At 58.4% G+C, this 43,707-nt stretch carries 27 protein-coding genes; 24 read left to right on the top strand and 3 right to left on the bottom strand.

Features of this window, described 5'->3' with window-relative positions:
• From VI215_05650 to VI215_05605, 10 genes are all read left to right on the top strand, one after another.
• Positions 1 to 3,598 (top strand): T9SS type A sorting domain-containing protein (locus VI215_05650; protein ID HEY6191796.1); only part of this gene is annotated, 3,598 nt, incomplete at its 5' end.
• A 577-nt stretch (positions 3,599 to 4,175) separates the two neighbouring features.
• Complete coding sequence (locus VI215_05645) at positions 4,176 to 15,764, top strand: T9SS type A sorting domain-containing protein (GenBank protein ID HEY6191795.1); 11,589 nt, start codon at positions 4,176 to 4,178, stop codon at positions 15,762 to 15,764.
• Positions 15,765 to 15,960: 196 nt separating this feature from the next.
• Complete coding sequence (aspS, locus tag VI215_05640; protein HEY6191794.1) at positions 15,961 to 17,724, top strand: aspartate--tRNA ligase; 1,764 nt, start codon at positions 15,961 to 15,963, stop codon at positions 17,722 to 17,724.
• A 7-nt stretch (positions 17,725 to 17,731) separates the two neighbouring features.
• Positions 17,732 to 19,093 (top strand): acyclic terpene utilization AtuA family protein, encoded by a 1,362-nt coding sequence (locus tag VI215_05635; protein HEY6191793.1) that lies wholly within the window; start codon positions 17,732 to 17,734, stop codon positions 19,091 to 19,093.
• Between the two features lie 11 nt (positions 19,094 to 19,104).
• Entirely contained in the window at positions 19,105 to 19,434 is a 330-nt protein-coding gene (locus VI215_05630; protein ID HEY6191792.1) for a hypothetical protein, read from the top strand.
• A gap of 33 nt (positions 19,435 to 19,467) precedes the next feature.
• A protein-coding gene (gene prfB, locus VI215_05625; GenBank protein HEY6191791.1) for a peptide chain release factor 2 occupies positions 19,468 to 20,575 on the top strand; the annotation gives its coding sequence in 2 pieces (ribosomal slippage) (positions 19,468 to 19,536 and positions 19,538 to 20,575; 1,107 coding nt in all).
• Positions 20,576 to 20,601: 26 nt separating this feature from the next.
• Positions 20,602 to 21,819 carry an ABC transporter permease gene (locus VI215_05620; protein HEY6191790.1) on the top strand — a complete coding sequence of 406 codons (1,218 nt, stop codon included), beginning with the start codon at positions 20,602 to 20,604 and terminating at the stop codon, positions 21,817 to 21,819.
• A 3-nt stretch (positions 21,820 to 21,822) separates the two neighbouring features.
• Positions 21,823 to 23,064, top strand: a complete 1,242-nt coding sequence (locus tag VI215_05615) for an ABC transporter permease (GenBank protein ID HEY6191789.1) — start codon at positions 21,823 to 21,825, stop codon at positions 23,062 to 23,064.
• A 4-nt stretch (positions 23,065 to 23,068) separates the two neighbouring features.
• Complete coding sequence (locus VI215_05610) at positions 23,069 to 23,776, top strand: ABC transporter ATP-binding protein (GenBank protein ID HEY6191788.1); 708 nt, start codon at positions 23,069 to 23,071, stop codon at positions 23,774 to 23,776.
• 183 nt (positions 23,777 to 23,959) lie between these two features.
• Complete coding sequence (locus tag VI215_05605) at positions 23,960 to 24,244, top strand: DUF3098 domain-containing protein (GenBank protein HEY6191787.1); 285 nt, start codon at positions 23,960 to 23,962, stop codon at positions 24,242 to 24,244.
• A gap of 13 nt (positions 24,245 to 24,257) precedes the next feature.
• Here the strand turns inward: VI215_05605 and VI215_05600 are convergent, their stop codons facing one another.
• Both VI215_05600 and VI215_05595 read right to left on the bottom strand, forming a co-directional pair.
• Complete coding sequence (locus tag VI215_05600) at positions 24,258 to 24,632, bottom strand: response regulator (protein ID HEY6191786.1); 375 nt, start codon at positions 24,630 to 24,632, stop codon at positions 24,258 to 24,260.
• 97 nt (positions 24,633 to 24,729) lie between these two features.
• Positions 24,730 to 28,023: an amidohydrolase family protein gene (locus tag VI215_05595; GenBank protein ID HEY6191785.1), complete on the bottom strand. Its 3,294-nt coding sequence runs from the start codon at positions 28,021 to 28,023 to the stop codon at positions 24,730 to 24,732.
• 338 nt (positions 28,024 to 28,361) lie between these two features.
• On the opposite strand from VI215_05595, the gene VI215_05590 reads away from it, so the two are divergent.
• Together VI215_05590 and VI215_05585 are read left to right on the top strand one after the other, a co-directional pair.
• Positions 28,362 to 29,162 carry a choice-of-anchor V domain-containing protein gene (locus VI215_05590; protein HEY6191784.1) on the top strand — a complete coding sequence of 267 codons (801 nt, stop codon included), beginning with the start codon at positions 28,362 to 28,364 and terminating at the stop codon, positions 29,160 to 29,162.
• Between the two features lie 297 nt (positions 29,163 to 29,459).
• Positions 29,460 to 29,843, top strand: a complete 384-nt coding sequence (locus tag VI215_05585) for a response regulator (GenBank protein HEY6191783.1) — start codon at positions 29,460 to 29,462, stop codon at positions 29,841 to 29,843.
• A gap of 4 nt (positions 29,844 to 29,847) precedes the next feature.
• Here the strand turns inward: VI215_05585 and VI215_05580 are convergent, their stop codons facing one another.
• Complete coding sequence (locus tag VI215_05580; GenBank protein HEY6191782.1) at positions 29,848 to 31,566, bottom strand: universal stress protein; 1,719 nt, start codon at positions 31,564 to 31,566, stop codon at positions 29,848 to 29,850.
• A 167-nt stretch (positions 31,567 to 31,733) separates the two neighbouring features.
• Here VI215_05580 and VI215_05575 point away from each other — a divergent pair, with 167 nt between their 5' ends.
• The 12 genes from VI215_05575 to VI215_05520 form a co-directional block, all read left to right on the top strand.
• A complete protein-coding gene (locus tag VI215_05575) occupies positions 31,734 to 33,590 on the top strand; it encodes an ATP-binding protein (GenBank protein ID HEY6191781.1) in 1,857 nt (618 codons plus the stop codon).
• A complete protein-coding gene (locus VI215_05570) occupies positions 33,587 to 34,912 on the top strand; it encodes a sigma-54 dependent transcriptional regulator (GenBank protein HEY6191780.1) in 1,326 nt (441 codons plus the stop codon). The genes VI215_05575 and VI215_05570 overlap by 4 nt, the downstream gene beginning before the upstream one ends.
• Positions 34,913 to 35,257: 345 nt before the next feature.
• Positions 35,258 to 35,620, top strand: coding sequence for an STAS domain-containing protein (locus VI215_05565; protein ID HEY6191779.1), 363 nt, complete (start codon positions 35,258 to 35,260; stop codon positions 35,618 to 35,620).
• A gap of 37 nt (positions 35,621 to 35,657) precedes the next feature.
• Positions 35,658 to 36,440 (top strand): MotA/TolQ/ExbB proton channel family protein, encoded by a 783-nt coding sequence (locus VI215_05560; GenBank protein ID HEY6191778.1) that lies wholly within the window; start codon positions 35,658 to 35,660, stop codon positions 36,438 to 36,440.
• A 19-nt stretch (positions 36,441 to 36,459) separates the two neighbouring features.
• Positions 36,460 to 36,924 carry a biopolymer transporter ExbD gene (locus VI215_05555; protein HEY6191777.1) on the top strand — a complete coding sequence of 155 codons (465 nt, stop codon included), beginning with the start codon at positions 36,460 to 36,462 and terminating at the stop codon, positions 36,922 to 36,924.
• A 12-nt stretch (positions 36,925 to 36,936) separates the two neighbouring features.
• On the top strand, positions 36,937 to 37,437 hold the full coding sequence (locus tag VI215_05550; GenBank protein ID HEY6191776.1) for a biopolymer transporter ExbD: 501 nt from the start codon (positions 36,937 to 36,939) through the stop codon (positions 37,435 to 37,437).
• Positions 37,438 to 37,457: 20 nt separating this feature from the next.
• A complete protein-coding gene (locus VI215_05545; protein ID HEY6191775.1) occupies positions 37,458 to 38,183 on the top strand; it encodes an energy transducer TonB in 726 nt (241 codons plus the stop codon).
• Positions 38,184 to 38,232: 49 nt separating this feature from the next.
• Positions 38,233 to 38,478 (top strand): hypothetical protein, encoded by a 246-nt coding sequence (locus VI215_05540; GenBank protein HEY6191774.1) that lies wholly within the window; start codon positions 38,233 to 38,235, stop codon positions 38,476 to 38,478.
• On the top strand, positions 38,471 to 39,406 hold the full coding sequence (locus VI215_05535) for a substrate-binding domain-containing protein (GenBank protein ID HEY6191773.1): 936 nt from the start codon (positions 38,471 to 38,473) through the stop codon (positions 39,404 to 39,406). Before VI215_05540 ends, VI215_05535 begins: the two co-directional genes overlap by 8 nt.
• A complete protein-coding gene (locus VI215_05530; GenBank protein HEY6191772.1) occupies positions 39,403 to 40,950 on the top strand; it encodes a tetratricopeptide repeat protein in 1,548 nt (515 codons plus the stop codon). The genes VI215_05535 and VI215_05530 overlap by 4 nt, the downstream gene beginning before the upstream one ends.
• A 222-nt stretch (positions 40,951 to 41,172) precedes the next feature.
• Complete coding sequence (locus tag VI215_05525) at positions 41,173 to 43,341, top strand: sodium-translocating pyrophosphatase (protein HEY6191771.1); 2,169 nt, start codon at positions 41,173 to 41,175, stop codon at positions 43,339 to 43,341.
• A 13-nt stretch (positions 43,342 to 43,354) separates the two neighbouring features.
• Positions 43,355 to 43,707: MGMT family protein (locus VI215_05520; protein HEY6191770.1), on the top strand; the 353-nt coding region annotated here is incomplete at its 3' end.

Here is a 43,707-nt window from a genome sequence, read left to right as displayed (position 1 = left end):
GACGATCAGCACGAGCACGGCAGGCACCTATTCAGTGACAGTAACGGATACGAAGGGCTGCACGGGATCAGGTACCGGGACACTCACGGTCGATTCGAGCCCCACGGTCTCTGTCAACAGCCCGACCGCATGTTCGAGCGTTTTGCCCGCGACTCTAACGGCGACGCCGAGCGGCGGAACCGGCGCGGTGACGTATTCCTGGAGCACGGGAGCGACGACATCGACAATCAGCACAAGCACAGCCGGCACCTATTCTGTAACCGTTACCGACACAAAGAGTTGCACGGGCTCAGGCACAGGTACATTGACTGTAAATCCGAACCCGACAGTTTCGGTGGGTGGTGTCGAAGTTTGCGCAAGCACGCTACCGGCGACATTGACTGCCACTCCAAGCGGCGGAACGGGCGCGGTGACATATGCCTGGAGCACGGGAGCGACGACATCGACGATCAGCACGAGCACCGCGGGAACGTACTCGGTGACCGTGACAGATACGAAGGGGTGCACGGGGACCGGCTCAGGGACATTGACAGTCGATCCGAATCCGACCGCCTCGGTCGCCAACGTGGAACGGTGCGCAAGTGCGCTTCCGGCGACGTTGACTGCGACACCAGCTGGAGGGACCGGCGCGGTATCGTATGCCTGGAGTACCGGTGCAACTACATCGACGATCAGTACAAGCACGGCGGGCACCTACAGTGTGACTGTGACAGATACAAAGGGTTGCACAGGATCAGGCACCGGGACACTGACGGTTGATCCGAATCCGACGGTATCAGTGGCTAATGTCGCAGCATGCGCAAGTGCGCTTCCTTCTACGCTCACCGCCACACCGGCAGGCGGGACGGGCGCGGTGACATATGCCTGGAGCACGGGAGCGACGACATCGACGATCAGTACGAGCACTGCAGGCACCTACTCGGTGACAGTGACAGACACGAAAGGATGCACAGGCTCGGGTTCAGGAACTCTGACTGTAAACCCGAACCCCACTGTCTCGGTTGACAGCGTACAGGCGTGCGCCGGGAATTCGGCCACGATGACGGCGACACCGGCTGGCGGAACAGGCGCGGCGGCATTCTCCTGGAGCACGGGTGCGACCACTTCGACAATCAGTGTCAGCACTGCAGGCAATTACTCGGTGACGGTAACTGATACCAAGGGCTGCACCGCCTCGGGATTCGGTAAACTGACCGTGAACGCACTGCCGGCCATCTCCTCAAATCCCACGAACCAGACGGTTACATCGGGGGGTTCTGCGAGTTTCTCTGTGACCGCGACGGGCGCAGGGTTGACCTATCAATGGCGCAAGGGTGGAGTGGACCTGGTGAACGGTGGGAATATCTCGGGTGCGACGACAGCAACTCTTACGGTGAACCCGGCCGCAACAGTGGATGCGGGTTCCTATGACGTGGTTGTCTCAGGGACGTGTCCGCCTTCCAAGACATCGACCGCGGCGACGCTGACTGTGACCAGGATCCCGACCACAGGTTCTTTGACCACGACTCCGAATCCCTCAGTCTTTGGCCAATCGGTGATCTTCAGCGACACGGTGAAGGGCGGGGCGACAACCGGTCTGGTCTACTTCAAGGTGGACGGGCTTGTGGTCGATTCGGCTGCCGTAAACGGAAGCGGAATCTCTCTCGTTTCGAAGTCGAACCTTGCAATCGGAACGCATGCCGTCGCAGCCTTCTACGGCGGGTCGGCAAGCTTTGATACGAGTACGTCAAACACGGTCTCTCAGGTTGTCAAGCCGGATACGTTTACAATCGCGGCCTCGGCGGGGCTTCATGGCACGATCAACCCGTCCGGCAACGTCAAGGCGGCTCGAGGATCGAATAGGAGCTTCTCGGTCACCCCGAGCGGCGGTTACCATGTGGATAGCGTGATCGTCGACGGCGCAAAGGTTGATTCGACGGCGAGCTACACGTTTATCAACGTGACCGCAAACCACACAATTCGCGCGACGTTCGCCCAGAGCACGTTTACGATCACGGCTTCGGCGGGCGCCAACGGGACGATCACTCCTTCCGGGGCGGTCGTGGTCAACGCCGGCGGAAACCAGGCGTTCGCGATCACCGGGAACACCGGGTATCGCGTGCTGGACGTCGAGGTCGACGGCAGCTCGGTCGGAACGGTTACGAACTATTCATTCACGAACGTGGCAACCGATCACACGATCTCGGCGACGTTTGAGGTGAGCCCGGCCTACGCGATCGCCTACCGCTCCTTCGCGGCCGATAGCATCGCGCTTGCGAGAGATAACAAGGGGAAGGCCGGCAAGTACGTAGCCCGGAAACCGGATAAGGTGGACTTCCTCTTCGTCGTGCGGAACGACTCCGTTGCCATAACCGATTTCCATGTCGAGTTCTCGATCGCAATCGACACGTCGAGACCCTTCTTCACGGTCCCCGCTTCGACAATATCCACAACGGATTCGAAGTTGAAGAAATGGAACTTCACGTTCAGTTCTCCGCTCTCGGTCGGAGATTCGGTGAGCGTGTCGGGATTCGGAGACAAGGGGAAGTTCCAGAAGGTCTCCAAGTATTACTGGACGAAGGCGTCGGTGCAAACCGGACCGAGCCATAAGAACCCGTTCTTCGTGAGGAACCAGCCCAAGCTGCCCATGCCGAACAGGATCAACGCGCTGGCCGAAGACTTCGCATTCAGCGGATTTGCGTCGACCAACGGGCTTCTTGTCGGAAAAGACCGGAGTCTGGACAGTGCGAAACAGTACGGGTGGCTGCAGTCGCCCAAGTATACGAACGTCGTGAAAACGTTAAGCGACAAGACCGGACGTCATACCGGAGCCGCCCACGGATTCAACGTACTTGTAAACGGCAAGCCGGTTCTCAAGCGCCATACCCAATTGCCGCCTCTAACGTTTAACGATGTCCTTCTTGCGGACATGATCGCGTTGAAGATTAGCATCGTGGCGAGCCAGCTTGAAAAGACACCGCTCGGGTTCGGGGAGCTGATTTACAACGACGGCGGCTCGAACCAGTTCAACGGACTGATGATCAAGGAGATTGCTCACGCAGGCGACTCGCTGATGATGGGCTCCTACAGCGCGGGTGTACACCTGTTCCCTGACGCGGCGACGTTCCATCTCCTCGACTCGACGGTCCAGAACATCAACAATGCGTTCGAAGGTCCGATGGATACGGTGAAGTTTTCCGATTCTCTGAAGTTGAAGGGAGTCCGTCTCCTTGCGGATGTACCGTATCTCAGGTCCAACTCAACCGTCGTGCCCGAGAAGCTCCAGCCGGTCCAGGTGATCAACCTCGATCTGCCGCTCAGTTCCGAATTGAGGCAGAACTATCCGAACCCGTTCAATCCGACGACCACGATCGAGTTCTCGTTATCGAACCCGGCGGTTGTCACGCTGAAGGTGTATAACACCGTGGGCCAGGAAGTGGCGACGTTGCTTGACAATCAGCAAATGGATGACGGAGAGCAGCAGGTTCAGTTCAACGCCTCGAAGCTCTCCTCGGGAGTCTATTTCTACAGGATAATTGCCGAGCAGATCGGGAACGAGGACGATGGGATACCCTCGAGTTACTTCAGCAGCGCGAAGAAGATGCTGTTGATCAAGTAGCAGGGAATTTCACCACCGCCTGCGCTGAGGCTCTGCAAGTCTCCGCGGGACCGGAGCACTGCACGACCATCGAGAGCCGATCCTTTCCCCTTCCGGGGAAGGGATCGGCTCCTCTTTTGATTCCAATGCAACCCCCTGTATGGAACGAACGACCGGGTAAAACAGCCCGTACCAGGCATATTTGGTCAGAAAGGGGTAAGATTAGGCCCCCAATTTGATATTTGTCACAAACTCTCTCCTCAAGTAGTGATATCTTCTATCCTATAGCTTCATCCTCGAGCCTTTGCATGATAGATTTTTTTTTCGCCAAACATCGGAAAAACAGCAGTTATACTTGATAATTCGCACCCCAATTCGTATGTTTAAGGGGCTTTCCACCAACGAAAGCCCGGCCATTTTTTCGGGGGAATTATTTGGAGGTGGGTGTCATCCCCCTATCCTCTCCATCACCACAATTTCAAGAAGGCATTCGAACCTTTATCTCAAATCCGAATCCATCAATACGGAAAACTAAATAGAAAAACTTGATACAGCCACCGTCTCGCTTCGACCCATACCATTCCACCGAGGGGTATCTATGAATAAATCTACTCTTTTATTCCTTCTAGCAATCACTTTCATCTCCGCATCACTCGCTCTGGGCGCCGGAACTGTCCGCTGGTCAGGAGGGACGAGCACAGCATGGGCGACGGCAGGCAACTGGACTGTGGTGACCGGCACACCGAGCACACCGCCCAGTTCAGCGGATGCGGTGGAGATCGGAACGGGCACAATAACCTTCCAGCCGACGATCACCACATCGGTGACCATTGCCTCGCTGACATTTGGCACGACTGCGTCTGGAACATTGACACTCGGGGCAGCCGGTTCGCTGACAATCTCGGGCAACCTTTCGATCGCGCCGACGAACAACTCCACGGATAATTTCATCAATGTCGGCGCTCAAACGTTGACTGTTCAAGGAACTGCGAATGTCGGCTCCGGAGGCGGATCGACCGCTGGCGGGACAATAAATGTGAGTACAGGGACTTTCCAGATAAATGGCACCCTGACCGTCAATAACAAAGGGCTCGTAGCCTTCAGCGGCGCCGGCACAATGATACTCCAGGGGGACTTTTCAAATGCCGGAACCTTTACTCCCGGAACGACGAGCACGGTAAACTGCAATGGAACGAGTGCTCAGTCTATCGCGGGAGGGACTTACATCACCCTCAAGAGCAATAACGCTGCGGGCATTTCCCTCGCAGCGGCGACGACCCTTACTACGCTCACCATTGGTGATGTCACCGCGAACAGCATATTCAGTGATGGTGGTTTTCAGGTTACCTCAACCGGCACACTCAATCTAACATCCGGGACTTTCCAGTTGGGTGGCGCCGCTGCCACGACTTTCCCCGCGTTTGCCACGAGGAACATTTCGGCTGGAACTACTATCGAGTATGCCTCCGCAGTCGCGCAGACGGTCTCAGCAACACCTTCGTATAAGAATCTGAAAATCTCCGGTGCTGGCGCCAAGACGGCTGGAAATAATCTCACAATCGACGAGGATCTGAACATTTCGGCTGGTACACTCAACCTCTCGACATTTACAGCGGACCGCTCATCGGCAGGTGGCACTTTGACCGTGGCGAGCGGCGCAACGCTGACTATCGGCGGAACCAACAGTTTCCCCGCCAGTTACACGACGCACACTCTCGGTTCGACGAGCGTCGTTAATTACAGTGGCACAAACCAATCGGTCTCCGGAGAGACTTACGGCACGTTGAATCTTAGCGGTGCTGGCACCAAGACGGCAGCGGGCCCGGTCACAATTAACGGCACGCTCTCCGTCGCGACCAGTACGACGCTAGATCCCAGTGGAAACCTGTTTACCGGAAGCGGCACGAACACCATGAGTTTGTCGGGTACCTTGATCGTGGATGCCTCCACATTCGCAGGATCCTATACAAGTTTCGAGACACGGACCATTAATGCGGGCAGCACTGTCCAATACTCGAACGCGAATCCTACTTTTGATGCGGGCCTGACATATCAGAACCTGACATTCAGCGGGTCCGGGACCGCCGGGACGAGCGGAGACTTGACCGTTCAGGGAACACTCGCAAACACCTTCCCTGCCGCCACGCTCAATTTCGGGTCGAGTAACGTCATTATCAGCGGGGCTGTCGCAAACCATAACGTTTCAGGCTTCACTACAACAGGCGGTCTTAGCTATACCGCGACGGCAAATACCACGACCCTCACCACGAGCGGGATCTCTGTCGCGTCGTTGACGATGAGCGGATCGGGGGGGACGCTCAATCTCGGAACCAATCTTTCGCACACAGTTTCGGGAAATGTAACCCTCACAGCAGGAACATTAAACGGCGGGACGACGTCTACCCTGGCTGTTGCCGGAAACTGGTCCGGCACAGGTACATTTACCGCAGGAACGGGAACGGTTAACTTTGACGGAGCAGGTGTCCAGGCATTACCGAGCACCGCCACCACATTCAACAATCTCACAATCTCCGGAGGCGGAACAAAGACGTTCGGTTCAAACACCACCGTCGCAAGTGCGTTGAGCGTGAACGCGGGTCCGACCCTCAGTCTCTCGACGTTTACTTTGGACCAGCGAGGAAACCTAACAGTCAACGGAACACTCAGCGGCACGGGCGCGATCACGCTCAGTACGACGGCCGGCGCAACCATTGACGGCACCGGTTCCATTACCGATGCGACATCGCTTGCGGTCACCGCCAATAAGACAGTGGCATCCACCGCCATTCTGTCCTTTCCTGGTACCATCGCTCTGGGCAATAGCATCGTCATGACCAATAATGGAGCCGTAACGAGCACCGCCGCAGGTGGAATAACAGGAGGGAACTCCTCCTCTGGCTGGACTCAAGGGACGAATAGCGTGCTTAACATCGCCGGACCTCTGTTGGCAACCGGTGTCTTAACAGCCACCGCGTCGGGGAATGTCGTTAACTATAATGGCACATCGGCTCAGACCACTAAAGGGGCTGCCTACATAACTCTAAAATCGAACAACACTGCGGGCCTCACGCTCGGCGCGGCATCAACGATCACAACTCTCACGATCGGCGATGTGACCGCCAGCAGCATCTTCAGCGATGGAGGGCTTGTAATCACCCCGAATGCCTCTTCGGTCCTTAATTTGACATCTGGCACCTACAAGCTTGGATCCGCAACGGTGGGGACGGCGTTCCCAGGTTACGGCACGATCAATATCGCTTCCGGAACGACAGTCGAATACGCCTCCGCAGTAGCCCAGGCCGTATCCACAACACCTTCATACAAGAACCTCACATTTAGTGGCGCGGGGACTAAGACACCCGCCTTGGGAACTCTGACAGTCGGAGGGAATTGGAGTCTCAGCAGCTCGAGCTCACTTGCGACTAACAATACCATCGTGAACCTGACAGGGACCCTGACCATCACATCAGGAACATTGACAGCAAGCAACACGGCCGCGTTCAATGTCGGTGGAGATTGGACAAACGGAGGCACGTTTACACCAGGAACAGGCACTGTGACGTTTAATGGCACATCTCCTCAGACGATCAGCGGGGCGACCGCAACGACCTTCAGCGGTGTAGCGATCACCAACACGACCGGGGCAATCTCGGTAAGCACAAATTTCAGCGCAAGCGGCACACTGAACTTGAACGGCGCGGCTACTCTTCTGAGTCCAGCACCGGCAGTAATTGTGAGCGGCACCGGGACTCTGACCGGTACAGGCACAGCAAAAGTTACCAGGACGGCAGCGACTGCCGATTTCTCTTCACAGTACACGATTACCAATAAGACGCTCACCAATCTGACTGTCGAATACGCCGGGGGGGCGGCGCAAAATCTGAGCGCGCTCACCTACGGAAACCTCAAGGTCAATAACTCGAACGGGATTACGCTCTCTGCCGGAGATGCCACGGTCAATGGCGCTCTGACCCTCACGAGCGGGATCATCGATGGGGTTACAAATAATCGGACAATCACGATCGGTTCATCGGGCACCGCAAGTACGGGGAGTAATTCATCTCACGTCAGCGGAAAACTTGCGCGCGTCTACAGCGGCACCGGCTCGAAGAATTTCCCCATCGGCAAGGGAGGGAACTGGCGGCCTGCTACACTCAATTATACAGGCCTCACCGGTACCAGCACCGTGACGGCAGAGCAATTCGAGTCTGCTCTCACAGGAACGATTCCCCCGAACACTGCACTCTATGCGTCGAGATTTTGGACTGTCACGCAATCCGGCGGAAGCGCATTTACCTATGATATTACTCTGGATGGAACCGGATTCAGTCCGACAGGCACTCCGAGGATACTGAAAAAGGACATTTCCACCATCGTTGCGTTCCCGACTTCCTTCTCTTCGCCAAATTACACCACGACCGGGCTGACGACTCTGAGCGATTTCGCTTTGGGGGATGAATGTACCCCTCCGGTGATCTCCGTAAATAGCCCGGAGGTTTGCAGCGGGAGCTCAGCCACACTGACGGCAACGGTCACATCGAACGGTCCGGCGACAGCGTATTTATGGAGTCCAGGCGGCGCAACAACCTCCACGATCAGCGTGAGTACGGCGGGGACGTACTCAGTGACGGTGACCAATTCAAACAGCTGTACAGGGTCAGGATCAGGCACACTCACGGTCAATCCGAATCCCACGGTTTCGGTTGGCAACGTCGAAGTATGCGCGAGTGCACTGCCTGCCACGTTGACGGCTACGCCGGCGGGTGGAACCGGATCGAAGACGTTCGCATGGAGTACTGGAGCGACCACATCGACGATCAGCACGAGCACGGCGGGCACATACACGGTGACTGTAACCGATACCAAGGGGTGTACGGGAACAGGTACGGGCACATTGACAGTCAATCCCAACCCGACGGTTTCTGTTAACAGCCCTGAAGTATGTGCTAGCGCCCTACCGGCTACTCTGACAGCAACGCCAAGCGGTGGGACGGGCGCTTCGACCTTTGCGTGGAGTACCGGAGCAACGACCTCGACAATCAGCACGAGCACGGCGGGTACATACACGGTGACGGTCACAGATACGAAAGGATGCACCGGGACAGGAACGGGCACACTGACAGTTGATCCGAACCCCACCGTAGCAGTAGCGGACGTGGAAGCATGCGCGAGTGCGCTTCCTGCGACACTGACCGCCACACCGAGCGGCGGGACAGGCGCAGTGACATATTTCTGGAGCACCGGCGCCACGACATCAACTATCAGCACAAGTACGGCTGGCACGTATTCCGTGACGGTAACGGATACGAAAGGCTGCACCGGATCGGGCTCAGGCACATTGACGGTGGGTTCTTCACTAACGGTGGGCGTCAATAGTCCCGAGGTTTGCACGAGCGCCCTGCCGGCTACGCTGACCGCAACACCGAGCGGCGGTACACCCGGCTACACCTATTCCTGGAGCACCGGAGCGACGACATCGACGATCAGCACAAGCACCGCCGGTACCTACAGCGTGACAGTAACAGACTCGAAGGGGTGCACAGGATCAGGTACCGGGTCGTTGACAATCCATCCAAACCCGACGGTATCGGTGGGGAACGAGGAAATGTGTGCGAGTGCGCTTCCCGCAACGCTGACTGCAACGCCGAGCGGCGGAACAGGCGCAGTGACATATGCCTGGAGCACCGGTGCAACTACATCGACGATCAGTACGAGCACGGCAGGCACCTACACCGTGACGGTAACTGATACGAAAGGGTGCACGGGAACAGGGTCAGGGACATTGACAGTTGACCCGAACCCCATGGTTTCTGTCAATAGTCCGGACGTATGTGCGAGCACCTTACCGGCAACATTGACGGCGACACCAAGTGGTGGAACAGGGGCGGTAACATATTCCTGGAGTACCGGCGCCACAACATCGACGATCAGCACAAGCACGGCAGGAACGTACAGCGTGACAGTGACGGACACAAAGGGTTGCACTGGTTCTGGTACGGGCACATTGACAGTTAATCCGGAGCCGACGGTGTCTGTTGCGAATGAAGAAGCATGCGCGAGCGCACTCCCCGCCACGTTGACGGCCACACCGGCCGGCGGAACCGGTTCAAAGACTTTTAGCTGGAGCACCGGTGCGACGACATCGACGATCAGCACAAGCACGGCGGGCACCTACAGCGTGACCGTAACTGACACGAAGGGGTGCACAGGATCAGGCACAGGGACGTTGACAATTCATCCGAACCCGACAGTATCGGTGGGGAATGAGGAAATGTGCGCGAGCGCGCTTCCAGCAACACTGACAGCCACACCGAGCGGCGGGACGGGTGCGGTGACATATGACTGGAGCACGGGTGCGACGACATCCACGATCAGCACGAGCACGGCGGGCACCTATAGTGTGACAGTCACAGACACGAAGGGCTGCACGGGCTCCGGGTCAGGGACCTTGATAGTTCATCCGAATCCGACCGTAGCGGTGGGGGACGAGGACGTCTGCGCGAGCGCGCTTCCCGCGACCCTGACTGCAACACCGAGCGGCGGGACAGGCGCAGTGACATATGCCTGGAGCACGGGGGCAACGACATCGACGATCAGCACGAGCACGGCCGGTACATACAGCGTGACCGTAACAGACACGAAGGGCTGCACAGGTTCAGGCTCAGGCACCTTGACGGTGGGTTCTTCATTGACGGTGGGGGTCAATAGCGCGGAGGTTTGTGCGAGCACCCTGCCGGCTACACTGACTGCAACACCGAGCGGAGGTACACCCGGCTTCACCTATTCCTGGAGCACCGGAGCGACGACATCGACAATCAGCACAAGCACGGCGGGCACCTACAGCGTGACCGTAACAGACTCGAAAGGGTGCACGGGATCAGGCACAGGGATGTTGACAATTCATCCGAACCCAACGGTATCGGTGGGGAACGAGGAAATGTGTGCGAGCGCGCTTCCAGCCACACTGACGGCAACGCCGAGCGGCGGAACGGGTGCCGTGACTTATGACTGGAGTACCGGAGCCACCACATCGACGATCAGCACGAGCACGGCAGGCACATACAGCGTGACTGTAACGGACACCAAGGGCTGCACAGGATCCGGGTCAGGGACATTGACAGTTGATCCGAACCCCACGGTAGCGGTGGCGGACGAGGACGTGTGTGCGAGCGCTCTACCGGCTACCCTTACTGCGACACCGACTGGTGGAACGGGCGCAGTGACATATTCCTGGAGCACCGGAGCCACCACATCGACGATCAGCACGAGCACGGCGGGCACGTACTCCGTGACGGTGACGGATACGAAGGGCTGCACAGGTTCAGGCTCAGGCACGTTGACGATCGGTTCCTCTCTGACAGTGGGTGTCAATAGTCCGGAGGTATGCACGAGCGCCCTGCCGGCCACACTGACTGCGACACCGAGTGGCGGAACTCCCGCTTACACCTATTCGTGGAGCACCGGAGCGACGACATCGACGATCAGCACAAGCACTGCGGGCACGTACAGTGTGACGGTAACGGACTCGAAAGGGTGCACAGGATCAGGCACAGGAACCCTGACAGTTCATCCGAATCCGACAGTATCGGTGGGGAACGAGGAAATGTGCGCGAGTGCGCTTCCCGCGACGCTGACTGCAACACCGAGCGGCGGGACAGGCGCAGTGACATATTCCTGGAGCACCGGAGCGACCACATCGACGATCAGCACGAGCACGGCTGGAACGTACAGCGTGACTGTAACGGACACGAAGGGGTGCACAGGAACAGGTTCTGGGACATTGACAGTAGACCCGAACCCGACTGTAAGCATGGCGAATGAGGATGTCTGCGCAAGCGCGCTACCGGCGACCATGACCGCCACACCGAGCGGTGGAACGGGAACAGTCACTTATGCCTGGAGCACCGGGGCGACGACATCGACGATTAGCACGAGCACCGCGGGCACCTATAGCGTAACAGTAACGGATACGAAGGGCTGCACGGGCTCGGGCTCGGGAACGTTGACAGTGAGTTCCTCACTGACGGTGGGTGTCAACAGTCCGGATGTGTGCGCGAGCACGCTTCCCGCTACTCTTACGGCAACGCCGAGTGGCGGAACTCCCGCTTATGCCTATTCGTGGAGCACAGGAGCGACGACATCGACGATCAGCACAAGCACTGCAGGAACGTATTCAGTGACAGTAACGGACACGAAAGGGTGCACAGGCTCGGGTACAGGGACTTTGACGATTAATCCGAACCCGACCGTAGCCGTGGGCAACGTTGAAGTATGTTCAAGCACTCTGCCGGCGACCTTGACTGCAACGCCGAGCGGCGGGACAGGAGCAGTGACGTATGCCTGGAGCACGGGCGCGACGACATCGACGATCAGCACGAGCACGGCGGGCACCTACTCCGTAACTGTCACGGATACGAAGGGGTGCACAGGTTCCGGATCGGGTACCCTCACTGTTGACCCCAACCCGACAGTAAGCGTGGCAAATCAGGATGTGTGCGCAAGCGCTCTTCCCGCCACACTGACAGCGACACCAAGCGGCGGAACGGGCGCGGTTACGTACGCGTGGAGCACAGGGGCCACAACATCGACAATCAGCACAAGCACGGCGGGCACCTACAGTGTGACCGTTACAGACACGAAGGGGTGCACGGGCTCGGGCTCGGGCACGTTGACAGTAAGTTCCTCATTGACGGTGGGGGTCAATAGCCCCGCGGTTTGCACCAGCGCGCTTCCCGCTACGCTTACGGCGACACCAAGCGGCGGGACACCCGCGTACACCTATTCCTGGAGTACGGGAGCGACGACATCGACAATCAGCACAAGTACAGCCGGCACCTATTCTGTAACTGTTACCGACACAAAGGGTTGCACGGGCTCCGGCACGGGTACATTGACTGTGAATCCGAACCCGACGGTATCAGTCGGTAATGTTGAGGTCTGCGCAAGCACGCTTCCCGCTACGCTTACGGCGACTCCAAGCGGCGGAACGGGTGCAGTGACATATGCCTGGAGCACGGGAGCGACGACATCGACGATCAGCACGAGCACCGCGGGGACGTACTCGGTGACCGTGACAGATACGAAGGGGTGCACGGGGACCGGCTCAGGGACATTGACAGTCGATCCGAATCCGACCGTCTCGGTCGCGAACGTGGAACGGTGCGCAAGTGCGCTTCCGGCAACGTTGACTGCGACACCAGCTGGAGGGACCGGCGCGGTGACATATGCCTGGAGCACGGGAGCGACGACCTCAACAATAAGTACGAGCACAGCCGGCACATATTCCGTGACCGTAACAGACACGAAAGGTTGCACGGGCTCAGGCACGGGCACACTGACGGTTGATCCGAATCCGACGGTATCAGTGGCTAATGTCGCAGCATGCGCAAGTGCGCTTCCTTCTACGCTCACTGCCACACCGGCAGGCGGGACGGGCGCGGTGACATATGCCTGGAGCGGGGGTGCGACGACATCGACGATCAGTACGAGCACTGCAGGCACCTACTCGGTGACAGTGACAGACACGAAAGGATGCACAGGCTCGGGTACAGGATCACTGACTGTAAACCCGAACCCCACTGTCTCGGTTGACAGCGTACAGGCGTGCGCCGGGAACTCAGCCACGATCACCGCAACCCCCGCGGGTGGGACCGGATCAAAGACGTTCGCGTGGAGTACCGGTGCGACCACGTCGACAATCAGTGTCAGCACCGCGGGTAACTACTCGGTGACTGTGACTGATACCAAGGGCTGCACCGCCTCGGGATTCGGTAAACTGACCGTGAACGCACTACCGGCCATCTCTGCGGATCCTACGAATCAGACCGTTACATCGGGATCATCCGCAAGCTTCTCTGTGACCGCGACCGGCGCAGGGTTGACCTACCAGTGGCGCATGGCTACCGTGAACCTGGTGAACGGTGGGAATATCTCGGGTGCAACGAGTGCCACACTTACGATCAATCCGGCTGCAGCGGCGGATGCAGGTTCCTACGATGTGGTTGTCTCAGGGACGTGTCCTCCTTCCAAGACATCAAATCCGGCGACGCTGACTGTGAACAGGATACCGACGACGAGTTCTTTGACCACGACTCCGAATCCCTCAGTCTTTGGTCAGTCGGTGATCTTCAGCGACACGGTGAAGGGCGGGGCGACAACCGGTCTGGTCTACTTCAAGGTGGACGGGCTTGTGGTCGATTCGGCCGCGATAAACGGAAGCGGAATCGCCCTTGTGTCGAAGTCTAATCTCGCAATCGGAACGCACGCCATTCTTGCCCGCTATAACGGGTCGGCAAGTTATGACACGAGCACGTCGAACACGGTCTCTCAGGTCGTCAAGCCGGATACATTCACGATAGCGGCCTCGGCCGGGTTGCATGGGACGATCAACCCATCCGGCAACGTCAAGGCGGCTCGAGGATCGAATAAGAGCTTCTCGATGGTCCCGAGCAGCGGTTACCATGTGGATAGCGTAATCGTCGACGGCGCAAAGGTTGATTCGACGGCGAGCTACACGTTTATCAACGTGACCGCAAACCACACAATTCGTGCGACGTTCGCCCAGAGCACGTTTACGATCACGGCTTCGGCGGGCGCCAACGGGACGATCACTCCCTCCGGGGCGGTCGTGGTCAACGCCGGCGCCAGCCAGGCATTCGCCATCACAGGGAACACCGGGTATCGCGTGCTGGACGTCGTTGTCGACGGCAGCTCGGTCGGAACGGCTACGAACTATTCCTTCACGAACGTGTCAGCCGATCACACGATCTCCGCGACGTTTGAGGTGAGCCCCGCCTACGCGACAATGTACCGCTCGTTCAGGGCGGACAGCATCGTCGCCTCGAAAGACAACAAGGGGAAGCCGAACAAGTACGTAGCACGCAAACCGGACAAGGTAGATTTCCTTTTCGTCGTGCGGAACGACTCGGTTGCCATAACCGATTTCCATGTCGAATTCTCGATCGCGATCGACACGTCGAGACCCTTTTTCACGGTTCCCGCTTCGACGATCTCCAACGGGGACCTTGGAAAAATGAAGAAATGGAACTTCACCTTTGCTTCTCCTCTTGCGCCTGGAGACTCCGTCCGGGTGCAAGCGTTCGGGAACAAAGGAAAACTCCAGAAGGTCGGAAAGTACTGGTGGACGAGGTCGACAGTGAAAAACGGACCGAACCATAAGAATCCGTTCTTCGTGCGGAACCAACCCAAGCTCCCGATGCCGAACCGGATCAACGCACTGGCCGAGAACTTCGCGTTCAGCGGTTTCATGTCGACGAACGGATTGCTCGTCGGCAAAGACCGCACGCTCGACAGCGCCAAGCAATACGGATGGTTGCTTTCTCCGAAGTACACGAACGTGGTCAAGACGCTCAGCGACAAAACGGGGCCTCATACGACCGCCGCGCATGGGTTTAACGTGCTTGTAAACGGCAAACCGGTCCTGAAGCGCCACACGCAGCTTCCGCCGGCGACGTTTAACGACGTGTTGCTTGCGGACATGATCGCGTTGAAGATTAGTATTGTGGCGAGCCAGCTTGAAAAGACACCGCTCGGGTTCGGCGAGCTGATCTACAACGACGGGACCGCAAATCCGCTGAACGGGTTGATGATCAAGGAAATCGCCCATGTCGGAGACTCGCTGATGATGGGATCCTACTCCGGGGGCATACACGTATTTGCCGATCAGGCGGCGTTTGATACCCTCGATTACACGATCAAGAGAATCAACAACGCGTTCGAGGGACCGATGGATACGGTGAAGTTTTCGGATTCTCTGAAGTTGAAGGGAGTCCGTGCCCTTGCGGATGTACCGTATCTCAGGTCCAACTCAAGCGCCGTACCCGAGAAACTCCAGCCGGTCCAGGTAATCAACCTTGAGCTGCCGCTCAGTTTCGAGTTGAGGCAGAACTATCCGAACCCCTTCAACCCGACGACGACGATCGAGTTCCAACTCTCCGATCCGGCGGTTGTCACTCTCAAGGTGTATAATATCGTCGGCCAGACAGTAGCGACGTTGCTTGAAAACCAACAGATGGAGGACGGCGAACAGCAGGTCGAATTCAACGCATCGACGCTCGCTTCAGGCATCTATTTCTACAGGATCTTTGTCGAGCAGCCCGCGAACCTGGAAGACGGGATTCCGTCAAATTACCACAGCACGACACGGAAGATGATTTTGGTCAAGTAACGAAGGACTTCACCTGTGCCCCGGCCGGAGCCGCAACTCTCCGGCGGGACGGCGCAGTGTGGAACGATCAAGAGCCGATCCTCTCCCTTTTACGGGGATGGGATCGGCTCTTCCTTTGTGACTCCTCCTTTTTTTTCCTATATTGATTCCGCCGCAACCTGTTATATTTCAACACATTCGAATAGACTGATTCGGGATGGAGTATAAGAAACGTACCTGCACGTGCGGTGAGCTTCGGGCCGGCGACGTCGGCAAGCGTGTCACGCTGACAGGGTGGGTGGATATCCGGAGGGACCTCGGCGGCGTGGTCTTTATCGATCTCCGCGACAGGTATGGGAAGACTCAGGTGGTGTTCAACCCACAGACCAGGGAGGCGACCCACAGGGTTGCGGGAGAGCTTCGAAGCGAGTACGTTGTCTCGGTGAGCGGAACAGTGGAGGCGCGCCCCCAGGGGACCCGTAATCCGAATCTTCCTACGGGTGAAATCGATGTCCTCGCGGACGAGCTTGTCATTCTCAACCGGGCCGACACCCCTCCATTTCCGATTGAGGACGAACTCGACGTTCACGAGGAGGCGCGGTTGCAATACCGTTACCTCGACCTGCGCCGCGCACCGATGCAGAGGAACCTGGCCGTCCGGCACAAAGTCTATCTTCTGACACGCACATATTTCGATCAGCACGGGTTCCTCGAGATTGAGACCCCCGTTCTGATGAAGAGCACGCCGGAGGGCGCACGCGACTACCTTGTCCCGAGCCGCGTCCACCGGGGGAAGTTCTACGCCCTTCCGCAATCCCCTCAGACCTATAAACAAATTCTCATGGTCGCGTGCATGGACAGGTATTTCCAAATCGTGAAGTGTTTTCGCGACGAGGACCTCCGGGCCGACCGGCAACCCGAGTTTACGCAGATCGACGTAGAAATGTCGTTTGTCGACGAGCAGGACGTCATGGCCATCGCCGAGGGGCTGATGGGCCGGCTCTTCAAGGAAATCCTCGGGACGGAGATACAGTTCCCGCTTCCCCGGTTCACCTACAAGGAAGCCATGGAACGGTTCGGCTCGGACAAGCCGGACCTTCGCTTCGGCCTGGAGCTCACATCGGTGAGCGAGGCGGTGAAGGATTCCGGTTTCAGGGTGTTTGCCGATGTCGTGGGCAAGGGCGGAGTTGTTGCGGGTCTCACCGCACCCGGCTGTGCCTCCTTCACGAGAAACCAGCTCGACGGGCTTACTGATTTCGCAAAGAGCCAGGGCGCCGGGGGCCTGGTCTGGATGCGCGTCACGGAGGCCGGCATCGAAACCCCGACCGAGAAATTCCTCGGCAAGCCTCTCCTCGAGACCATTCGAAAAACGATGGGGGCAAAGCCGGGAGATCTGATATTGCTGATTTCCGACGAGTGGCTGAAGGCCTACACGATTCTCGGAGCGCTGAGGCTTGAGATGGCCCGGAGGCTCAACCTCATCCAAGGGGGGGTGTTCCGTCTGGCCTGGGTGACTGATTTTCCGATGTTCGAATATGACGAGGCGGAGAAGCGGCATGTGGCGGTTCATCACCCGTTTACGTCTCCGCGGGTCGAAGACTTGCCTTTGGTCGACGCCGAACCGCTTCGCGCCCGGGCCCGCGCCTACGACCTCGTGCTGAACGGATATGAAATTGCCGGAGGGAGCATCCGCATCCACGACCGGGACCTGCAACGCAAAGTGTTTGGGCTCCTTGGGATCGCCGAGGAGCAGGCCCGGCAGAAATTCGGATTTCTCCTCGAGGCCTTTCGCTTCGGCGTTCCGCCGCACGGCGGGATCGCCTTCGGTCTCGACCGGATCTGCATGCTTCTCACCGGAGGGAAGTCGATCCGCGATGTCATCGCATTTCCAAAAACGACGAGCGCGACCTCGATGATGGACGATTCCCCCTCGGAGGTCGATCCGCAGCAGCTCAAAGAGTTGCATATCCGAATAATCTGACTCCGGGATGAAGGAAACAATCAGGGTCGCAAGCGGCCAGGGGTTCTGGGGTGATCTCCTCACGGCGCCGGTGGACCAGGTCGCGAAGGGCCCGATCGATTACATGATGATGGACTACCTCGCGGAGGTCACGATGTCCATCATGCAGAAGCAAAAGATGAAAGACCCCCGGCTCGGGTATGCGAAGGACCTCGTCCCGCTGATGGAAACGATCCTTCCCGCCCTGATGGAGAAAAACATCAGGGTGATCACGAACGGCGGGGGGGTCAATCCCGAGGGGTGCCGCGACGCGATCTTCGCCGTTGCGAGCAAGCTCGGCATCAAGGGGCTCCGGATCGGAGTCGTGCTCGGTGATAATATCCTCGGGAGCCTCGACGCCTTGAAAAGCGGGGGTATCGGCCTTGCGAATATGGAGACAGGCGAAAAACTCGATAGCGTGCGCAGCCGGCTTGTCAGCGCGAACGTTTACTTCGGTGCGCGGCCGATCGTCGCGGCGCTGGAGCAGGACGCCCGGATCGTTATTACGGGGCGTACCACCGATACGGCCTTGACCTACGCGCCCATGATCCACGAATTCGGGTGGTCCTGGTCAGACTGGGACAAGCTCGCTGCGGGAGTTGTGGCGGGCCATATCCTCGAGTGCGGGGGCCAATCGAGCGGCGGAAACTTTTCGGCCGGATGGCAGTCGGTCCCGGACCTCGCCCATATCGGATTCCCGATCGCGGAAGCGCATCCCGGGGGCGAGATCGTGATCACCAAACACGAGGGAACCGGCGGAATGGTCTCCGTTCAGACGGTCAGCGAGCAATTGCTCTATGAAATCGGGGACCCTTCAAACTACATTACTCCGGAGTGCATCGCCGATTTCACCACCATCAGGCTCGAGCAGCAGGGTAAGGACCGCGTGCTTCTTCAGGGCGTGAAAGGGACGCCCTGCACGGACCTCTACAAAGTTTCGATGTCCTACGCGGACGGATATACGGCGGTCGGAACGCTCACCTACGCCTGGCCCGACGCGCTTGAAAAAGCGAAGAAGGCGGACGAGATCCTCCGGACCAGGCTGAGCGATCTGGGTCTGGTGTTCGACGAAATCCGGACCGAATTCCTCGGGTTGAACTCCTGCCACGGGCCGATCGCCCCGATGCCGGATGTGATTAACGAGGTGGTGCTCCGCGTGGGTGTCCGGGGACGGGACCGCGACGCGGTCGAACGATTCGGAAAAGAAATCGCGCCCCTGATCCTCGTGGGACCCCCGGCGGTAACGGGGTTTGCGGGCGGCCGGCCCAAGCCGAGCGAAGTCATCGCCTACTGGCCCGCTCTGATGCCGAAGGAAGCGGTGAAGGCGCAAGTGATTGTCACCGAAAACTGAACGCACCGAAGGTGAAGGTCCAACTTCTCAAGATAGCGCATGCCCGGTCGGGTGACAAAGGCGACACGGGGAATGTGGGGCTGATCGCGCGAAAGCCGGAGTATTATCCTCTTATCCGGCAGTACGTCACGGCCTCGGCTGTGAAACGGCACTTCGAGGGGATCTGCTTCGGAGAGGTGGAGCGTTTCGAGCTCCCGAACCTCCAGGCGCTCAATTTTCTGCTCCATAACACTCTGGGAGGCGGAGGGACCGTTTCATTGAAGAACGACGCGCAGGGAAAGACCCTGAGCAGCGCACTCCTGCGAATGGAGATTGAAGTCCCGGACGGCACGCTCGGTTGAGCCGCCGGAAACTCTTACACAAGGAACATGAACATGTTTGAAGGAATTGAAGACCGTCTGAAGCAACTCGAGGGAAAACTGAACGTCCTCCGGGGTTTTCTTTGACCTCGACGCCAAGGAAAAAGAGATAGCCGGTCTCGAAGCGAAGACGAACGCCCCCGGTTTCTGGAACGACAATATCGCTGCGCAGAAGGTCATGCAGCAGATCAGCCGGCGCAAAGTCTGGGTCGAGGCATGGTCGGGCATCCGGCGCAAACTGAACGACGCGCAGACGCTGCGGGAGCTCGCGACGGAGTCGTCGGACGAGTCCTATACCGCCGAACTCGAATCCGAAGTTTCGGGGATCGAGCGGTCGCTGGAGGAATTGGAATTCCGGAACATGCTGAGCGGGGAGGATGACGCGAAGAACTGCATCCTCACCATTCACGCCGGAGCGGGCGGTACGGAGGCCCAGGATTGGGCGGAAATGCTCTTCCGGATGTACATCCGCTGGTGCGAACGCAAGGGGTTCAAGACGTTTCTCCTCGACGAGCAGGCCGGCGAGGGCGCCGGGATCAAGAGCGTCGCCATCGAAGTGCAGGGAGAGTACGCCTACGGCTACCTGAAGGCGGAAAACGGGGTCCACCGGCTGGTCCGCATCTCGCCGTTCGACTCGAACGCCCGCCGGCACACTTCCTTCGCGTCGGTCTTCATCTATCCGGAGATCGAGGACGATGTGGAGATAGAAATCAATCCCGCCGACCTCGAAATCGCGACCTACCGCTCCGGCGGAAAGGGGGGCCAGAACGTCAACAAGGTCGAAACCGCCGTCCGGATCAAGCACATCCCGACCGGAGTCGTGGTCGCCTGCCAGCAGGAGCGTTCGCAATTTCAGAATAAGGAGCGGGCGATGAAGATGTTGAAATCGCGCCTCTACCAGCTTCGGAAGGAAGAGGAGGAGGCGAAGCGCTCCGTCATCGAGAGCACGAAGAAGAAGATCGAGTGGGGGAGCCAGATCCGCTCCTACGTTTTCCACCCGTATAACATGGTCAAGGACCACCGGACCGGAATCGAGACGAGCAACACCCAGGCGGTGATGGACGGGGATATCGATAAGTTCATCCGCGCCTATCTGGCCGAATACGCCGCAAAGTCCAACTAACGGGCCGGTCCCATTTCCGACACGATTTGTCGCCATCCTGGTTCATAGCGAAGCGATACCTGGAGTCGCACCGGCGGGCCGGTTTTCTCTCCTTCATTACCGGGATGACGGTCCTCGGCGTCATGCTGGGGACCGCAGCCCTGATCATCACCCTTTCGGTTCTCTCCGGCTTCGAGAGCGAAATCAAGGAAAAGGTCGTCACCTTCACCTCCCAGATACAGGTTCTCGGGTATCAGAATGAGCCGCTCCAGCAATACCGCCGATCGATCGACCGGGTGGAGCAGCAGGTGCCCGGCGTCGAATCGATCTCGCCCTTCGCAGCCAGGGAAGGGATGATCCGTTCACACGATGGGGTGGACGGCATTCTCCTGAAAGGGGTCGATCTCTCGCGGGATCGAGTCACCAGGAGGCAGCGGCTTGTCAACGGGCGCTTCCTGCAGGGCGGGGAACACGCCGGCCCGGAGCTCGTCATCGGCAATAAGCTGGCGCGCAGGCTCAATTGCTCGGTGGGAGACAAACTGGTTGTCTTCGCGCTCCCCTCCGGGACCGTGCCTTCGACCCAGCCGCGGGCGAAGCAGTTTCAGCTCGTCGGGATCTACGAATCGGGCATGGCGGAATTTGACGACATCTATGCGTTCACCGCGCTGAGGGACGCTCAGAACCTGTTCCGGATGGAGGACGATGTGTCGGGCTTCGACGTGTTGGTCACGGATATCAATGCGGTCGATCAGGTGGCGGCGCAGATCGAGACCGTCCTGGGGTACCCCCATTTTACGCGCACCGTCTTTCAACTCTACCGCAACCTCTTCTCCTGGGTGGAGCTCCAGAAGAAACTTTCGCCGGTCCTCCTGAGCCTCATCAGCGTCGTGGCGACCGTGAATATCATCGGCACGATCCTGATGTTCGTCCTCGAGAAGATCAGGGCGATCGCGATCCTGAAATCCCTCGGCGCGGGGCCGGCGCTCATAAGAAGAATTTTCATACTGCAGGGCCTCTGCATCGCCTCCGTGGGTGTCGCCTTCGGAAACGCTCTCGCTTACCTTTGCTGCTGGCTCCAGCTGACTTTCAGGATCATCTCGCTCCCGTCGGAAATCTATTATATGAATGCGGTTCCGATCCTGCTCCGGCCGGAGAATTTTCTCATCGTCACCGCTGTCGCGCTCCTCGTCTCGCTCCTCACGACCCTGCTTCCGTCGCGCGCCGCCGCACGGCTCGATCCGATTGCAGCCCTTCGCTTCGGGTAGAGAATGGGCCAGGTCGAACGGTATATCGCCCGCAGGTATCTTACTTCGAAGCAGAGCATGCGGTTTATCAACGTGATCAGCCTGATTTCCGTCGTCGGAATCACCGTCGGAGTGGCCGCGCTCCTCATCGCCCTTTCGGTCTTCAACGGCTTTAACGGAGTCGTCACTTCCGTCCTCGTCGGCTTCGATCCCCACGTGCGGATCGAACGGCGCGGGACTCTCACGGACGGGGATGTGGATGCGATCGGGAAGGTCTTGCGCCGGCTCCCGGAGCTCAAGGCGTTCGCACCCTTCGTCTCCGGCAAGGGAATGCTCGTGGCGAGGTCCTACAACAAGGTCGTCTACATTCGCGGTGTCGATCAGGAGAGGATCGGCGAGGTCTCCGGCCTCCGGGATAAAATGATCCTGGGCTCGCTTGCCTTCCATGATTCAACCGGCGCCGACGGCATCGTGATCGGACTGACGCTCGCGGACAGGCTCGCGTCGATCGTCGGCGATGAGATCGCCGTGGTGAGTCCCTCGGGATTTCGATCGGACCTGGCGGGCCTGGCGGGCCTCGCCGGCCCGCAAACTATGAAGTTCCGGATCAGCGGAATCTTCGAATCCAATAATAAAGACTACGACGCGGGCTACGCCTACATTTCCACCGGGGCTGCCCAGAAGCTCTTCAATCTTGAGGGAAAATACAGCGGGGTGGACCTCCGGCTTACGGATTTCAACGACGCGGAGGACGCCCGCTCCCGGCTTGCAGGCCAGCTTCCGCCGGATCTGTCGGTGTCGACCTGGTACGATTTGCACAAGAGCCTCTACTCGGTGATGAAAATGGAACGCTGGTCGGCGTACGTCCTCCTCTGCCTCATCATTCTGGTCGCGACCTTCAACATGCTCGGGTCTTTGACCATGACGGTGATCGAGAAACGGCGCGATATCGGTGTCCTCAAGGCGATGGGGATGACGCCGAACCGAATCGTCCGGTTGTTCATGGCGGAGGGCCTGCTGATCGGTCTTGCCGGAACGGTGCTGGGGATCGTGATCGGGCTTGGGGTCCTTCTGGTGCAGATCCGGTACCAGATCTTTCCGCTCGACCCTACGGTCTATATCATTCCTGCGATCCCCGTGGAGATCCGCTGGACGGACTTTCTTGCCATCAGCCTCGCCTCCGCCGGGCTTTCATTCCTTGCGGCGTATTACCCCGCCCGCCGGGCCGCCGGGACTCATCCCGTTGAAGTCTTGCGCTGGGAATAATAGCATGGAACAGGAACCGATCGTACGCTGCGCTAATATTCAAAAAGCCTACCGCCTGGCCGGGAAATCGGACGTTCCGCTCCAGGTGCTGAGGGGGATCGACCTCGAAGTCAATCGGGGAGAGGTTGTCTCCATCGTGGGCGCTTCGGGCTCGGGGAAAAGCACGCTGCTTCACATTCTGGGCGGCCTCGACCGTCCATCAGGCGGGGAGGTCTTCTGGATGGGGAAAAATATCGGCCTCCTGGGAGAGGAAGAACTCGCGCGAGTGCGAGGCGGAAGCGTGGGGTTCGTTTTCCAGTTTCATCATCTCCTTGCGGAATTTACGGCCCTCGAGAATGTAATGATCCCGATGATGATCCAGAGGGTGCCGAGAGATGCTGCGGCGGCGAAGGGGACAACGTTACTCGCCAATGTCGGCCTCGAAGCCCGCCTCCACCATCGCCCCTCCGAGCTTTCCGGCGGGGAACAGCAGCGGGTCGCCGTGGCGCGCGCCCTCGCGAACGATCCCCCGATCGTCCTCGCTGATGAACCCTCCGGAAATCTCGATTCCGTCGCGAGCGGACACCTTCATGAATTGTTGCTGGAGCTCAACCGGACGGCGAATCAGACGTTTCTCATCGTGACGCATAACGAGAAATTCGCGGGGGAGTCGAACCGGGTGTTCCGGATGGCGGACGGACGGCTGGAAGCGATGGAGGGCGGCAAGTCTTAGCCCGTTTGTCTCGTTCCCACGCTCTGCGTGGGAACGCATTCTGCGGCGCTCTGCGCCGCAACCAGGATGGGTCGCAGAGCGTCCCGGTAGGCGTTCCGCCGCAGAGTGGCGGAACGAGAAGAATTGTTTTGAATACTCTCCGGAATTCGTTAGATTGGAACCTACAACATCATCTTAGGCGCCATGGCAAAAGTTGAAAAGGGGAAACAGCTCAAGAAGGGGAAACCGGACCTGACATTCCCGCTTGAGAAGGAAAACTTCGTGATCCTGGGAATCGGTCTCGTGGTGATCGTGATGGGGTATGTGGCGCTCTCGGGAAACGTGGTGGAAGGGTTCCGGCAGCTCACCCTCGCACCTCTCCTGCTCCTTCTCGGCTATTGCGTGATCATTCCCGTCGGAATCATGTACCGGAAGAAACCCAAAGCTGATTCTGCCGGCAAGCCTGCCTCCGACTCGCCCGGAAACTAACCCCCCGCGCCCGCTACTCCTGCGCGCTCAGGACTCTGTTCACGATGTGAAGCAACTCCTCGGGATCATACGGCTTCTGAATGAAGTCTCTTGCGCCGAGTTTGACGCATTCGAGCGCGACCTGCGTGTCGTCGATGCCGGTCAGCATGATCACGTTCGTCAGCTTGCCTAACCGTTTCATTTCCTGAAGCACCGCCAGCCCGTTCATGTTCGGCATTTTCACGTCGAGCAGGACGATGTCGTAGCCGGCCGCCGTAATTTTCTTAAGAGCGGACTCTCCGTCGCCCGCCGTATCGACGACAAAATCCTCATTTTCAAATTGCTGTTCGAGTGTTCTGCGCAGATCGGGATTGTCGTCGACGCAGAGCATCCTCGGATTTTGCTTCATGTCCCCCATAACCTAGTCTGATGGTAATGCGTTCGAGCAGAAAATCTACAAAAGCCGCACCTTAATGTCAATAGCGCGCATGCGCCGCCCGAGCGTCTCAGTCGTCTCCCATCCCGGCGCCCGTTCCGATTCCCGATGCTCCCCGCAGGGACGCGGATTCCCAATAGAATTTTCCACGCTTCTTCGGATGGTTTCCGATCTCATCCATTGTCCAGCTGTCGTAGAGCCGTCCGTTCTTCATCACATACTTCACCGATTCGGTGTTTTCGATGTTTTCGAGCGGATTCTTGTCCATGATAACTAGGTCGGCGAGTTTTCCCGGTTCGAGCGATCCGAGGTCTTTGTCGAGTCCGATATACTGCGCGCCGTAGAGCGTAGCACACCGGATCGCTTCAAGGGGAGTCATCCCCCCCTGGGCGAGCATCCAGAGCTCCCAGTGCGCCCCGAGCCCCTGCAATTGTCCGTGCGCCCCCAACTGAACCTTCGCCCCGGCGTCGAGGGCCGTCTTCACCGACTTTGCGTTCTCGACATGGTTGAAGTCGTCCTCCTCGGCCATCATCCTTCGCCGTGACCGGGAATCGATCACCTCCCGCGGCGTGAACTGCAGGAGATGCTCGTTCTGCCATACCTTTTCCTTCATGTACCAGTAGTTCTCTCCGAACAACCCCCCGTAGCTCACGATGAGCGTCGGTGTCCAGCCCGTTTTGCTTTTCGAGAGGAGCGTAATCGCGTCTTTATACAGCGGCGAGACCGGAATGGAATGTTCGATGCCCGTGTGCCCGTCGAGAATCATCGACATATTCCAGAAGAACGTCGAGCCGCCTTCCGGAACCACCATCATCTCGAGCGCGCGCGCGGCCTCGATGATTTGCTGGCGCTGATCCCTCCTCGGCTGATTGTAACTCTTCACGGTGAACGCCCCCACCGCCTTGAGCCGGCGCAGGTTCGACATCGCGTCGTCGAAATTATTGATGACCGCCTTAAAAGGCGCCTCCGCGCCGTACAGGATCGCTCCGGTCGAATAGAGCCTCGGCCCGACAATCAACCCGGCCCTGATCAATTCCGAGTTTGAAAACACCATCTCCGTATTGGAGGAAGGATCGTGGGAGGTCGTCACACCGAATGCGAGGTTGGCGTAGTATCGCCAGTCCGCATGGGGGGTGAGTTGCTCGAAGCCGACGTGGGCATGGACGTCGATCATTCCCGGCATAATGGTTTTTCCTGTCACATCGAACTTCAGCGCCGATTTCGGGACCGGCACCTTGCCGGAAGGCCCCACCGCGACGATCCGATTGCGTTCCACAAGAATGGTCGCATCCTTGATTACTTCATCGCCCTTCATCGTGATGATTGTAGCCCCGGTGAGCGCGATCGAACCGGTCGGATTGTCCGTGAGTGCGGAAAACCCGATGGGGATTCCGGCGGTGTCGGGTTTTTCCTGTATGGAATCCCGCGCGCCCGTCACAAACTTGAACGTATTGGTAAGGTCGCGGGAGTAGAGTTGCGGACCGAGCGACCAGTAGAGTTTCTTGCTGTCGGCGGACCAATCGAGGTAGGTCCCCGCGTCGCGGGTGACGCGCTTCACCGGGTATTCCGAGGTTCCCGGGCCGATCGAAACGGGCTGGCCCGTTTTCGGGAACACCGCGATGTAGGCGTTGAATCGTTCCACCAGCGCGATCCACCGTTCGTCAGGCGACGGAATGATCTCCTGGGCGTTGTCTGAAAGGAGATGGACGCGCCGTTGTTCGCCGTGGAGGCCGACGCTGATCAGAGCGTTCTTCTCCCCCTCGTTGGAGAGGAGGAAGATTCTCTCTCCGCTTTTACTGAAAAGGGGTTTACTTCCCTCCTCGGTGATGAGGGAGGGTTTGCCGCCGTCGGAGGAAACCCAGTAGATACCCTGTTCCTTGCTGTAGGTGCCGCCCGTCAGGTTATCACCGCCCGTGCGGGCGAAGACGATTTTCGAACCGTCGGGAGAGAAGGACGGTTCCGCATAGTGCCCGCGGAGAGTGGTGATCTTCGTTCTCGAGGAACCGTCGGGTTTCACTTTCCAGACCGCGGCCTGTTCGTCGTCGTTCCACGAAACGTAGGCGATCCATTTTCCGTTCGGGGAGAAGGAGGGAAACCACTCAAAATTCTTCTCGTCGTTGGTCACCCGTTTCGGAGCCCCGCCCGGGAGGGTCTTCAACCAGAGCTTTCCCAATCCGGTGTACAGAACCGAGTGCTGGTCCGGAGAAACCGTCACCCAGCGGAGCATCTTCACGTCGAATTTTTCCGGAGCAACCTGCTGGGGAAACCGGACCGCCTCGGTGATCGTCTGCTTTGAATGGACCTTGAACGCAATCTGCGCGGGCTTCGATCCGCCGCTTTCGGGGTGGACTTCGACCTTCCAGATATGCCCCTTCGCCGAAATGACAATCTGGTTGCCGTCGGGAGTCCATGAAAATCCGGGGTGGACCCCGAAGATCGCCCAGGTTTCCTGCGCGTCTCTGTTTAACCCGTCGAACAGGGGGGTCTCCCTTCCGCTCTCGATATCATAGAGGTAGAGGACGGTTTTCAACCGGACGCGACGGATGAACGCAATGGTTTTGCCGTCCGGAGAAACCTGCGGACGGACAGACCCGCCCTGTCCGTTGATGTACTGTTCGGTCTTCCCGGTCTGGAGGTCGAGCCGCTGGATCACGTAGATAACGCCGTTCGGATCCTTGTTATACTGGAACCCGCCGCCGGAGCTCACATCCTCACTATAGTAGAGGTAGCGGCCGTCCGGAGAGAGGCATGGTTCCCCCGCATCCTGTTCCCAGTTGCGCCGCTTGGTGAGCTGCAAGCCGTCCCCCCCGCCGATGTGGTACATCCACATCTCCCCCGCGCCGAGAGACCGGGTATTGCGATAATGTTTGCGCGCGACGATGAATTGCCCGTCCGAGGACCAAACGGCATTATTGGTCTGGCGCTCCTTCTCTTTGGTGATCTGCTTGGGATTCTTCCCGTCGACATCCATGATCCAGATGTTATCGCATCCGTCCCTGTCGCTGGTGAAGGATATCTTTTTTCCGTCCGGGCTGAAGCGCGGTTGCACCTCGTAGGCGGCTCCTCCTGCGAGCAGCTTCGCCTCTCCTCCCGCGATCGGCATGAGATAAATATCGCCGAGAAGGTCAAAGACGATCTGTTTCCCGTCGGGGCTCACATCGAGCGAGATCCACGTTCCCTCGTCGGTATTGAATTCGATGTCTGTCGACGGTCCGTGCTTTACCGAGACATCCCATTTTTGATCCGCTTTCTTTGAAGTATCTTTGGCGGAGGTCGTGTCCGTTTTTGGAGCCTGGCCGAAGCCGGCGTGTAGAGAAAGGGTGAGCGCGGCGGCGGTAAGAAGCAAACGTTTCGCGAGTGTCATGGTGCCTGTTTCCAGAGTGAGGGATTCGGGTAATGTTGAGCAAGATACGCAGATGGAGCGAAGGATGCAAGACTTGAGGTAGAATCAGGGTTAGATCGAACATGTCATCCTGAGGGAGCGTAGCGACCGAAGGATCTCGTCTTTCCGAGCTGCGAGATCCTTCGCTTCGCTCAGGATGACAACATAAGACAATATCATATCCTCCGCCTTCTTGCTTCTCAGCGGGAATACCTTAAATTGATCGGCATGACAAAAGAAACCCGGCTCAGAATCATCATCATCCTGGCGCTTGTCGCGGGATACGTCCTCGTTGCTGTTCTCCGGTCTGGAACCGCCTGGTGACGCTTAGAAACCGTATCGTGCTGCTGGCTGCAGGGAGTTACACGCTCTTCGCCGGGTTTTCGCTCCTGCATACAACCGGGATCGTCGGCGTCACGCTCAAGAGCGGAGGTCCGGGCTGTATCTGCCACTCTCCGTCGGTGGACGACTCGGTTTCGGTCTGGATCAGCGGTCCGGAGAGCGTGGCTGTGGGTTCGAAAAACCTCTATACGCTCTTGATCAAGGGGGGACCGGCGATTGCAGGGGGTTTCGACGTGGCTGCAGGAGCCGGATCGCTGGAAGCGGCGGAGGATTCGACCCACCTCCAAAACGGCGAGCTTACCCACTCGTCGCCGAAGCTCTTTCAGGGTGATACGGTGCGATGGAGCTTCTTTTATACGGCACCCCCCGGCGGCGTTTCGGACACTCTTTTCTCCGCCGGGAACAGCGTGAACCTGAACGACAATCCGGCGGGCGACCGGTGGAATTTCGGACCCGATTTTATCGTGCGCCTCCGGCCGGATACGACTCTCGGTGTCCGGGACCGGAGCCAGCTGCGGCACTTCCGGCTCTACCAGAACTATCCGAATCCGTTCAACCCGCTCACACATGTCTCCTTCGAGCTCGATCATCCGGCCGACGTCTCACTTGCAGTTCTCGATCTCCTCGGAAGAGTTGTGGCAACCCTGCTCGACGAACGAATCTCTGCGGGAGTTCACGAAGTGGAGTGGGATGGGGGCACAAGCCCGAGCGGCATCTACTTCTGCCGTTTACGGACAGGCACGAGGATCGAGTCGAGAAAGATGATCCTGATCAGATAAAAATGATATTGTCCTCCTGAGCACGTTCGCTTCGCTCAGTGTAAACTCTGCGAAGGATCCCTTCTCCTCGTTCCGCCGCTCCGCGGCGGAATGCATACCGGGACGCTCTGCGTCCCGACGTCGTAGCGGCGCAGAGCGCCGCAAACTGCGTTCCCACGCAGAGCGTGGGAACGAGAAGATCCTTCGGTCGCTCCGCTCCCTCAGGATGACAAGGAGCGTCCTCCCATCCACTTGATTCTTGCCTCTGCATTACCTATATTTCGAGCGAATTTTGGTGATCCGGGGAATGAGCTGAGGATGGCGGAGAAAAAGTCCAAGAAAATATTGCTCGTCGACGATGAGGCTGGGTTCGCGGAGCTCCTCCGCGACCTCCTTGAAATGGACAGCTACGAAGTCATGCTGGCCCACGACGGGCAGGAGGGACTCGAGAAACTCGAAAAGTTTTCCCCCGATGTGATCATCTCCGATATTGTCATGCCCCGCCTGAGCGGTTTCGAATTATTCAAGCGGGTGAAGGCGCAACCCTCGTATGCATCGATCCCCTTTCTCTTCATCACGGGATTTCAGGACGACCGCGTGCTCGCGGAGGCGCGCAAGGTGGGGGTGTTTGGAATTCTTCGCAAGCCGGTTGATATCGAGCAGATCGAGGCCCGGCTCAGAGAATTAATCGGTTCGAGGTAACTCCCTACGTTCTGTAAATCGCGAGCTGGATCTCATCCGGCAGCAAGGCCGACACGGTCTTGATCACATCCCCCCTTAACGCCTTATCCACCAGGGAACGCTGCGTCGCGCCGAGGATGAGGCGATCGACGCCAAGCGTGGCCGCCTGCTCCGCGATCGTATAACCCACCTCCGGTGAGAGCACCGTGATTGTCCGGTAGGGCAACCGGTACTCCCTGCAGATTCTGTCGATCCATTCATAGTCGCCGAACGACTCAGCGGGGATGATTTCCGGAAGGAGGCCCGAAATCGCGACCTGCTTGATCTGGAGGACGAACAGGAACGCCTTCCTCACCTGAGAATCCTCGCACGCCTGCCTGAGAAGCTTTTCACCCGGCCCCCGCACCGCCACCATCACTTTTGAAGTGATCGGAGAGAACTCCATCTTCGCCGTGGCCGGGGAAATAGGCGCAGTAGCCGGGACCGGGACCGGCTCCGAGACGATGCGCTGCCGCCTCGCAAATTCCCGCGCGATAAGGCCGGCCACGAGGACGCTCGAAGCAAAGATGACAGCCTTGGTTTTCTCGAGGGCGATCGTGGACTCGACCAGGAAGAGAATTCCGGCGGAAAATATCATGAAGACGCGCGTCGGGGTCGGCAACTTGAGCGACATGTCCGTGCCGGTCGAGGCGATGTTGATGAGAATCGCCCCCACCACGCCGATGGCGTAGAGTTCGGACAGCGTAATCACATCATGAACGAGCAGCAGGACGACGATCGGCGCGAGGGTGGCGACTGCAAGGGGGATCATCGGGACCCCGAATTTATTGAGCAGCCTGAGCGAGCGGGGAAGTTCCCGGTCGACCGACATGAGAAACTGGATCGAGATCAGGTCGTTGATGGCTGTATTGCCGGCCGATACCAGCAAAAGTCCGAGAAGGAGGCCGATGATGGGGCCGAACCAGTTTCCGATATAGAACTCTCCGAGATACCGGATCATCTCTTCTTTGTGCTCGACCGGGTCGAGGTGGGGGATCGCGAGCATCGCCAGCCCCAGGACGATGGTTGCGATGCTGATTTTTGCGAGAACGCTGAGGATCGCCTTGCGCGAGCTCCGGGTCGGATCCTTCATCACCCCGGTCATGTTCGAGATCGCCTCGATCCCCGAGATCGAGAGGATGATCGCCACGAAAGACCCCCAGTTTTTCATGACGCCCCCCGGCTCCGGCACGAGCACAATATGGCGGGTCGCAGCGGGAAACGTCACCGCGACCAGGGTCATGAGCCCCGCGAGGGTCGCGAAGGAAATGACAATGGCCACGCTCCCGGCGTGCCGGGGCCCGAACCAGTTCAGCGAGCCGATTCCCAGGATGATCGCAATGGCCCACAACTCGGGATTCTGGAGAGCCAGGTAGTGGCAGGCGTCGAGCACCGAGAGGGAAGCCGTCACGACATAATCCGCGCTCAGCAACAACGCCCCGATGACCGCAAAGGTGCGCGAGCGGTGACTCACCGAGCTGTACACCCCTCCGCCGCCGGGATACAGCCTGCAGATGGTGATGTAATTCACAGAGATGAGCGCCGTGAACACCAGCATCATCATCAGATGCCACCCGCTGAAGTAACCGGCGCGGTAGAAGGCTATCCCGAGGACGTAGCAAATGCTGGTGCCCCAATCGCCGTCGAGGATTGCAGCGCTGCGTAACCAGCCTATAACGCGCGGACGGCTGGTCGAGAGTTCCATAGAGTATGATGAATTGGGGTGTTTTCGGGCGAAATGATGCACATGATACCAAGAAATTCGGCGAGAGTCAACCGGTTGAATTTGCACCGCTTTCTCAATATATTCTCGTATGGTAGATTCTTCGTCGCTTCGCTCCTCAGAATGACATCGGGGAGAGTGGAGTAAGTATGCAGGTACCCTTCTTTCGAAGCCTCAGATTTAAGGTCGGAATCGGCTACGTCGTGCTGCTGGCGATCAATGTCGCGGTGACGGTCTGGGCGATCTATAATTTCAAGCGGCTGACTGACGCGCTCGACTCGATTCTCGGCGAAACCTACCCGAATATCGTGGCGGTCGAGAAAATGGCCAGCTCGATCGAGCGGCATGAGCATGCGCTCTCCTCGATCCTGAACCTGGATATCGAGAACGGGAGGACCGAGTTCAGCGACGCCAAGAACGACTTTTACAGGTGGTTCCAACGGACCGACGAAAACCGGGCCCTCCCGGAGGCAGGGCCGATCCTGGACAACATCCGGTCGACCTACGACGGATATCTGATCGTCACCGACTCGCTGATCGCGCTCGCGGACAACGGGCAGTTCAAAGAGGCGAAGGCGTTTTATGCCAGCATCGTCCGCCCCTTCTCCCAGCGGTTGTCCGACAACTGTTTCTGGCTGATCGAAGATAACCAGAAAGAGATGGAGAAAGTCGAACGGCAGGCCCGCACGACCTCGCACGAGGCCGCGATCGCCGTCCTTGTCGCCTCCCTGCTCGCGGTCGCGCTCAGCGTCGTCACCGTGTGGCAGTTCACCAAGCGGATCATCCTGCCGGCCGAACGCCTGACGGAAACCGTGCACAAGATCGGGAGGGGGCGCCTCGACCTCAAGATCGACATACAAACCAACGACGAGGTCGGAGAACTGAGCCGCGAGTTCAACAAGATGACGGAGCGATTGCGGAGGTTCGAAGAGCTGAATATTGAAGAAATTTTGTCGGAAAAGCAGAAGTCGGAGACCATCGTCGAGAGCATCGCCGATGCGATCATCGTGTGCGACTCCGATTCGAACGTGCAGCTGATCAACCACTCGGCGGAAATTCTCCTCGGAGTCGCCGAGCGCGATCTCATCGGCAAGCGTGTCGCCGACTCGATCACCGACGCGAGACTCCTGGGGGTCCTTCAGAACCCGGGCGGATCGTCATTGTTGAGCATGCCCTACCTGCAGTTCGAGATCTCCGGCCGGACCGTCTACCTGCGGCCCCGGGTCTCGGAGATCCCCTCCAAGTACGGGAACCGGAACGGGGTGGTGCTGATCCTTCAGGACGTCACGCAATTCAAGGAGCTCGACAAGATGAAATCCGATTTCATGGGGGCCGTATCCCATGAATTCCGCACCCCGCTCACTTCGATCAACATGAGCGTCGATATCATGCGGCAGCACCTTGTGGGGCCGTTGACCGACGCGCAGGAAGAACTGCTGATCAGCTCGAAGCAAGACTGCGAACGGCTCACGAAACTCGTCCGCGAACTGCTTCAATTGTCGAAGCTCGAATCGGGGAAGATCGAGATGCGGGAGGACATCGTGGACATACGCAAGGTCATCGAGACGACCCTCCAACCCCTCCATCTGCCGTTCAGGGAGAAGGGGGTCGAACTGAAATGTTCCGTCGACGAGGATGTTCCGAGCCTGATCGGCGAGGAACAGCAGTTCTCCTGGGTCATCTCAAACCTCGTGACCAATGCGCTCCGGTATACCAACCCCGGGGGCTCGGTAGGAGTGAGCGCGCGCGCGGAGGGCGACGACGTGCTGATCCGGGTCGAGGACACCGGGCGCGGGATCGCGCCGGAACATCTCGAGAAGATTTTCGACAAGTTCGTGCAGGTCAAGCAGTCGGCGGATTCCACGCCGGGAAGCGTCGGGCTGGGCCTCGCGATCGCGAAAGAAATCGTCGAGATGTACGGCGGCAAGATCTGGGTGCAGAGCGAACTGAACAAAGGGACGAAATTTTATTTCAGGCTTCCGGCGTCGCAGGTGCACACAGCATGAGCGACAGGGGACGGGTGCTGGTCGTCGACGATGAACCGAACATCCTCAAGACGCTCACGATCGGTTTGGAAGCGGTCGATTTCCGCGTGGACGGGTTCGGAAACCCGTGTGACGCCCTCGACCAGCTCGAAGACGGCAAGTATGACATCGCGTTCATCGACCTCAAGATGGAGCCGATCGACGGGATGCAAGTCCTCAAAGAAATCCGCAAAAGATCCCCCGGAACGACCTCGGTGATTATCACGGCCCACGGCTCCGTCGACAGCGCGGTGGAAGCGATCAAGAACGGCGCGTTCGATTTCCTCCAAAAACCGTTCGACCTGAAGGAAGTACAGATTTTTGCGGGGAAAGTCCTCGAGCATCACAGGCTTCAGGAGGAGGTTATCAGCCTCCGGCGGCTTCTGGCGCGGCCGGGCGCAGGCACCTCCATCATCACCAGAAACCCGGTCATGCGGGAGAGGCTCGAGCTCGCGGAACAGGTCGCGGACAGCCTGCTGTCCGTCCTCATCGAAGGAGAAAGCGGGACGGGCAAGGAGCTCGTCGCCCAGTTGATCCACGAACGGAGCAGCCGGCGCGACAAACCGTTCGTCAAAGTGAACTGCGGCGCTCTCCCCGAGAATCTTCTTGAAAGCGAGCTCTTCGGGCATGTCCGGGGCGCCTTCACGGGCGCCCACAAGGACCGCAAGGGACGTTTTGAGCTTGCCGACGGCGGAACGGTCTTTCTTGACGAAGTGGGAGAGATCCCTCAATCATCGCAGGTGAAGCTCCTCCGTTTTCTCGAACATCGTGAGTTCGAGCGTGTGGGGGAGAGCGTGACACGCAAGGTGGACGTGAGAGTTCTTGCAGCGACCAACAGAAACCTCGCCGCTTCGATCCGGGAGGGAAGCTTCCGCGAAGACTTGTATTACCGTCTTAACGCCGTCCGGATTTCCCTGCCGCCCCTCCGCGAGCGGCCCGAAGATATTCTTCTTCTCATCCATCACTTCCTCGGGAAGTATTCCGGGGGAAGGGAAATCGGCGTCTCTCCGGAGACCGTCCGTTGCCTGACGAGTTACTCGTGGCCCGGAAACGTGAGGGAACTCGAGAATGTCGTGGAGCGATCGGCGCTCCTCGCCCGGGACGGCATGATTGAAATTTCCCACCTCCCTCCCGAGCTGAACGCGCCTGCAGGGCACGGGGCCGGTTTGCTCTCGCTCGCCGAGACGGAGCGCGCGCACATAGCGAAGGTGCTCCGGCTGACGGGCGACTTCGAAGAGGCGGCGCGCATCCTGGAAATCGACCCGGCCACACTGTGGCGTAAGCGGAAGAAATACGGCCTCTGACCGGCTCTTCATTGCAATTTGCAATGCTTGTAACGTGTTTCTTCACATCGATATAGGCAACATGGATCATTTTTAGTCCAACCTGCCGTGCAATCCGCAACGCACCCGGGTCCGCCGATCCTCCCTTAAGCTCCGACCGCCCCAATCTAGCAATCCTAAGCCCCTTCCCCGGTACGATTCTGGCATCGACTTTGCATTAATAATTGTTAGTGCAGGTTCCCCTGTCAGAATCACGGTTCCCGGGTTGTTCCGGTCCTCCCCAAAACGGATCGTTTTTCCGGAACATGAGCATCGGAGCCCGAGTTAAACTGATGAGGGGCAAACGTATCCCTCTTGAGGCCTCGAATGTCGATTAGAGTGCGGACGGTTCAGAGCGGAACGATAGCGATCATCGAAGTGAGGGGATCGCTCGTCGGCGACGGCGATACGGATCTCCTCCGCGAAGCGGTGGCCGATTTTATCGAGCAGGGGATAAAGTCTCTTGTCATCAACCTTCAGAGAGTCACGTACATCAACAGCTCCGGGATCGGCTCGATCATCGCCGCTCACGCCACCTATGTGAAGAATGGCGGAGAAGTAAAGCTCTCGGGCATCAGCAACAGCGTGCAGAACCTTCTTGTTGTGACCAAGCTGATCGATGTGTTCGACGTCTACGAGACGGTCGATGAGGCCGTCCAGAGTTTTCGTAAAATTAAATCTGTAACGTAATCCCACACACTACCACTAATCCAGAGGAGCCATACTCATGAAACAATCCACATTCGTCGTCATACTGGTCGTCGGGGCGCTCGCCGCCTCGATGGTGATCTATATGTTTATTCTCGGCAATCCCGGGAATTTCAGCGACGGAGCGAACAAGGAAAAGCCCACGAACCTGATGGGACAGGTCTACACAGGGGGGGTGATCGTTCCCATCCTGATCACGCTTTCCATTATGGTGGTCACGTTCGTCGTCGAGCGGGCGCTCTCGCTCCGCAGGGCCCAGGGCAGGGGATCGCTGGCGACCTTTCTGAAAAACGTTCAGCGCAGCCTCGCCACGGGAGATACCGAGGCGGCGATCCAGGCATGCGACCAGCAACGCGGTTCCATGGCAAACATCATCCGGGCGGGCCTCGAACGGTGGCAGAATATGACGCGTGACGCCAAAGGGATGGAGGCGGAAAAACAGATGGCCGAGGTCCAGCGCTCCATCGAAGAGGCGACCGCGCTCGAAATGCCGATTCTTGAGAAGAATCTCATCGCAATGTCGACGATCGCGTCCATCGCGACGATGTTCGGACTCTTGGGAACGGTGATCGGGATGATCCGCGCGTTCCGCGCGCTCGCAGCCCAGGGCGGAGCTCCCGACGCGATCCAGCTGTCGATCGGTATCTCCGAAGCGCTCATTAACACGGCGCTCGGGCTCTTTGCGGCGATCGTGGGAATCGTCGCGTACAACTTTTTCGTCAACAAGGTGGATAATTTCACCTATATGATCGACGAAGCCAGCTACGACGTGGTGCAGACACTGACCACCCGGGCAAAGTAATCCTGAAAGGATAACCCCGATGCCAAGAATAAAGAAAGCAAGGGTTTCCGTCAAGATCGACATGACCCCGATGGTGGATGTCGCGTTTCTGCTCCTGACATTCTTCATGCTGACGACCCAGTTCCGGCCGCCCGAGGAGGTGCAGATCGTGCTCCCCGCTTCGCACTCCGCGTTCAAGCTGCCCGAGTCGAACGTCATGCTGATTACCATCAGCAAGGACGACCGGATTTTTCTCGGATTCGACTCGCCCCGGATGATGGAGCGAGTCTTCGGCGAGGCGAACAAGCTTCGGCGAAGCATGGAGGTCACGGTAAAGGAACTGGCCAACCTGCTCGTTCAGGCCAGGATTGCGAATCCGCGCCTCTACACTGTCGTCAAGGGCGACAAGGAAGCGGAGTTCGGGATCACCGAAGACGTGATGGATGTCCTTCAAAAAACGAATATCACGAGGTTCAATCTCGTCACCGAATTGAAAAAAGACTAAAGGAACCACGCTATGGCTGGAATGGATGCTGGCTCGGCCCCGCGGGGGCACGAGAAAAAACGAAAAAAGCATAAGAAACAACGGCGCCTGGGGGTCAGGATCGATATGACCCCCATGGTGGACGTTGCGTTTCTCTTATTGACTTTTTTTATGCTCACGACGACCATGAACCGTCCGCAGACCATGGAAATCAACCTCCCTCCTTCAGAGACGAAGGTCGAAGTTCAGCAGAGCAACCTGTTGACTCTTCTGGTGAAGGAGGACGGGTCGATTTACTGGAATGTCGGGGCGGAGACGCCTGCGAAGGTTGACTTCAAGAATCTTCGGTCGCTCATGGTGGAAAAAAACAGCGCAAACCCCAGGCTGATTACACTGATCAAGGTCGACCGGAAGGGAAAATACCACTTCATGGTCGATATCATGGATGAGCTGAATCTCGCGAACGTCACGCGCTTCAGCCTCGCGCCGATGCTGGATGCGGACAAGCAGCTCCTGCAGAAAGCGACTTCATAGGTGAGAAAGGAGAGATACAAATGAGCGCAAAAGCAGTGGCAGCAACCGCAGCCTACGGGATGCGCGAACTCAGGGGACTCTACAGAAAATACGGAACGTACGCGCTGAGCTCCGCCATACTGCTCCATTTTTTCCTGATCGGAGGATACTATCTCTACCAGTACCTCTCCGCGGATGAGGAGCCAACCATGATGGTGAGGATCATGAAGTATAGCGAGCTCGGTCCTCCCCCCTCGATCACGAATACGGAGGCTGCGCCCCAGGTTCAGGTGAGCGTCCCTGTCGCGAAGCCGACAGTCGGCGTCCCGGTGCCTGTTCCCGACGCGGAAGTAAGCCCCGAGCAGACGATCGCGACTCAGAAGGAGCTTTCTGAGGCGCCGGCGCCGGTTGTCTCGTCAGGAGCCGGCGGAGGCGGAGTGGCAGTACAGCAGGATATCAAGATCGAGGACGAAGAACCGCCCGATTTTGTGCCTGTCGAGAAGCTGCCCGTGCCGATCAAGATCGTTCAGCCCGAGTATCCGGAGCTTGCGCGGCGCGCGGGGCTCGAAGGGACGGTGCAGGTGAAGTGTTGGGTGGATAAAGAGGGAAAAGTCAAGAAGGTCGTCCTGCTCAAGGCCGATCCCGAAGTGTTCGCCCAGCCGGCAATCGATGCGGCATATAAATGGGTGTTTACTCCGGCGATCATGAACAACGGGCCTGTCGCGGTATGGACCTCGGTTCCGTTCCGGTTCAGGCTCAACAAGTAGGCCGGAGAGATACCATTCCATAGAGGTGTACGTTGGAGCGGTGACGGACATGACTCAAAGCATTCGCCGGAGCAGCCAGGAAGTCGTGGCGCAGTTGATCTTTCGGATTATCAGCTTCGTCACCGCCGGCCTTATTCTCGTTGTCGGGATCTTTATCCTGGCAGGTCCGATGGTCCCCTCCTACGTTCCGTCGAACTATCGGATCATCCTCGGATGTGTGATGATCCTGTATGGCTCGTACAGAATCGTAATGATTTGGATGAAACAGCGAAATGCGCGGAGAGAACTTGAATAGGTATCTCCTGGTAGGGTGGTGTCTCACGCCGGTCCTGGCGCTGGCTTCGCTTGCCTGCCAGCCGGAGCGGAAGGAGACGCCGACGAAGGGCCACGCCATTGTGATTACGTCCGAATCGGTATCGCCTCTGATCGATTCGGAAAAGGCGAAGTTCGAGGAGCTCTATCCGGACGCGAAAGTAACGCTCGAGATCGCGCATGCGCGGGAGGCGATCGCCCGGCTCTTCAACGACACGATCAAGGTCATCATTTCCTCGCGCGCCCTCAATGCGCAGGAGCGCGAGGTCGCCCGAAAGGCGAACCTGGAAATCGCGGAGTATAAAATTGCCATCGACGCGATCGCAATCATCGTCAATCCCGCCAATCCCGTCGACCGGCTCCGCACGACTCAGCTGGACAGCATCCTCACCGGCGCCATCACCTCCTGGAAGGAGGTCGGCGGCGCCTCATCGGCCCGGATTGAGCTCTGTTTCCCCAGCCGGAATTCGGGCACGTTCGAGACAATCGGCGAGAAGCTCCTTCGGGGAAGCGAACCCGCGAAGCCCGAAGCCGTGACGGCGACGTCGGGCGAGATGGTGGATTTCATTGCGGGCCATCCCAACGCGATCGGCATGCTGGGGTTGAACTGGGTAAGCACGAACAAGGAGAAGGTGAAGGTGCTCGAACTGGCGGATCCGAATGCCCCGGATTCGACCGGAACGAAAGGAAAATACTTCCAACCGCACCAGGCGTATGTCTTTCAGGGGTTTTACCCTCTTACCCGCGAAATTTATTTCTATTCCCGCGCAGACATGTACAGCGTCGGAATCGGTTTTGTGTCATTCGTCACATCCGCACCCGGACAAAAGATTGTTCTTAATAGTGGACTGGTTCCGGCAACCATGCCGGTCCGGCTTGTTCAACTAACGAGCGAAGGTCAAAGACAGTGAAAAGAAAACTAAACATAACGTTCCTGATGTTGCTTCTCGCCCTCATGTCCGCCCCGAAGGGGCTTGCCGAAGACAAAATGAAGGCGGGGAAGGCAGCGCTCGAACGGAAGGACTACCTCGCTGCCATTTCCGCGTTTCGTGATGCCGTCAACGACGATAAAAAGAACCTCGAAGGCTATCTCCTCCTCGCGACCGCCCTCATCAAGGCCGATTCTCTCGAGCCCGCCTCGGTCGTGCTGTTCCAGGCCCGGGAAGTGGACACCTCCAGCGCCCAGATTTATGAACTCCTGGGCGACGTCTATGCAGCGCAGAAAATCGTTGCGGCGGCGGCCGACCAGTACAAAAACGCCGTCCAGCATGACAGTACGAAGGCGGGATTATGGCTGAAGCTTGCCGACGCGAACAAACGTTCCAGGTTGTACGCCGACGCGGCCGGAGCCTATTCGCATGTGCTCGCCCTCGATTCGACCAACGTCGTCGCGCTGAGGAATCTCGGCGACATCTACCTCCGCGCGAAGCAGAAATTGTACGCGAACGCGCTCCCCATTTTCGAACGCCTCTCGCGGCTCCAGCCGGACTCCCTCGCGGTCCAGACCCAGTACGCCCGCGCCCTCTACGGGACGAACAACTGTGAAAAGTTCATCCCGGTGGGCGAGAAGGTGCTGAAGATGGATCCGGCCCAGAACGAAGTTCAGACGATGATGGCGGATTGCTATAACCGGACGGGGAGAATCGACTCGGCCATCAGCGCGTACAGAAACGTCAACCTGGACCAGCTCAGCGTCGATAAATTGATCACACTCGCGTCGGCCTACAAGACGAAACAGAGCTATGACAGCGCGGCGAGCGTGTATCAACGCGCGTTCAGGAAAGATTCGGCCCGTTGCGACATACCGTATAATTACGGGACGATCTTCATGGCGCTGAAGAAGTGGAGGGATGCGGTCGGGATGTTCCAGCGGAAAATCGCCTGCGATACCTCGGCCGGGTATCAGTTCGCGTCCCGGTATAACGCGGCGGTGTCGCTGATGCAGATCAAGGAGTACAAGGAATCGCTCGAGTACATCAAGAAAAGCATCACATACCGGCCGGACTATGTCCAGGCGTGGGTCACCCTCGCGCGCTGCTACGCCCTCCTGCACGCCGGGGACGAATCGGTCGCATCGTACAGGAACGACGAGTTTGAGGCCTACAGAAAAGTGATCGAGCTGTCCCTTGCCGCGAATAACGAGGAAGAGGGGAAGTACAATAAGGAACTCGTCGAATCGTACATCGCGATCGGCGTCGGGTATCTGACGGATGCCGGGAAGAGCAAGGATCCGAAGGTGAACGGGCCCATCTATGCGAAGGCTGCGGAAAACCTGAAACAGGCCCTGAAGCTCGATCCGAAGAACTGCCAGGCGCTCCTCTGGGCGGCAGAATCGTATCAGAACAGCAATAACAAGGACGAGGCAAAGCGGTTCTACCATAAGGTGATGGATACCTGCCCGAAATCAAAGGAAGCCGAGGACGCGGCGAAATACATCAAGCTGCTGGGAGAGTAGCCTGCCGGTCCCGGATATTCGACTTTCTCATATATTTTCGTTATCTTAGCGCCCACCTTCCGAAGAAACTGAGCCCTTCAGGCTTTCTTCAACAGGTACGTACTCATTGAATTGACGGGGGAATCCCTGCCCGCCGAGCCGGGCAGGAGGAGGAGGTGTCTCCACATGGCACCCCCCTTCGGCAAACCATATTCGGAAACTTGAAAGGATCGGCAGGCCTCTATGGAATTGTCACTCATTTTCGGAATCAGCATTATCGGGTTGCTCTTCGCCCTCTACCTCATCCGTGACGTCCTCAGGAGAGACACCGGGACCGAACGGATGCGCGAAATCTCCAACGCGATCAAGCAGGGGGCGGAAGCTTTCCTCCGAAGGCAAAACAGAACGATCGCATTCCTCGCGGTCGCCCTCGCCTGCCTGATCTACATCCTCTACGCGTTCGTCCGGGCGCACAACGAGCACGATCCCGCGAGCACCGGAGACCTGGCGCTGTGGACCACGCTCTCCTTCATCTTCGGAGCCACCTGCTCCGTCGCCGCGGGGTATATGGGAATGTGGGTCGCGATCCGAAGCAATATCCGGACGGCGTCCGCCGCCCGTACGAGCATGAACGACGCGCTCCAGACTTCCCTTCGCGGAGGCGCGGTCTCGGGCTTCTTCGTCGTCGCCCTGAGTCTCCTCGGTGTCGCGGGCCTCTTCACGCTCGTCAAAGGGCTCGGAGTGACCGACGATATTACGAAGATCCCCCTCCTGATCGTCGGGTACGGCTTCGGCGCAAGTTTTGTCGCCCTCTTCGCCCAGCTGGGCGGCGGAATTTATACGAAGGCGGCCGATGTCGGAGCAGATCTCGTCGGAAAAGTGGAGGCAGGCATTCCGGAAGACGATCCCCGGAACCCTGCCGTGATCGCGGATCTTGTGGGTGATAACGTCGGCGATTGCGCCGGCCGCGGTGCGGACCTGTTCGAATCGACCGCTGCGGAAAATATCGGCGCGATGATCCTCGCCGCGGGCCTCTATCGCGCAAACACCGCCTACTTCGACGCCAATCATCTCTCTCTCCTGGGAGTCATTCTGTTCCCGCTCGTCGCGCGCGCGTTCGGAATCATCGCCTCCATAGTCGGGATCATGTCCGTCCGGGCGAAGGAGAACGAAGACCCGATGCACGCCCTCAACCGGGGATTCTTCATCACCGCCGTGCTGGCGATGGCCGGATTTTTCTTCGCGTCGAGATGGCTTCTCGGAGCGGACTTTTATTTTAACTTCTTCCTCTGCGGAATCATCGGGGTCCTCACCTCTGTCGCGTTCGTCTATATCACGCAATACTATACCGAATACCGGTACCGCCCGGTGCAATCGATCGCAGAAGCGTCTCAAACCGGCCCTGCCACCAACATCATCGCCGGCGTGGCAGTCGGAATGGAATCCACCGGATATCCGATCCTCGTGATCAGCGCGGCCATCGTGGGAGCATATTTCCTCGGTTCCCATTCGGGCCTCACAAGCGGAGGATTGTTCGGAACGGCGGTCGCGACGATGGGGATGCTCGGGACCGCGGCGTACATCCTCGCCATGGACACCTTCGGCCCGATCACGGACAACGCGGGCGGCATCGTCGAGATGAGCCAGCAGCCGCACGAGATCCGCGAGCGGACGGACCGGCTCGATTCGGTCGGGAATACGACCAAGGCCCTCACAAAAGGGTATGCGGTCGGATCGGCAGCGCTCGCAGCCTTCCTTCTGTTCGGCGCGTACATCGATGAAGTCAGGAACTACATGCCCTCGTTCGAGCCCGTCATCAACCTCAACAAGCCCGAGGTCTTCGTGGGCGCCATGCTGGGTTCGGTTCTCGTCTATCTTTTTTCCTCCCTCGCGATCAAGGCGGTGGGGAAGGCGGCTTACGCGATCATCAACAACGTCCGTGAACAATTCAAGAACAATCCCGGGATCATGCAGGGGACCTCGAAGCCTGATTACGGACAATGCGTCGATATCGCGACGAAGGCGGCCCTCCGGAAGATGGTTCTCCCGGGACTGCTCGTTGTCGGCATGACGGTCGGTGTGGGTGTGGTGTTCCGCTGGATTTATTACGCGGGCGGCCAGTCCGCCACCGGCGCGAGCGGGGCGGAAGTCGTGGGCGGATTCCTGATGGCAGGAACGATCACCGGAATCCTGATGGCCCTTTTCCTGAATAACGGGGGAGGCGCCTGGGACAACGCGAAAAAATACATCGAAACCGGCGCTTACGGCGGAAAAAAGTCGGAACCGCATAAGGCCGCCGTAGTCGGGGACACCGTCGGCGACCCGTTCAAGGATACGGCCGGCCCGTCGCTGCACGTTTTGATCAAGCTTCTCTCCACGATCACACTGGTTCTGGCCCCGTTGTTTATCTGATTCACCCGGCAGCTTGAATAGAACCAAGCAGGGGCCTTCCCCGCAATCGGTCCGGGACACGATGATCCGCGAGGTCGTGTCCCAAATCCCCCGCGGAAAAGTCGCCACCTACGGCGAAATTGCCCGCCTGAGCGGATTCATCGGTCAGGCACGACTCGTCGGGCACGCTCTCCGGAATCTTCCACCCAATTCCCGTATTCCCTGGCAGCGCGTCATCAACTCCCAGGGGAGAATTTCCTTGCCCCGGGAGGGGGGACACTATCGGAGGCAAGAGCGGCTGCTTGAGAAGGAGGGGGTCCGGTTTCAGAAGGGGAAAATCGACCTCGACCGGTACGGGTGGATCCGTGCCATGAAACTTCCCCGGGC

The organism is Bacteroidota bacterium, from assembly GCA_036522515.1.
Taxonomy (GTDB): Bacteria; Bacteroidota; Ignavibacteria; order UBA10030; family SZUA-254; genus VBOC01.
Note: the sequence above shows the minus strand (reverse complement) of the source record. Positions and strands in the feature narration are given on the sequence as shown.

Coding starts and splice junctions, on each gene's coding strand:
- VI215_05595 (HEY6191785.1), bottom strand. CDS start 28,023: ATGACACTCGCGAAACGTTTGCTTCTTACCGCCGCCGCGCTCACCCTT.
- VI215_05605 (HEY6191787.1), top strand. CDS start 23,960: ATGGCAAAAGTTGAAAAGGGGAAACAGCTCAAGAAGGGGAAACCGGAC.
- VI215_05570 (HEY6191780.1), top strand. CDS start 33,587: ATGAGCGACAGGGGACGGGTGCTGGTCGTCGACGATGAACCGAACATC.
- VI215_05545 (HEY6191775.1), top strand. CDS start 37,458: ATGAGCGCAAAAGCAGTGGCAGCAACCGCAGCCTACGGGATGCGCGAA.
- VI215_05555 (HEY6191777.1), top strand. CDS start 36,460: ATGCCAAGAATAAAGAAAGCAAGGGTTTCCGTCAAGATCGACATGACC.
- VI215_05585 (HEY6191783.1), top strand. CDS start 29,460: ATGGCGGAGAAAAAGTCCAAGAAAATATTGCTCGTCGACGATGAGGCT.
- VI215_05550 (HEY6191776.1), top strand. CDS start 36,937: ATGGCTGGAATGGATGCTGGCTCGGCCCCGCGGGGGCACGAGAAAAAA.
- VI215_05615 (HEY6191789.1), top strand. CDS start 21,823: ATGGGCCAGGTCGAACGGTATATCGCCCGCAGGTATCTTACTTCGAAG.
- VI215_05645 (HEY6191795.1), top strand. CDS start 4,176: ATGAATAAATCTACTCTTTTATTCCTTCTAGCAATCACTTTCATCTCC.
- VI215_05600 (HEY6191786.1), bottom strand. CDS start 24,632: ATGAAGCAAAATCCGAGGATGCTCTGCGTCGACGACAATCCCGATCTG.
- VI215_05565 (HEY6191779.1), top strand. CDS start 35,258: ATGTCGATTAGAGTGCGGACGGTTCAGAGCGGAACGATAGCGATCATC.
- VI215_05575 (HEY6191781.1), top strand. CDS start 31,734: ATGCAGGTACCCTTCTTTCGAAGCCTCAGATTTAAGGTCGGAATCGGC.
- VI215_05540 (HEY6191774.1), top strand. CDS start 38,233: ATGACTCAAAGCATTCGCCGGAGCAGCCAGGAAGTCGTGGCGCAGTTG.
- VI215_05610 (HEY6191788.1), top strand. CDS start 23,069: ATGGAACAGGAACCGATCGTACGCTGCGCTAATATTCAAAAAGCCTAC.
- VI215_05635 (HEY6191793.1), top strand. CDS start 17,732: ATGAAGGAAACAATCAGGGTCGCAAGCGGCCAGGGGTTCTGGGGTGAT.
- aspS (HEY6191794.1), top strand. CDS start 15,961: ATGGAGTATAAGAAACGTACCTGCACGTGCGGTGAGCTTCGGGCCGGC.
- VI215_05580 (HEY6191782.1), bottom strand. CDS start 31,566: ATGGAACTCTCGACCAGCCGTCCGCGCGTTATAGGCTGGTTACGCAGC.
- VI215_05560 (HEY6191778.1), top strand. CDS start 35,658: ATGAAACAATCCACATTCGTCGTCATACTGGTCGTCGGGGCGCTCGCC.
- VI215_05525 (HEY6191771.1), top strand. CDS start 41,173: ATGGAATTGTCACTCATTTTCGGAATCAGCATTATCGGGTTGCTCTTC.